The sequence below is a fragment of the Lysobacter sp. CA196 genome (genome assembly GCF_052078695.1).
Classification (GTDB): Bacteria; Pseudomonadota; Gammaproteobacteria; order Xanthomonadales; family Xanthomonadaceae; genus Lysobacter.
In genome coordinates this window covers 1-55,946 of sequence record NZ_JBQJIN010000016.1, presented here as the reverse complement: position 1 = coordinate 55,946, position 55,946 = coordinate 1, and the positions used below count along the sequence as shown (strand labels likewise).

51 protein-coding genes (1 of these 51 running past the window's edge) are annotated in these 55,946 nt (G+C 67.7%); 34 read left to right on the top strand and 17 right to left on the bottom strand.

Annotation, left to right across the window (positions count from 1 at the left end; all coding sequences use genetic code 11):
* Both ACTOWK_RS15080 and ACTOWK_RS15075 read left to right on the top strand, forming a co-directional pair.
* On the top strand, positions 1-177 hold the 3' end of the coding sequence (locus ACTOWK_RS15080; RefSeq protein WP_441330939.1) for an RHS repeat-associated core domain-containing protein. It extends 5,220 nt beyond the left edge of the window; only the last 177 of its 5,397 coding nucleotides appear in the window; the start codon falls outside the window, past its left edge; the stop codon is at positions 175-177.
* Positions 174-491 (top strand): hypothetical protein, encoded by a 318-nt coding sequence (locus tag ACTOWK_RS15075; protein WP_441330938.1) that lies wholly within the window; start codon positions 174-176, stop codon positions 489-491. The genes ACTOWK_RS15080 and ACTOWK_RS15075 overlap by 4 nt, the downstream gene beginning before the upstream one ends.
* 156 nt (positions 492-647) lie before the next feature.
* Here the strand turns inward: ACTOWK_RS15075 and ACTOWK_RS15070 are convergent, their stop codons facing one another.
* From ACTOWK_RS15070 to gshB, 3 genes are read right to left on the bottom strand one after another with little or no spacing between them, the layout of a single operon-like run.
* Positions 648-1,697: a cytochrome-c peroxidase gene (locus tag ACTOWK_RS15070; RefSeq protein ID WP_441330937.1), complete on the bottom strand. Its 1,050-nt coding sequence runs from the start codon at positions 1,695-1,697 to the stop codon at positions 648-650.
* Positions 1,698-1,735: 38 nt separating this feature from the next.
* Positions 1,736-2,617 (bottom strand): energy transducer TonB, encoded by an 882-nt coding sequence (locus ACTOWK_RS15065; protein ID WP_441330936.1) that lies wholly within the window; start codon positions 2,615-2,617, stop codon positions 1,736-1,738.
* On the bottom strand, positions 2,614-3,573 hold the full coding sequence (gene gshB, locus ACTOWK_RS15060) for a glutathione synthase (RefSeq protein WP_441330935.1): 960 nt from the start codon (positions 3,571-3,573) through the stop codon (positions 2,614-2,616). The genes ACTOWK_RS15065 and gshB overlap by 4 nt, the downstream gene beginning before the upstream one ends.
* A gap of 332 nt (positions 3,574-3,905) precedes the next feature.
* Between gshB and pilG the strand changes: the two genes are divergently transcribed.
* From pilG to ACTOWK_RS15020, 8 genes are all read left to right on the top strand, one after another.
* Positions 3,906-4,304: a twitching motility response regulator PilG gene (gene pilG, locus ACTOWK_RS15055; RefSeq protein ID WP_441330934.1), complete on the top strand. Its 399-nt coding sequence runs from the start codon at positions 3,906-3,908 to the stop codon at positions 4,302-4,304.
* A 19-nt stretch (positions 4,305-4,323) separates the two neighbouring features.
* Complete coding sequence (locus ACTOWK_RS15050; RefSeq protein ID WP_435395704.1) at positions 4,324-4,689, top strand: response regulator transcription factor; 366 nt, start codon at positions 4,324-4,326, stop codon at positions 4,687-4,689.
* Positions 4,690-4,693: 4 nt separating this feature from the next.
* Complete coding sequence (locus ACTOWK_RS15045) at positions 4,694-5,245, top strand: chemotaxis protein CheW (RefSeq protein ID WP_441330933.1); 552 nt, start codon at positions 4,694-4,696, stop codon at positions 5,243-5,245.
* Positions 5,246-5,295: 50 nt separating this feature from the next.
* On the top strand, positions 5,296-7,314 hold the full coding sequence (locus ACTOWK_RS15040) for a methyl-accepting chemotaxis protein (protein ID WP_057918989.1): 2,019 nt from the start codon (positions 5,296-5,298) through the stop codon (positions 7,312-7,314).
* A gap of 154 nt (positions 7,315-7,468) precedes the next feature.
* The gene (locus tag ACTOWK_RS15035; protein WP_441330932.1) at positions 7,469-14,083 is read left to right on the top strand and encodes an Hpt domain-containing protein; all 6,615 of its coding nucleotides are present in this window, start codon (positions 7,469-7,471) and stop codon (positions 14,081-14,083) included.
* On the top strand, positions 14,076-15,833 hold the full coding sequence (locus tag ACTOWK_RS15030) for a chemotaxis protein CheB (protein ID WP_441330931.1): 1,758 nt from the start codon (positions 14,076-14,078) through the stop codon (positions 15,831-15,833). Before ACTOWK_RS15035 ends, ACTOWK_RS15030 begins: the two co-directional genes overlap by 8 nt.
* Before the next feature lie 133 nt (positions 15,834-15,966).
* The gene (locus ACTOWK_RS15025) at positions 15,967-16,476 is read left to right on the top strand and encodes a chemotaxis protein CheW (RefSeq protein ID WP_441330930.1); all 510 of its coding nucleotides are present in this window, start codon (positions 15,967-15,969) and stop codon (positions 16,474-16,476) included.
* 41 nt (positions 16,477-16,517) lie between these two features.
* The gene (locus ACTOWK_RS15020) at positions 16,518-17,612 is read left to right on the top strand and encodes an acyltransferase family protein (protein WP_441330929.1); all 1,095 of its coding nucleotides are present in this window, start codon (positions 16,518-16,520) and stop codon (positions 17,610-17,612) included.
* 240 nt (positions 17,613-17,852) lie between these two features.
* Here ACTOWK_RS15020 and ACTOWK_RS15015 read toward each other — a convergent pair whose 3' ends face one another.
* Complete coding sequence (locus ACTOWK_RS15015) at positions 17,853-18,590, bottom strand: 16S rRNA (uracil(1498)-N(3))-methyltransferase (RefSeq protein WP_441330928.1); 738 nt, start codon at positions 18,588-18,590, stop codon at positions 17,853-17,855.
* Entirely contained in the window at positions 18,581-19,981 is a 1,401-nt protein-coding gene (gene bioA / locus ACTOWK_RS15010) for an adenosylmethionine--8-amino-7-oxononanoate transaminase (protein ID WP_441330971.1), read from the bottom strand. Before bioA ends, ACTOWK_RS15015 begins: the two co-directional genes overlap by 10 nt.
* 77 nt (positions 19,982-20,058) lie before the next feature.
* Between bioA and nudE the strand changes: the two genes are divergently transcribed.
* The 5 genes from nudE to ACTOWK_RS14985 all read left to right on the top strand — a co-directional run bounded on the left by nudE (position 20,059) and on the right by ACTOWK_RS14985 (position 23,342).
* A complete protein-coding gene (nudE, locus tag ACTOWK_RS15005) occupies positions 20,059-20,628 on the top strand; it encodes an ADP compounds hydrolase NudE (RefSeq protein ID WP_441330927.1) in 570 nt (189 codons plus the stop codon).
* Positions 20,625-21,464 carry a 3'(2'),5'-bisphosphate nucleotidase CysQ gene (cysQ, locus tag ACTOWK_RS15000; RefSeq protein WP_441330926.1) on the top strand — a complete coding sequence of 280 codons (840 nt, stop codon included), beginning with the start codon at positions 20,625-20,627 and terminating at the stop codon, positions 21,462-21,464. The genes nudE and cysQ overlap by 4 nt, the downstream gene beginning before the upstream one ends.
* Positions 21,457-22,296, top strand: a complete 840-nt coding sequence (gene mazG, locus ACTOWK_RS14995) for a nucleoside triphosphate pyrophosphohydrolase (RefSeq protein WP_441330925.1) — start codon at positions 21,457-21,459, stop codon at positions 22,294-22,296. The genes cysQ and mazG overlap by 8 nt, the downstream gene beginning before the upstream one ends.
* A gap of 59 nt (positions 22,297-22,355) precedes the next feature.
* The gene (locus ACTOWK_RS14990) at positions 22,356-22,661 is read left to right on the top strand and encodes an Mpo1-like protein (protein WP_441330924.1); all 306 of its coding nucleotides are present in this window, start codon (positions 22,356-22,358) and stop codon (positions 22,659-22,661) included.
* A 213-nt stretch (positions 22,662-22,874) separates the two neighbouring features.
* Positions 22,875-23,342, top strand: a complete 468-nt coding sequence (locus tag ACTOWK_RS14985) for a hypothetical protein (RefSeq protein WP_441330923.1) — start codon at positions 22,875-22,877, stop codon at positions 23,340-23,342.
* A gap of 43 nt (positions 23,343-23,385) precedes the next feature.
* Here the strand turns inward: ACTOWK_RS14985 and ACTOWK_RS14980 are convergent, their stop codons facing one another.
* Positions 23,386-23,727, bottom strand: a complete 342-nt coding sequence (locus tag ACTOWK_RS14980; RefSeq protein ID WP_441330922.1) for a DMT family protein — start codon at positions 23,725-23,727, stop codon at positions 23,386-23,388.
* Between the two features lie 106 nt (positions 23,728-23,833).
* Between ACTOWK_RS14980 and ACTOWK_RS14975 the strand changes: the two genes are divergently transcribed.
* The 15 genes from ACTOWK_RS14975 (at position 23,834) to ACTOWK_RS14905 (ending at position 39,031) form a co-directional block, all read left to right on the top strand.
* The gene (locus tag ACTOWK_RS14975; protein WP_031373577.1) at positions 23,834-24,544 is read left to right on the top strand and encodes a response regulator transcription factor; all 711 of its coding nucleotides are present in this window, start codon (positions 23,834-23,836) and stop codon (positions 24,542-24,544) included.
* A 12-nt stretch (positions 24,545-24,556) separates the two neighbouring features.
* Positions 24,557-25,885 (top strand): sensor histidine kinase, encoded by a 1,329-nt coding sequence (locus tag ACTOWK_RS14970; protein ID WP_441330921.1) that lies wholly within the window; start codon positions 24,557-24,559, stop codon positions 25,883-25,885.
* 198 nt (positions 25,886-26,083) lie between these two features.
* Complete coding sequence (locus ACTOWK_RS14965) at positions 26,084-27,667, top strand: efflux RND transporter periplasmic adaptor subunit (protein ID WP_441330920.1); 1,584 nt, start codon at positions 26,084-26,086, stop codon at positions 27,665-27,667.
* Positions 27,664-28,395 (top strand): ABC transporter ATP-binding protein, encoded by a 732-nt coding sequence (locus tag ACTOWK_RS14960; RefSeq protein WP_441330919.1) that lies wholly within the window; start codon positions 27,664-27,666, stop codon positions 28,393-28,395. The genes ACTOWK_RS14965 and ACTOWK_RS14960 overlap by 4 nt, the downstream gene beginning before the upstream one ends.
* Positions 28,392-29,630: an ABC transporter permease gene (locus ACTOWK_RS14955; protein ID WP_441330918.1), complete on the top strand. Its 1,239-nt coding sequence runs from the start codon at positions 28,392-28,394 to the stop codon at positions 29,628-29,630. The genes ACTOWK_RS14960 and ACTOWK_RS14955 overlap by 4 nt, the downstream gene beginning before the upstream one ends.
* Before the next feature lie 111 nt (positions 29,631-29,741).
* A complete protein-coding gene (locus tag ACTOWK_RS14950) occupies positions 29,742-30,953 on the top strand; it encodes a hypothetical protein (protein ID WP_441330917.1) in 1,212 nt (403 codons plus the stop codon).
* 1,324 nt (positions 30,954-32,277) lie between these two features.
* Positions 32,278-32,673: a diacylglycerol kinase gene (locus ACTOWK_RS14945; RefSeq protein ID WP_441330916.1), complete on the top strand. Its 396-nt coding sequence runs from the start codon at positions 32,278-32,280 to the stop codon at positions 32,671-32,673.
* 144 nt (positions 32,674-32,817) lie between these two features.
* Positions 32,818-33,561, top strand: a complete 744-nt coding sequence (locus tag ACTOWK_RS14940; protein ID WP_441330915.1) for a TerC family protein — start codon at positions 32,818-32,820, stop codon at positions 33,559-33,561.
* Positions 33,562-33,791: 230 nt separating this feature from the next.
* Positions 33,792-34,424: a LemA family protein gene (locus tag ACTOWK_RS14935; protein WP_441330914.1), complete on the top strand. Its 633-nt coding sequence runs from the start codon at positions 33,792-33,794 to the stop codon at positions 34,422-34,424.
* Between the two features lie 10 nt (positions 34,425-34,434).
* Positions 34,435-35,373 (top strand): TPM domain-containing protein, encoded by a 939-nt coding sequence (locus ACTOWK_RS14930; RefSeq protein ID WP_441330913.1) that lies wholly within the window; start codon positions 34,435-34,437, stop codon positions 35,371-35,373.
* The gene (locus ACTOWK_RS14925; RefSeq protein ID WP_441330912.1) at positions 35,373-35,864 is read left to right on the top strand and encodes a TPM domain-containing protein; all 492 of its coding nucleotides are present in this window, start codon (positions 35,373-35,375) and stop codon (positions 35,862-35,864) included. Before ACTOWK_RS14930 ends, ACTOWK_RS14925 begins: the two co-directional genes overlap by 1 nt.
* Before the next feature lie 197 nt (positions 35,865-36,061).
* The gene (gene lgt / locus ACTOWK_RS14920) at positions 36,062-36,955 is read left to right on the top strand and encodes a prolipoprotein diacylglyceryl transferase (protein ID WP_441330911.1); all 894 of its coding nucleotides are present in this window, start codon (positions 36,062-36,064) and stop codon (positions 36,953-36,955) included.
* A 4-nt stretch (positions 36,956-36,959) separates the two neighbouring features.
* The gene (locus ACTOWK_RS14915; RefSeq protein ID WP_441330910.1) at positions 36,960-37,754 is read left to right on the top strand and encodes a thymidylate synthase; all 795 of its coding nucleotides are present in this window, start codon (positions 36,960-36,962) and stop codon (positions 37,752-37,754) included.
* 54 nt (positions 37,755-37,808) lie between these two features.
* On the top strand, positions 37,809-38,513 hold the full coding sequence (locus tag ACTOWK_RS14910) for a hypothetical protein (protein ID WP_441330909.1): 705 nt from the start codon (positions 37,809-37,811) through the stop codon (positions 38,511-38,513).
* Positions 38,510-39,031 carry a dihydrofolate reductase gene (locus ACTOWK_RS14905; protein WP_441330908.1) on the top strand — a complete coding sequence of 174 codons (522 nt, stop codon included), beginning with the start codon at positions 38,510-38,512 and terminating at the stop codon, positions 39,029-39,031. Before ACTOWK_RS14910 ends, ACTOWK_RS14905 begins: the two co-directional genes overlap by 4 nt.
* A gap of 286 nt (positions 39,032-39,317) precedes the next feature.
* On the opposite strand, the gene ACTOWK_RS14900 is transcribed toward ACTOWK_RS14905, so the two are convergent.
* The 7 genes from ACTOWK_RS14900 to lptD form a co-directional block, all read right to left on the bottom strand.
* Complete coding sequence (locus ACTOWK_RS14900) at positions 39,318-39,956, bottom strand: DUF1287 domain-containing protein (RefSeq protein WP_441330970.1); 639 nt, start codon at positions 39,954-39,956, stop codon at positions 39,318-39,320.
* A gap of 58 nt (positions 39,957-40,014) precedes the next feature.
* Positions 40,015-40,887 carry a symmetrical bis(5'-nucleosyl)-tetraphosphatase gene (locus ACTOWK_RS14895; RefSeq protein WP_441330907.1) on the bottom strand — a complete coding sequence of 291 codons (873 nt, stop codon included), beginning with the start codon at positions 40,885-40,887 and terminating at the stop codon, positions 40,015-40,017.
* Positions 40,888-40,900: 13 nt separating this feature from the next.
* On the bottom strand, positions 40,901-41,284 hold the full coding sequence (apaG, locus tag ACTOWK_RS14890) for a Co2+/Mg2+ efflux protein ApaG (RefSeq protein ID WP_031373882.1): 384 nt from the start codon (positions 41,282-41,284) through the stop codon (positions 40,901-40,903).
* A 326-nt stretch (positions 41,285-41,610) separates the two neighbouring features.
* Positions 41,611-42,453, bottom strand: a complete 843-nt coding sequence (gene rsmA / locus ACTOWK_RS14885; RefSeq protein WP_441330906.1) for a 16S rRNA (adenine(1518)-N(6)/adenine(1519)-N(6))-dimethyltransferase RsmA — start codon at positions 42,451-42,453, stop codon at positions 41,611-41,613.
* Positions 42,450-43,442, bottom strand: a complete 993-nt coding sequence (gene pdxA, locus ACTOWK_RS14880; RefSeq protein WP_441330905.1) for a 4-hydroxythreonine-4-phosphate dehydrogenase PdxA — start codon at positions 43,440-43,442, stop codon at positions 42,450-42,452. Before pdxA ends, rsmA begins: the two co-directional genes overlap by 4 nt.
* Position 43,443: 1 nt before the next feature.
* Positions 43,444-44,823: a peptidylprolyl isomerase gene (locus tag ACTOWK_RS14875; RefSeq protein WP_441330904.1), complete on the bottom strand. Its 1,380-nt coding sequence runs from the start codon at positions 44,821-44,823 to the stop codon at positions 43,444-43,446.
* A complete protein-coding gene (gene lptD, locus ACTOWK_RS14870) occupies positions 44,820-47,366 on the bottom strand; it encodes an LPS assembly protein LptD (protein WP_441330903.1) in 2,547 nt (848 codons plus the stop codon). The genes ACTOWK_RS14875 and lptD overlap by 4 nt, the downstream gene beginning before the upstream one ends.
* 128 nt (positions 47,367-47,494) lie before the next feature.
* On the opposite strand from lptD, the gene msrB reads away from it, so the two are divergent.
* On the top strand, positions 47,495-47,920 hold the full coding sequence (gene msrB / locus ACTOWK_RS14865) for a peptide-methionine (R)-S-oxide reductase MsrB (protein WP_441330902.1): 426 nt from the start codon (positions 47,495-47,497) through the stop codon (positions 47,918-47,920).
* A 680-nt stretch (positions 47,921-48,600) separates the two neighbouring features.
* Here msrB and ACTOWK_RS14860 read toward each other — a convergent pair.
* Genes ACTOWK_RS14860 through ACTOWK_RS14850 form a run of 3 tightly spaced genes read right to left on the bottom strand, consistent with a single transcriptional unit; the run spans position 48,601 to position 50,678 of the window.
* Complete coding sequence (locus ACTOWK_RS14860) at positions 48,601-49,512, bottom strand: histone deacetylase family protein (protein WP_441330901.1); 912 nt, start codon at positions 49,510-49,512, stop codon at positions 48,601-48,603.
* A gap of 2 nt (positions 49,513-49,514) precedes the next feature.
* Positions 49,515-50,069 carry a cob(I)yrinic acid a,c-diamide adenosyltransferase gene (locus ACTOWK_RS14855; protein ID WP_441330900.1) on the bottom strand — a complete coding sequence of 185 codons (555 nt, stop codon included), beginning with the start codon at positions 50,067-50,069 and terminating at the stop codon, positions 49,515-49,517.
* 15 nt (positions 50,070-50,084) lie between these two features.
* Positions 50,085-50,678: a hypothetical protein gene (locus tag ACTOWK_RS14850; protein ID WP_441330899.1), complete on the bottom strand. Its 594-nt coding sequence runs from the start codon at positions 50,676-50,678 to the stop codon at positions 50,085-50,087.
* A gap of 255 nt (positions 50,679-50,933) precedes the next feature.
* On the opposite strand from ACTOWK_RS14850, the gene ubiH reads away from it, so the two are divergent.
* The 3 genes from ubiH to ACTOWK_RS14835 all read left to right on the top strand — a co-directional run bounded on the left by ubiH (position 50,934) and on the right by ACTOWK_RS14835 (position 53,939).
* On the top strand, positions 50,934-52,235 hold the full coding sequence (ubiH, locus tag ACTOWK_RS14845; protein ID WP_441330969.1) for a 2-octaprenyl-6-methoxyphenyl hydroxylase: 1,302 nt from the start codon (positions 50,934-50,936) through the stop codon (positions 52,233-52,235).
* Entirely contained in the window at positions 52,232-53,431 is a 1,200-nt protein-coding gene (locus ACTOWK_RS14840; RefSeq protein WP_441330898.1) for an FAD-dependent oxidoreductase, read from the top strand. Before ubiH ends, ACTOWK_RS14840 begins: the two co-directional genes overlap by 4 nt.
* Before the next feature lie 181 nt (positions 53,432-53,612).
* Complete coding sequence (locus ACTOWK_RS14835) at positions 53,613-53,939, top strand: hypothetical protein (protein WP_441330897.1); 327 nt, start codon at positions 53,613-53,615, stop codon at positions 53,937-53,939.
* A gap of 162 nt (positions 53,940-54,101) precedes the next feature.
* On the opposite strand, the gene ACTOWK_RS14830 is transcribed toward ACTOWK_RS14835, so the two are convergent.
* Entirely contained in the window at positions 54,102-55,415 is a 1,314-nt protein-coding gene (locus tag ACTOWK_RS14830; protein WP_441330896.1) for an MFS transporter, read from the bottom strand.
* Positions 55,416-55,946 lie beyond the last annotated feature (531 nt).

Below are 55,946 nucleotides of genomic sequence, written 5' to 3'. Positions count from 1 at the left end.
AGTGACTATAAAGAATGCAGAGGCGGGTACGATGATGAACGCTTGAAGCGTGCGGAATCTCGAGTGCAGCAGCGACCGCTCTGGTCAGGTGAGCAATACAATGCTGTCCAACATAATTGCCAGAGTTACGTCGATCGCGTCTTGCGCGAATACGCCTCGGAAATCAAGGCGCCATGACTTCTGCGGCGGGCATTTCGCCAGTTGTCCGCTACGCGTTGGTTGGTAGCGTCTCGTTAGCAATCTGGTTGATTGTGGTTTGGTTGTATGTGCGTATGGGGCAGCCGCCTCTAAAAATCATCTACGAAATTCTATTTATTGTCGGTGTGTACGCCGGGTTCTTGTGGTCCAGTTTGCCTTTGTTTGCTGAGCAAAGTGGGCCTGGGAAATGGGTGGTGCGCGTTGTTTCTTCAGGGCTTGTCATGGCGATTTGGTTGCTCATCAGTACTTGCGTGGCTATAGCATTTCAGCTTGCAATTGGCGGCACCCTTTAACCCAATTGTTTTGACGGACGGGATTGGTATCTGTGCCTGCTTTATCGGTGCTTGCCAGAAAGCGCGATGGTTCATCGCTTTTAATTGCGATCTGGACATGTAGGGGCATGTTGTCAGTCGAGTATCCCGCTAACTTTTCCTGGATAAGCCGTCCTATTACAGTGATCGCAATAGCGTTGTCAGTTGTCGGCGCTCCTCTACCGTAATTGATAGTGGCTTGCCTTTATTGAGCCCGCGGTAGTAGATCTCCTGCTCTACCGCTTGCTCTAAAGTCGCCACCGAACCGTCATGCATATACGGCGCAGTCAGCGCGACATTGCGTAGCGACGGCGTGCGAAATGCCGCCAGGTCAGCGGGCTGGCGGCTTGCGACAAAATGGCCTAGCCCCGCGACATCCGTTTCGGTCAGCACGATCTGCCCGAGTCGTGTTCGATCGGCGATGCGCGGGATAAGCGTCGCCACTTTGCCGGCGATGGCGTCGTCGTTGACGCCGAGGTGGTGGAAGCGATCGTCGGTGAGACGCGCACGTGGCGTTTGCAGGACATGGCATTCGTTGCAAGCCGCCTTGCCGGTGAACAGCGCCAGGCCAGCCTGTTCGTCGGGGCCGAGCGCATTGCGATCGCCTGCAATGAAGCGATCGTAGGCACTGTCGCCGCTGCGCAGCGTGCGCAGGTAGGCGGCCAAAGCTTTGGCCGCGGCCTCGGCGGATACGCCGCCGAGTGGTTTGAACGCCTCGGCATATTGCGGAGCGCGCTCAAGGCGACCGACGAGATCCTCAGTCGAAGCCAGTCCCATTTCCACCGGATTGGTCAGTGGCTGCAGGACCACGGTTTCCAGGTTCGACTCCCGCCCATCCCAGAAGAAATGCGGCAGCTCGGCCACATCCAGCAGCGACGGTGCGTTACGGGTGCCGGTTCGGCCATGGGCGCCGACCGAAGTCGCCAGCGCATCGGTAAACGCTTGGCCGGGACGATGGCAGCTTGCGCAGCTGATGCGGCCATCGCTGCTGAGGCTCTTATCGTTGAACAAGCGCTCGCCGAGCGAGGCCCAACGCGCGTCCGCGGCAGCCGGATCGGCTGCTGTCGTGGGCTGGTCGCATGCGGCAGTCAGCAAAGCCAGGCCGATTGCGAGGATGGGCAGCCAGCGGGAAGGCTTGAACGGGACATGCATTGCAATCAATCCATTGAGCCGGACAGGTTCGGCCATGGCCGCATGGGGAGCGGAAGCCGGCCCTGCGGCCGGCCTTACTCGTCCACCAGCGACCCGCCCGGCAGGAAGTTCCAGGTGCGGGTGACGTGCAGGACGTCGGGGTTTTCTTCGGTGTGCGGCAGCGGCGGGTAGGGCTCGGCCAGTTTGGCGATGCGCAGGGCGGAGGCGTCTAGCAGGGCGATGCCGCTGCTGCGGATGATGTCGGCGCGCTCGACGTTGCCGTTGCGGCGTACCGCGACGCTGATCACCACCTGCCCGGCGAGCCGGCGGCGGCGCGCTTCGTCGGGGTAGTTGAGGTTGCCGACGCGTTCGACGCGGTCGACCCATTCGCGCAGATAGCCGGCCCAGGCGTATTCGGTGGTGCTGGCCGAGACGAACTTGCGGGTCGGGCGCTTGGCGTAGCGCTCCGAGCGCATGTGGATCTCGGCGGCCAGGCGCGCCATCTCGATGTCGTGTTCGATCTTGCGCGGGCCGGGCGGCAGCGGCCGCTCGGTCGGGGTCTGGGTGCTGCGGTCGCGCGCGGTCACGGTTTCGCCGCGGGTGCTGCTGACCACGCGCGCGACCGGCTCGGGCTGCGCGGTCGGCGACTGGGCGCGCAGCGCCATCTGGGCGACGCCGGCCTCGGCCTGCGGGGCGGGGCCGGACTGGTTGTCGCGCGGACGCGTGCTCTTGTCGTGCTCGCCGCCGCCTTGGTTGTTGGCCTGGGCGAGGAAGTCGGCCTGCTTGGGCGTCAGCGCGGTCTGGGTCTGGGTCAGGATCACGTCCAGCGTCGGCACCACCGGCGCGGCCTGCTCCAGGGTGTAGCCGACGCCGAGCACGACGATGCCGTGCATCAGCAGCGACAGCACCATGGTGGCGCTGAAGCGCTGCGGCTCGGCGATGCCGCCGGCCGGGGCGGCGGGGGCGACGGCGCTCATGCGGCCAGGGCGGCGACGCGGGCCTCGATCGCGTCGAACAGCAGCCCGGCGATGTTGAGGCCGAATTGTTCGTCGAGCTCGCGGATGCAGGTCGGGCTGGTGACGTTGAGCTCGGTCATGTAGTCGCCGATCACGTCCAGGCCGACGAACAGCATGCCGCGGCGTTTCATCTCCGGGCCGACTTCGGCGGCGATCCAGCGGTCGCGCTCGCTGAGCGGGCGGCCTTCGCCGCGGCCGCCGGCGGCGAGGTTGCCGCGGAACTCGTCGCCCTGCGGGATGCGGGCCAGGGTGTAGTCCACCGGCACGCCGTCGACCAGCAGGATGCGTTTATCGCCGTCGCTGATCTCCGGCAGGTACTTCTGCGCCATGACCAGGTGACGGCCGCCGTCGGACAGGGTCTCCAGGATCACATTGACGTTCGGCTCGCCGGCGCGGACGCGGAAGATCGAGCGCCCGCCCATGCCGTCCAGCGGCTTGAGCACCGCTTCCTGGTGGAAGGCGAGGAATTCCTTGACCGCCGCGGGGTTGCGGCTGACCAGGGTCGCCGCGCAACACTGCGGGAACAGCAGGGCGGCGAGCTTCTCGTTGTAGTCGCGCAGGCCCTGCGGGTCGTTGACCACGAAGGCGCCGGCGCGCTGGGCCATGCTCAGGATCTGAGTGTCGTGCAGGTACTCGGCGTCGACCGGCGGGTCCTTGCGCATCATTACAACGTGACCAGTCGCTAATTTAATTTGTGACCAAGTTCCCAGTTTGTACCAACCGCTTGGATCGTCGCGCACTTCCAGCGCCGTCACCTTCGCCACTGCATGGCCACCGTGTAGGCTCAGTCCGCCCGGCTGCACGTACCAGAGCCGATGTCCGCGGCGCTGCGCTTCCAGTAGCATGGCGAAGGTCGAGTCCTTGGCGATCTTGATCGACCCGATGGGGTCCATCACGACGACGATGTCCAACGGCATGGGAACGGAATCCTGAAAGATTGACGGCGATGGTAGCAGGCGGGTCGCCGGTATCTGTCATGATGACGGGGTCGGAAACGGTCGCGCTGCGTCCATTTGCGACACGCAGCGATCTGGCTACTGCGCGATGCGACGGGGCGACGATGCGCGGGCCGGTAAACCGGCCGGCACAACGTTCGGTAGCGCATGGCGAGCCTGTTCCGGATGACGGAATCGCTGCGTATTCAGTTTCCAGGCACGGAATGCGCGCTTGACAGCCTGCGTGCGGCTTGGAATAAAGACGGCTTCGCGACGCCCGGGGAAATCGGCGTTCGCAATGGGGGATACAAAGAATGCTCGACGAGGTTCGTAGCGGCAGCCTCGATGGTCTAAGGGTCATGGTGATCGACGATTCCAAGACCATCCGTCGAACCGCCGAGACACTGTTGAAACGCGAAGGGTGCGCGGTGGTCACGGCCATCGACGGATTCGAAGCGCTGGCCAAGATCGCCGACCAGCAGCCACAGATCATTTTCGTGGATATCATGATGCCGCGTCTGGATGGCTATCAGACGTGCGCGCTCATCAAGAACAATCAATTGTTCAAGGGCACGCCGGTGATCATGCTGTCTTCGAAGGACGGCCTGTTCGACAAGGCGCGGGGCCGCATCGTCGGGTCCGAGCAATACCTGACCAAGCCATTTACGCGCGAGGAACTCCTCGACGCGATTCGCAAGCACGTACACGCCTGACCGGGGGGTAAGGCACACCATGGCACGCATCCTGCTTATCGAGGACTCGCCGACGGATACCGCGGTCCTGACCCAATTGCTTCAGCGCAATGGGCACGAAGTCTTCGCTTCGGGCAGCGCCGAGGACGGCATCGAAGCCTGCAAGCGCGAGCTGCCGGACCTGGTGATGATGGACGTGGTGTTGCCGGGCATGAACGGGTTCCAGGCCACGCGCGCGCTCAGCCGCGACGCGCAGACCAGTGCGATCCCGGTCTTGATCGTGAGCACCAAGGGCATGGACACCGATCGCGCCTGGGGCATGCGCCAGGGCGCGCGCGACTACATCGTCAAACCGCCGCGCGAAGACGAACTGATCGCGCGGATCAACGCATTGCTGGGTAACTGAAACGATGACGCTCAAGCCGCCGTTCGATGTGCTGACCGATTACGAGCGCCGCAGTCTGGCGCACGTGCCCGGCCTGCCCGAACAGCTCGACGCGCCCGGCCTGTGGCGCGGCGTCGGCTACCGCATCGGCGAGCGGCGCCTGGCGTCGACCTTCGCCGAGGTGGTGGAAATCCTGTCGCTGCCGCAGGTCACCCACGTCCCCGGCTCGCAGCCGTGGATGCTCGGCCTGGCCAACGTGCGCGGCAACCTGCTGCCGATCGTCGATCTCAAGCAGTTCCTGGAAGGCGAGCGCACGGTGCTGCACGAGGGCCAGCGCATCCTGCTGGTGCGCCAGCCCGGCGGCGACGTCGCGGTGCTGATCGACGAGCTGTACGGCCAGCGCAGTTTCCACGACCAGCAGCAGATCGGCCTCGAAGAAGGCGCCGAGCAGGGCCTCACCGAAGGCCGCTACGCCTATTTCATCGACCGGGCTTACCGCCTGGACGACCGGTACTGGGGCATCTTCAGCCTCGACCGCCTGGCCCGTACTCCCGAATTCCGACAAGCAGCGGCCTGAGCTGCTCCCTTCATCAGCCCGACTAGTAAGTTCACCGAGGTTTGCGAACCATGAGCACTGTGATGGACAACGCCGGCAAGAGCCGCCTTCTGGGCGCCAACACCTGGCTGATCGTACTGGCCGTATCGGTGCTGGTGTTCGGTCTCAACACAGGCTACGCGACCTGGAAAGGCGCGAGGCTCGGCGGTGCCGGCTCGGCGGCGTCGAACCTGCAGGTGAATTCGCAGAAGCTCGCCATTCAAGGCCGTGAAGCGGTCGGCGGCGCGAAAGACGCCTTCGCCGAGTTCAAGAAGACCAAGGCTGCGATCGACGAAGACGTGCAGACGCTCAACGACAACTTCGGCGATACCGCCGGCGTGTCGGGCCCGATCGGCGTGGTCAGCAAGAGCTGGCAGCCGCTGGGACAGAGCGCCGAACAGGTGATCGCGAGCGAGAAGGCGGTGCTGGCCCTGGCCGGCAACGCCGACAGCTTCTCCAGCCGCGTCCCGCAGCTGCAGGCCCGCCTGGACGAACTGGTCCGCGCGATGTCGGCCTCCGGCTCGCCGTCCTCGCAGGTCTACATCGCCCTGCGCCAGGTCGTGTTGTCGGCGACCATGGCCCGACGCATCACCGAAATCCGCGCAGGCGGCAGCGGCGCCGGCATGGCCGGCGAAGCGCTGGTCCGCGACGCCACCGTGTTCGGCAACGTCCTGACCGGCCTGCGCAAGGGCGACACCTCGTTCGGCGTGACCGCGCTGTCCAACTCCAGCGCGCTCGCCGCGCTCGGCCAGGCCGAAGCGCTGTGGCTGGAAATGAAGAAGGACCTCGACGCGATCTCGGCCAGCTCCAAGGACCTGTTCCAGGCCCAGGCCGCGGCCGAGTCGATCACCGGCGGCTCGGAACGCCTGCTGAGCGAAAGCGAAACGCTGTTCAGCGCCTTCACCGCCTTCGGCTCGCTGCGCGACAAGAGCGTGTTCGGCAACCTGTGGCTGTCGATCATCTCCGGCCTGGCCGCGCTGGTCGCAATCGCCGGCTTGCTGTTCTCGCTGAACTACGCCCAGCAGCGCCGCTACCAGACCACCAAGGAACTCAACGACCGTAACCAGGAGGCCATCATGCGCCTGCTGGACGAAATGGGTTCGCTCGCAGAAGGCGACCTGACGGTCAAGGCGACGGTGACCGAGGACATGACCGGCGCCATCGCCGACTCGATCAACTTCGCCGTCGAGCAGCTGCGCAGCCTGGTGCAGACCATTACCGACACCTCGGTGCAGGTCGCATCCTCGGCCCAGGAAACCCAGGCCACCGCGATGCACCTGGCCGAAGCGGCCGAGCACCAGGCCCAGGAGATCAACTCCGCCTCCGACCGCATCAGCGAAATCGCGGCCTCGATCGACCAGGTCTCGAAGAACTCGGCCGAGTCGGCCGACGTGGCGCAGCGCTCGGTGCAGATCGCGACCAAGGGCGCGGGCGTAGTGCGGCAGACGATTCAAGGCATGGACTCGATCCGCGACCAGATCCAGGAAACCTCGAAGCGAATCAAGCGTCTGGGCGAAAGCTCGCAGGAAATCGGCTCGATCGTCGAACTGATCAACGACATCTCGGAACAGACCAACATCCTGGCGTTGAACGCGGCCATCCAGGCGGCCTCCGCCGGCGAAGCCGGCCGAGGCTTCGCGGTCGTGGCCGACGAAGTGCAGCGACTCGCAGAACGCGCCTCCAACGCAACCAAGCGAATCGAGACGCTGGTCCAGACAATTCAGTCCGACACCAACGAAGCTGTCAGCTCGATGGAACAAACGACCTCGGAAGTGGTCGCGGGTGCGCGACTGGCCGAGGACGCCGGTACCGCGCTGGGCGAGATCGAAAAGGTGTCGTCCGACTTGTCCAACCTCATTCAGGGCATTTCCAGTGCGGCCCAGCAGCAGTCCAGCGCCGCCTCGAACATCACCCAGACCATGAACACGATTCAGCAGATCACCTCGCAGACCTCGCAAGGCGCCAACCAGACCGCAGCGTCGATTGGAAACCTGGCGCAGCTGGCGGCCGACCTGCGCCGTTCGGTCGCCGACTTCAAGCTGCCGGCCTGACCCGGCGGCAGCCGAGACACGACGCGGCGCTTTGAACGGCGGCTTTGGACGGGATTAAAAGAAGGGTTGTATCGAGGATGAAGCTTCCGACACATCGCTGGCAGAGCCACGGTCCGCGTCTGCGACGCGGTCCCGCCGACGGGCGGGTCGCGTCATGACCGCGTTGCGCGAAGCGATCGACACCACCACGCTGGGCTGGATCAAGCCCGAGCTGGACGAAACCCTGCGTCAGGCGCGCCAGGAGATCGAGGCATTCGCCGAAGATCCCGCCGACGCCTCGCGCATGCGGGTCTGCGCGAACCATCTGCACCAGGTGCACGGCACCCTGCGCATGGTCGAGCTGTATGCGCCGGCGATGGTCGCCGAGGAGATGGAGCGTCTGGCCATCGCCCTGCAGCAGGGCCAGGTCGCCGACCGCGACGAGGCCTGCGCGGCGCTGATGCGCGGCGTGGTGCTGCTGCCCGACTACCTGGAGCGCCTGCAGGGCGGGCATCGCGATATTCCGATCGTGCTGCTGCCGTTGCTCAACGAACTGCGCGCCACGCGCGGCGAGTCCGGGCTCAACGAAAGCGTCCTGTTCGCACCGAATCTCGACCGTCCGCTGCCGGCGCACCTGCCGCCGCCGCTGCCGGTCGGCAGCGCCGCCGGCCGCAACGCCAGCGCGCCGCATCTCGCCTCGCTGCGCGACGCCCTGGCCGGTTGGCCGGAAGACGGCGCGCCCTCGAACCCGGCCCAGCTCGCCTCCGCGATCGACGGTCTGCTTGCCGACGTCGTGTTGGAACCGGTGCGGCGCATGCTGTGGGTGGCCTCGTCGGTCGCCCACGCCCTGCGCGACGGCGCCCTGCCGGCGACCCGCGCCCTGCGCCAGGCCTTCGGCGGTGTCGACCGCGAAGCGCGGCAGATGCTGTCCGACGACGGCTTCAGCGCGCCGCGCGGCGAACCCGCGGCCGAGCCGACCCGTCAGTTGCTGTATCACGTCGCCCACAGCGACGGCCGCCATCCGGCGCTCGACGACCTGCGCCAGACCTTCGAGCTCGCCGCGCACCTGCCCAGCGAGTCCGAACTCGAACACGCGCGCGGCAGCCTCAGCGGCCGCAACCGCGCCCTGCTCGATACCGTCGCGGCGGCGATCAAGGAAGACCTGCTGCGGGTCAAGGACGCCCTTGACCTGCACCTGCGCACCAACCAGACCGACCCCGGCGAACTGCGTCCGCAGGTCGACGCCCTGGCCCGGGTCAGCGACACGCTGGGCATGATGGGGCTGGGCATGGCCCGCACCGTCGTGCTGCAGCAGCGCGAAGCCATGCACGAAATCGTCGAAGGCCGCCGCGCCGCCGACGAAGGCACCTTGCTCGACGTAGCCGGCGCCTTGCTCTATGTCGACGCCTCGCTGGACGACCAGGTCTCGCGCCTGGGCCTGCCCGAAGACAAGGCCGAAGAGAACCTGCTCGCCGGTGAGGCGCGCAAGGTGCTCGACGTGGTCGCCCGCGAAGCCATCGCCAATTTCGGCGACGCGCGCCAGTCCTTCGTCGCCTTCGTCGAGACCAAGTGGGACCACGACGAGCTGACCGAAGTGCCGCGCGTGCTCGACGAAGTCGCCGGCGCCCTGCGCATGATCGAGCTGCCGCTGGCGGCCGACTACCTGACCGGGGTCAAGCGCTACACCGAAGTCGAATTGATCGGCCGTCGTCGCGTGCCCAGCGGCCAGCAGCTCGATACGCTGGCCGACGCGCTGGCGAGCCTGGAGTACTACCTGGAAGCGCTGCGCGAGCAGCGCCCGAACCGCGACGACATTCTCGACATCGCCCGCCAGAGCCTGGAAACCCTGCGCTACTGGCCGTTGCCGGACGTGATCCGGGTCGAGCCGGTGGCCGAAGCCGCGGTCGTGGCGACTCCGGCCGCAGCCGTGCCGGTCGAGACCGCCCCGGTCGACGCTGCGCAGGCGCCGACGGCCGAGACCTCGGCGGCCGAGTTCGTCGCCGCGGACCAGCTCGAACAGAGCCTCGAAGCGCAACCCACGGTCGAAGCCACGACGGCCGAAACCGTCGCGCCGACCGAAGCGGCGGCCTCGGAGGCCACGCGCGAATCCGTTGCCGGCGAAGCCGGTGCGATTGAAACCGTCGCCAGCGGCGCCGCGGGTGGCGCGTTGGTCGACGCCTCCTTGCTCAACGCGGTGCCCGATGCGCCGCCGTCGATGCTCGGCCAGTCGGTCGCGACCGGCGGTTTCGAACAAGTCGACGACATCGACGACGAAGTGCGGGAAATCTTCCTCGAAGAGTTCGAAGAGGAAATCGCCAACCTCGACAACCTGCTGCCGGCCTGGCGCGAAGCGCCGGACGATCTGGCCCGCGTGCAGCCGGTGCGGCGCGTGTTCCACACCCTCAAGGGCAGCGGCCGCCTGGTCGGCGCGCGCACCCTGGGCGAGTTCAGCTGGAACATCGAAAACCTGCTCAACCGCGTGCGCGAACACGGCCGCGCGGCGAGCCCGGAAGTGATCGATCTGGTCGAGCACGCGCATCGCGCGCTGCCGGGTTTCTACGCCGCCCTGCGCAACCAGGGACCGCTGACCATCGACGTCGCCGGCATCGAGGCGCACGCCGATCTGCTTGCGACCGGCGAAGAAGCCTTCTATCAGCCGCCGCAAGCGGCGGTGGAAGTCGAAACCCCGGCTGCGGTCGCGATCGACGGACCTTACGTACCGGCCTCGGTCGACCCGGTCCTGCTCGAAATCCTCGACGGCGAAGTGGCCGGCCACCTGGTCACCATCGAAGCCTGGCTGGCGGCCTCGCATGCGCAGCCGCAGTTGGTCAGCGACGCGCTGCAGCGCTCGATCCACACCTTGAACGGCGCCTTCGCGATGACCGAAGTGCCGGTCATCACCGACGTCACCGCGCCGACCGAAGCCTACGTTAAGCGTCTGCTCGCCAGTGCCGCGCCGGCCAGCGACGAAGGCGTGGCCGCGTTGACCGCGGTCGCCGATGCGATCCGTCGCACGGTCGAAGCCCTGAAGTCGCCGACCCCGCACGTGCCGATGTTCGTCGGCCTGCCCGAACGCATCGCCGCGCTGCGCGACAGCCTGCCCGACGCGCGTTCGCCGATGATCACCGAAGAGCTCTACCACGACGATGCCTTGCCGGAAGGCCAGGATCTGTCCGAGCTCACCGTCAACGATCTCAGTGCGTTCGGCGATTACGACCCCGCGCGCGAATTCGCCCAGGTCGCCGACAACGACAATGCGTCGGCCAAGCCGGTTTCCAGGACCGATTTCGATGGCGACGAGCTGAGTCTCGGCCTCGACCTGCTGCCGAGCGGTTTCGCCGACAGCACGATCGAAGCCGCGCGTCTCGAAGCCGAGCGTGCCGAAGCCGAACGCCTGGCCGCCGAGCAAGCCGAAGCCGAACGCCTCGAAGCCGAGCGCCTCGCCGCTGAGCAAGCCGAAGCCGAACGCCTCGAAGCCGAACGCCTGGCTGCCGAGCAAGCCGAAGCCGCACGTCTTGAAACCGAGCGCCTGGCCGCCGAGCAAGCCGAAGCAGAACGCCTCGAAGCCGAACGCCTGGCCGCCGAGCAGGCCGAAGCCGAACGTCTCGAAGCCGAGCGCCTGGCCGCCGAGCAGGCCGAAGCCGAACGTCTCGAAGCCGAGCGCCTGGCTGCCGAGCAAGCCGAAGCCGAACGTCTGGCCGAAGAAGAGCGTCTCGAATACGAGCGCCTCGAAGCCGAGTACGCCGCCGAAGCCCAGCGCGCCGAACTGGCGCGTCTGGAAGCCGAACGAATCGAAGCCGAACGCCTCGCTGCCGAACAAGCCGAAGCCGCACGCCTCGAAGCCGAGCGCATCGCGGCCGAACAGACCGAAGCCGAGCGCCTGGCCGCCGAGCAGGCTGAAGCCGAGCGTCTCGAAGCCGAGCGCCTTGCTGCCGAGCGGGCCGAGGCCGAGCGTCTCGAAGCCGAGCGTCTTGCCGCCGAACAGGCCGAAGCCGCACGTCTCGAAGCCGAACGCCTCGCGGCCGAACAGGCCGAAGCCGAGCGTATCGCCGCAGAGCGCGCCGAAGCCGAGCGTCTCGAATACGAACGCCTCGAAGCCGAGTACGCCGAAGCCGAACCCCTCGCACGCGAACAGGCCGAAGCCGACGCTCAGGCCGATGCCGATGCCGATGCCGATGCCGAACAGCCGGCGACCGATCTGGCCCAGGTCCGCCTCGACGACCGCGGCACCGACAGCGAAGCCGCGGCCAACGACAACGACGAAACGCAAAGCGCCGAGGTCGAGCGTCCGGCCGCAGCGACGGCAGCAGGCGCTAGCACGGCCGTGCAGACCGGCATCGCCGCCGGCGTGCCGGCCGCGCTGGCCGCGATCTTCGCGCATGCCTCCAACGCCAATCCCGATCCGGAAGAAGCGCTCGATGTGAGCGAGCTCGATCCCGAACTCGTCGACATCTTCGTCGAAGAGGGCGGCGACCTGCTCGACCACTCCGACGGTCTGCTCGCGCAGCTGCGCGAAACGCCGAGCGAGCGCGAGCCGCTGGTCGGGCTGCAGCGCGATCTGCACACGCTGAAGGGCGGTGCGCGCATGGCCGGCATCATGGCCGTGGGCGAACTCGGCCACGTCATGGAGTCGCTGCTCGAAGCGGTCGTCGACCATCGCACCGAACTCGGCCGCGACGGTCTGGTGCTGCTCGAACGCGGTTTCGACCGCTTGCACGCCATGGTCACCCGCGTCGGCACCGGTCGCGCGATCGCGATGCCGGAGGCGCTGATCTCGGTGTTCGAAGCGCGCTGGCGCGGCGAAGCCATGCCGACCTTCGCCGGTCTGCAGCCAGCTCAGAGCGAGGCTGCGCAGCCGCAAGCGCAGGCGCAACCGGTGGTGGCCGATCACGACGGTCTCAAGCCGCTGTCGGCACCGATCATCGACGCGCCGCTCGGCGACGAAGACGAGATCGGTGTGCGGGCGCCGCAGGAACAGGTGCGTATCCGCGCCGACCTGCTCGACCGCTTGGTCAACTACGCCGGCGAAGTCGCGATCTATCGCGCCCGCCTGGAACAGCAGTTGGGTGCGTTCCGCGGCGCGATCGCGGAAATGGCGCAGACCAATCTGCGTATGCGCGATCAGCTGCGCCGTCTGGAAATCGAGACCGAAGCGCAGATCATCGCGCGCTACCAGCGCGAGGGCGATTCGGGCGACCAGTCGTTCGATCCGCTGGAACTCGACCGCTTCTCGACCCTGCAACAGCTGTCGCGCGCGCTGACCGAATCGGCGGCCGACCAGAACAGCCTGCAGAACACCCTCGACGACCTGACCCGTCAGTACGAAACCCTGCTGCTGCAACAGTCGCGCGTCAGCTCGGAACTGCAGGAAGGCCTCATGCGCACGCGCATGGTGCCGTTCGACACCTTGCTGCCGCGTCTGCGTCGCGTCGTCCGCCAAGCTTCCAGTGAACTCGGCAAGCAAGTCACGCTCAAGCTCGAAGGCACCCAGGGCGAACTCGACCGCAACGTGCTCGAGCGCATGACCGCGCCGCTGGAGCACATGCTCCGCAACGCCGTCGCGCACGGGCTGGAACGTCCCGAACAGCGTCGCGCCGCCGGCAAGCCGGACGAAGGCACGGTGCGCATCGCGGTGCGCCGCGAAGGTTCGGAAGTCGTGCTGGAAGTGGCCGACGACGGCGCCGGTCTCGACCGAGCGGCGATCCGTCGCCGCGGCGAAGAACGCGGCCTGGTACGTGCCGACGCGGTCATCGCCGAAGCCGACCTGGACTCGCTGATCCTCGAACCGGGCTTCTCCACCGCCGACGAAGTCAGCCGCCTCGCCGGTCGCGGCGTCGGCATGGACGTAGTGGCCAGCGAAGTGCGCCAGCTCGGCGGCACCTTGGACATCCACTCGCGTCCCGGCCACGGCGTCCACTTCACCCTGCGTCTGCCGCAGACGCTCGCGGTCACCCAGGCGGTGTTCGTGCGCATCGGCGACATCACTTTCGCCGTGCCGATCGCTTCGGTGCGCGGCGTCGGCCGCTTGTCGCGCGAGCTGCTCGACGCGGGCGAGGCGAACTACCGTTACGGCGGCGAAGACTATGTCGTCCACGACCTCGGCACCCTGATCGGCCACGCGCCGGCCAAGGCCGAAGGTCAGCTGCAGATGCCGTTGCTGCTGATCCGCTCCGGCGATCTGCGCGCCGCCATCACCATCGACCAAGTCATCGGCAACCGCGAAATCGTGGTCAAGCCGGTCGGCCCGCAGGTGGCGTCGGTGCCGGGCATCTTCGGCGCGACGATCATGGGCGACGGCCGCGTGGTGGTGATTCTCGACGTCGCGCCGCTGGTGCGTCGCCGCACCGCGCAGTTGCTCGACTTCGCCCAGGTGGTGGTGCCGCCGGCGGCGCCGGCGGAAACCCGCCGCGTGCCGCTGGTGATGGTGGTCGACGACTCGGTGACGATGCGCAAGGTCACCGGTCGCGTGCTCGAACGCCACAACTTCGAGGTCATCACCGCGAAGGACGGCATCGACGCGCTCGAACGCATGGCCGAGCGCGTGCCCGACCTGATGCTGCTCGACATCGAAATGCCGCGCATGGACGGTTACGAGCTGGCCACGCAGATGAAGGCCGACGCGCGCATGCGCGAAGTGCCGATCGTGATGATCACCTCGCGTACCGGCGAGAAGCATCGCCAGCGTGCGTTCGAGATCGGTGTCGAGCGTTATCTCGGCAAGCCTTATCAGGAGCTTGAATTGATCCGCAACGTGTTCGAACTGCTTGGAATCGCGCGTCATCATGGCTGAAGCAGAACGTCGCGTAGCGTTGTTGGCGCGGGCCGGCGTGGCCTGCGACCGTTTGCGTAGCGCGCTCGGCGATGCCGGCGCGAACCTGGTGTTGGTGGGCGACCCGACCTCGCTGGAACCGGACGCGCTGGACGCAGCCGATCCGGACGTGGTCGTGGTCGTGCTCGACCCGGCCACCGAGGACGCACTGGACCGTTTCGAGAACCTGCTGGTCGATCCCTCGATCGAGGTGATCTTCGAGGAAGCCGAACTGACGGTGTCGCGCGAGGGCTGGGACGAAGCGCGTTGGGCGCGCCATCTCAGCGCCAAGCTGCACCGACACGACGACGTGTTGCCGCCGGGCCGCGAGCCCGAGCCGGAACCCGATCCGATGCTGATCTCGACCGGGTTCGAGCGTCCGTTCGCGGCGGGGTCGCCGCTGGCGCAGGAGCCGGTCGGGTTCGACCCGGCCTCGGCCGAGGCCTCGCTCGATCCGCTGTCGTTCGTCGCCGCCGAACAGATCGGCGAACTGGCGCGGGTCGCGCCATCGCCGCCGCCGGCCGAAGACAGCATCGAATTCCTCACCGCCGAAGCGGTGGCCGAGGACGACGCGGAAGAGATCGTCGCCGAAGAGATCGTCGCCGAAGAGCTTGTCGCCACCGAAGCGGTCGTCGCCGAGGATTTCGACATCGGCCACCTGACCCTGGAAGCGGTCGACAGCCAGGACGAAGTTCCGGGCAACGCCGCGCCGTATTCGCCGACGCTCGACGAGTGGGTGGAACCGGCCGCGGCCCATGCCGAGGTGCCTGCGCTCGACCAAACCGGGCTGGGCGACCTCGAAGTCTGGCGCGCGCCGCCGCAGGACCAAGTCCGCGAGCTGATCGACTTCGACAGCGCCTTCTCGATCCAGGACGATCGGTCCGAGCTCGAATCCGCCTCGACGGTCGCGCCGCTCGATTTCGACGACGGCCGCAACGAACGCGCCGCGGCCGAAGCGCGCACGTTCGAGAGCGATTTCGAATTCGACTTGAACGAAGACCTGCAAGCGGCGCCGAAAGCGCCGTCGCCGCCGTCGCCGGCGGTACCGGACTGGTCGTTCAGCGACGAGGCCAGCCTGGTCAGCGCAGCCACCGGGCAAAGCGGTGCGCATGGCAACGCCGGCGTGGGCAAGCACGATCTCGACGAAATCGAGCGCCGTATTTCCGGCCTCGAACTGGTCGACGACCGCCTCCCGGCCTCGACCCGCAACGGCGCCGTGCTGGTGCTCGCCGGCATCGGCGGGCCCGATGCGGTGCGCCAACTGCTCGGCGCGCTGCCGGAGAATTTCGGCCGCCCGGTGCTGGTGCAGCAACGCCTCGACGGCGGCCGCTACGACAAGCTGGTCGCGCAGATGCAACGCGCGACTTCGGTGCTGGTCAAGCTGGCCGAACCCGGCACGCGCACCATCGACGGGGTGATCTACATCCTGCCGGCGGGGCTCGGCATCGAGGTCGGCGACAGCGGGATCCAGTTCGTCGAAGGCGCCGAGGTGCTCGACGCCTTGCCGGCTTCCGACAGCGCGGTGCTGTTGTTCAGCGGCGCCGACCCGGCCCAGGTCGATACTGCGATGAAGCTGTCCGCGCACGGCGCGATGGTCGCGGGCCAGTCGCCCGACGGTTGCTACGACGCGGCCGCGGCCAGTGCGGCGATCGCGCGCGGCGCCGGCAGCGGCCAGCCGGCCGATCTCGCCGCCAAGCTGGCCTCGCGCTGGTCGGTGCAAAGCGCGATCTGAGGTCGCAAGCCAACAACCCGAACGCCGTCGCCGCCCGGCGACGGCACCGAATCCCGGATTCCGCCGTCATCGAATCCACCGCAACAGATCCACCCGTTGAAGGCCGCGCAATCCGCGGCGAGGACGCGAAGCGATGTCGAACGAGAACCAGATCAGCGACGCAGCCCCTGAAGCCACCTCGCAGGCCGACATCCGCGGCGTGTTGATCCAGGTCGGCGGCGCACGCCTGCTGCTGCCCAACGCGACCATCGCCGAGGTGCTGTCCTATGCGCCGCCGGCGCCGATCGAAGACGCACCGCGCTGGCTGCTCGGCCAGATCCGCTGGCGCGGTTGGCATCTGCCGCTGGTCGCCTTCGGCGAACTGTCCGGGCTCGCCCGCGAGCAGGGCGGCCTGGGCAGCAAGGTCGTGGTGCTGAAGGCGCTCAGCGCCGCTTCGCGCCTGCCGTACTTCGCCTTGTTGACCCAGGGCTTCCCGCGTCTGGTCACGGTGTCGCGCGACAGTCTGTCGGTCGCCGGACGCGAAGGCGACGTGCTGCCGCATGCGGTGCAGGCGCGCGTGTTGCTCAACGACGATCTGGCGCTGTTGCCGGATCTGGAAGCGCTGGAAGCGATGATCGGCGAAGCGCTCGCGCAAGCGGCGTGAGTCCGGCGTTGCGGGCCGGCGGCGCAACGTCGCAGTCTGGCTTGCCGTCCGGCCCCCCGTCGTCCGCTTCAGCGCCGAAACGCTACGCCTCGGTCGACGCTCTGCGCGGGCTTACCGTCGCGGCGATGTTGCTGGTCAACAACCCCGGCGATTGGGGCCATGTCTACGCGCCCTTGCTGCATTCGCAGTGGCACGGTTTCACCCCGACCGACCTCGTGTTCCCGATGTTCCTGTTCATCGTCGGCGTGTCGATCGCGCTGGCGCTGATGCCGCGCCGCGAGCACGGTGTGGCCGCCGCGACGCTGTTGCGTCCGGCGTTGTGGCGCGCGCTGCGCATCGTCGGCCTCGGCCTGTTGCTGCATGTCTGCGCGATGTGGGTGACCGGGCACGACTATCTGCGCGTGCCCGGCGTATTGCAGCGCATCGGCCTGTGCTTCGCCGCCGCGGCGCTGATCGCGATGTACGTGCCGGCGCGGATGCAGTGGATCGTCTGGGCTGCACTGCTGTTCGGCTATGCCGCCTTGCTCGCCTGCGGCGCTAGCTACGCGCCGTTCGAGAACATCGCCAGCCGCTTCGACAGCGCCTTGTTCGGCGTGCACGTCTACCAGATCGATGCCGCCAGTGGCCGCGGTCACGACCCCGAAGGTCTGGTGGCGACGCTCGGCGCACTGGCGACCACCTTGCTCGGCCTGCGCGCCGGCGACTGGTTGCGTCGCGGTAAGTTGCGCGCGTTGTGGATCGCAGGCGCGGTCTGTTTGCTCGCTGGCTGGGGCGGTGCGTACTGGCAGCCGCTCAACAAGAACCTATGGACCCCGGCCTACGTGCTGTGGAGCGGCGGTCTGTCGTGTTGGGTGCTGGCCGTATTCCACGAGCTGATCGACCGTCGCGGCTGGCCCGCGCTCGGACGCGCCTTCGGCGTCAACGCGATCGCCGCTTATGGCGGCTCGGCCTTGCTGCTGTATCTGCTGATGGGCCTGGGGTGGCTGGAACCGATCTATCGGCGCGGCTTCGCCGACTGGATGACGCCGCGGTTCGGGCCGTACCTGCCCTCGTTGGCGTTCGCGCTGGTCTTCGTCGCGCTGTGGTGGGGCGTGGTGCGCTGGCTGGATGCGCGGCGGATCTATTTCAAGATCTAAGCGTCAGCGTTGCGGTCGGGTTCGAATGACTGCAACTGCAACTGCAACTGCAACAGCAAATCCCCCGCACCTGCTGCGCAGGCGCCGCCCCCTTTGCCAAAGGGGGCAACTGCTCCGGCCGTATGCCCGGTTGCGTTCGTAACGGGTGGCAACGGCAGATCACCGCGTCGCGCCGTCCCCCCTTTGAAAAAGGGGGCAGGGGGGATTTGCTTTTGCCTTAAGGCGACAACGAGTCGTCGCTCAAGCCAGATCGCCGAACCGCGCCTGCAAGGCCGCGATCGCCGCCAGGCCGGCGGTTTCGGTGCGCAGGATGCGCGGGCCCAGGCGCAAACCCTGGAAACCGGCGTCGCGCAGTTGCTGGCGATCCAGCGGCGACCAGCCGCCTTCCGGGCCGATCGCGAGCAGCACCGGCGCCTGCGTTTCCACGGACAAGGTGGCGAAGGCGAGCTCGCCCTCGGGGTCGAGGATCAGGCGCAGGCCGCCCGACGGCAGCGCCGCCAAGGTCGCCGCCAACGAACGCGGCGCCGACACCTCCGGCACGCGGGCGCGGCCGCTCTGTTCGCAGGCCGACGCGACCACGCTGCGCCAATGCGCATGGCGTTTTTCCGCACGGGCCTCGTCGAGCTTGACCTCGCTGCGCTGCGACCACAGCGGATGCACGGCGTGCACGCCGAGCTCGGTGGCCTTCTGCAGGATCAGGTCCATCTTCTCGCCGCGGGCGATGCCTTGCAGCAACACCAGGGGCAGCGGCGATTCGCGTTCGACCTCCAGCGCCGATTCGATCGCCACCCGCACCTCGCGCTTGCCGAGCGCGACGATGCGGCCGTGGTAGTCGTGGCCGTCGCCGTTGAACAGCACGCAGGCATCGCCGACTTCGTGACGCAGCACGCGGGCGAGATGAGTGGCGGGGCCTTCGGGCAGCACGACCTCGCGACCTGTGCCGAGATCGGCATCGACGTGGACTCGGGTCAGGCGCATGCGTCGGCCTCCCGCACGGCATGGTCGATCGCCGCGCGCGTGGTGTCGGCGAGCAGGCCCAGGGCGTCCTCGTCGATCGAATAGGGCGGCATCCAGTACAGCACGTCGCCGAGCGGGCGCAGCAACACGCCGCGGTCGAGTGCGGCGCGATACGCGTGCAGACCGATGCGCGCCGCGGAGTCGAATGGGGTGCGTTTGTCGCCGTTACGAGTGAGTTCGAAGGCGACGATCATGCCGGCCTGGCGCACGTCGGCGACGTGCGGGTGGTCGGCGAACTCGGCGGCGAGCCGGGCCATGCGCGCGCTGGTCGCGCGGTTGCGGACCAGGATGTCGTCGTCGCGGAAAATATCCAGGCTGGCCAGCGCCGCGGCGCAGGCCAGCGGGTTGCCGGTGTAGCTGTGCGAATGCAGGAAGGCGCGTTCGCGCGAGTCGTCGAGGAAACCGTCGTAGATCGACTGCGTGGTCAGCACTGCGGCCAGGGGCAGGGCGCCGCCGGTCAGGCCCTTCGACAGGCACAGCAGGTCGGGCATGACCCCGGCCTGCTCGCTGGCGAACAGGGTGCCGGTGCGGCCGAAACCGACCGCGATTTCGTCGGCGATCAGGAACACGCCGTGCTCGTCGCACAGTTCGCGCGCCAACTTGAGATACGACGGGTCGTGCATGCGCATGCCGCCGGCGCACTGCACCCGCGGCTCCAGGATCAGCGCGCAGACTTCATCGGCATGGCGTTCGAGCAGACCGCGCAAAGCCGCCGCGGCGACCTCGGCGCGTTCGGCCGGGGTCTGGCCGGGTTCGCACAGGTAGGCGTCGGGCGAGGGCGCGAACAGCGACTCGGCCAACAGCGGTGCGTAGATGCGCCGATACAGCGGGATGTCGCCGACCGCGAGCGCGCCGAGGGTCTCGCCGTGGTAGCCGTTCTCCAGGGCGATGAACTTGGTCCGGCCTTCGATGCCGCGGTTGCGGAACCAATGGAAGGCCATCTTGAGGGCGACCTCGACCCCGGCCGAGCCGTTGTCGGCATAGAACACCTTGCTCAGCGGCGCGCGCCCGTCCTGGCGCGGCGCCAGCGCCAGCAGGCGCTCGGCGAGTTCGACCGCCGGCGCGTGCGAGCAGCCGGCCAGGATCACGTGTTCGAGGGTGCGCGCCTGGGTCGCGATGGCCTCGGCGATGCGCGGCTCGGCGTGGCCGAACAGGTTGGTCCACCAGCTCGAGATGGCATCGAGATAGCGACGCCCGTCGCGTCCGATCAGCCAGGGGCCGCGCCCGCTCGCGATCGGCAGCAGCGGCAGCGTATGGGGGTGTTCGCGCATCTGGGTGCAGGGATGCCAGAGCACCGCCAGGTCGCGTTCGCGCCAGGAGTCCGCCGCGTCGGCGCCCGGCTCTGTTAGCATCGTCGTGTCGTGAGTGATCTCTCGCATCCCCCTATTATCGTGCCTTTCCGCTCCCTGCTCACGCCCGGAGCCGCGCCATGACCCGGCGGCTGCCGACCATCCATCACGTCACCGAGCACGAGGCCGGTCCGTACCGGCTGGAACGGCTCGATCTCGAGTTTTCCAACGGCGAACGCCGCCAGTACGAGCGCCTGCACGGGCGCGGCCACGGCGCGGTCGTGGTGGTGCCGATGATCGACGACGACACCGTGCTGCTGGTGCGCGAATACGCCGCCGGCGTGCATCGCTACGAGCTCGGCCTGGTCAAGGGCCGTATCGACGCCGGCGAAAGCCCGATCGAGGCCGCCGACCGCGAACTCAAGGAAGAAGCCGGCTACGGCGCGCGTTCGTTGACCGTACTGCGTTCCTTGACCCTGGCGCCGACCTACATGAGCCACCAGGCGCATCTGGTGCTGGCGCGCGATCTCTATCCCGAGCGCCTGCCCGGCGACGAACCCGAAGAGCTCGAAGTGGTGCCGTGGAAACTCGACGACTTGCACCAGTTGATCCTGCGCGAGGACTTTTCCGAAGGCCGCAGCATCGCCGCGCTGTTCATCGCCCGCGAATGGCTGCGCAACGGCGAGCCGCGGTCGGAGCCGCAAGCATGAGCGTAGCTCCCGTGAGACCAGCCCTGCTCAGCCCGGAACAGATCGAAGGCGCGATCGCGATCGCGCGCGCGGCCGCGGACGCCATCCTGACCGTCTACCACGGCGAGTTCGCGGTCGAACGCAAGGCCGACGCCTCGCCGGTCACCGCCGCCGACATGGCCGCCCACCACATCATTCTCGACGGGCTCGCCCGTTTGACTCCGGACATCCCGGTGCTGTCGGAGGAGTCCGCGCACGAGGTCAGCTTCGAACAGCGCCGTCACTGGCCGCGCCTGTGGCTGGTCGACCCGCTCGACGGCACCCGCGAATTCGTCAAACGCAACGGCGAGTTCTCGGTCAACCTGGCTCTGATCGATAACGGCGAACCGGTGTTCGGCCTGATCCAGGCGCCGGTCGGCGGGGCGCTGTGGTACGCCCAGCGCGGCGGCCGCGCCTACCGCCGCGACGGCGACGACGAACGCGAAGTGCAGGTGCGCGCACCGGCGGCGCAGCCGCTGCGGGTCGCCGCGAGCCGCTCCTTCCACAGCGACCGCGCCGAGCGCGCGATGGCGCGGTTGCAGCGCGAAGCGCCCGGCGGCATCGCCATGCTCAGCCTGGGTTCTTCTTTGAAATTCTGCCGGATCGCCGAGGGCGGTCTCGATCTGTACCCGCGTTTCGGCCCGACCAGCGAATGGGACACCGCCGCCGGCCAATGCGTGCTCGAAGCCGCGGGCGGCGCCGTGTTCGATCCGCAAGGCCGGCCGTTCCGCTACAACCAGCGCGCCGGCATTCTCAACGGCGATTTCGTCGCCGTGGGCGACCTCGCCTTGCCGTGGAAGGAGTGGCTCGATGGCTGAAGTGCTGAACCTGCCGCCGGGCATTGCCGGGCTGTTGACGATCATGGCGCGCCTGCGCGATCGCGACAGCGGCTGCCCCTGGGACATCGAGCAGGATTTCGCTTCGATCGCGCCGTACACGATCGAGGAAGCCTACGAAGTCGCCGACGCCATCGACCGCAAGGACCTGGTTTCGCTGAAGGACGAACTCGGCGACCTGCTGCTGCAAGTGGTGTTCCATGCGCGCATGGCCGAGGAGCAGGGCGCGTTCGCCTTCGACGATGTGGTCGCGGCGATCAGCGACAAGATGGTGCGCCGCCATCCGCACGTGTTCGGCGACGCCAGCGTCGAGGACGTCGAGGCCCAGACCGTGGCCTGGGAAGAACAGAAGCGCCGCGAGCGCGAGGCGGCGGGCGAGGTCGACACCTCGGCCTTGGCCGGCATCGCCCGCGGCCTGCCCGAATGGCAGCGCGCGGTGAAGCTGCAAAAGCGCGCGGCCGCGGTCGGGTTCGACTGGCCCGACGTCGCCCCGGTGATCGCCAAGCTGCACGAGGAAATCGAGGAAGTCCGCGCCGAATTCGCCGCGGTAGCGGCGACGCCCGACGATGCGGCCGCGCACGACCGCCTCGAGGACGAGATCGGCGATGTGCTGTTCGTCTGCGCCAACCTCGCCCGCCACGGCCAGGTCGACGTCGGTGCGGCGCTGCGCCGCGCCAACCTCAAGTTCGAGCGCCGTTTCCGCGCGATGGAGACCCTGGCCGCACAGGACGGCCTGGCCTTGGCGGAGTTGCCGCTGGAAGGCCAGGACGCGTACTGGGACAAGGCCAAGCGGGCCGAACGCGGCGAGTCCTGAGCGGCGTTCGCGCCGCGCAATCGTTGAGCGAGGCCGATCGATCCGGCGAGGACAGGAACATGGCGAACCGTTTTGCGAGTTTCCGCGAGTTCTATCCGTTCTATCTGAGCGAGCACAGCAACCGCACCAGCCGGCGCCTGCATTTCATCGGCAGCTGCGGGGTGTTGGTCCTGCTGGCCGTGGCGATTTTCGGCGCGCGGCCTTGGCTGCTGCTGGCGGCGCTGGTCTGCGGTTACGGCTTCGCCTGGGTGGGGCATTTCTTCTTCGAGAAGAATCGCCCGGCCACCTTCAAGCACCCGCTGTATTCTTTCGTCGGCGACTGGGTCATGTTCAAGGACATCCTGACCGGCAAGATCAAGTTCTGAGCGACCCGCGGGAACGCGCCGCAAGACGCAACCCAAAACAGACCTGGAGCCGACGAGTCGCGTCGGCTCCCATCCATCAAGGAAGATGTCGTGAATCTCAAGATCGCTGTGTGTGGCCTCGTGTTGACTTGCCTGTGGCCGGGCGTGGTGTCGGCGGCGACCGCCGCGCAGCCCGACGTGCCGATGCGCGTCTCCCCGTGGCTCAGCGAAAGCATGGACAGCAAGACCTGTCCCATCGTCCACGTTTATCTGGCCGGGGCCGGATCGGCCGAGGGCGGTTCCGCACTGGCGACGCTGTGGCGCAACCGCGACGATCAAAACTCGGCGCTGGAGGCTTGGCCGGCGCTGCATCTGTCGGTGAGCGGTCAACCTTTTGCCTTGCGCCGCGAGGGCGCGCATTCGGATATCGAAACCCTGGGCTTGCAGCGGCAGCGCGGTCAGACCCTGCGTTGGTCCGACGCGGGCGAGAAGATTTCGGCGGAGCTGCGCCTCGGCGCGCCGAATTTATCGGTCGAGGGCGACGGAGGTTGGATCCGGTTGCCGGCGGCTCAGGCAGTGCAGGCGCGCGCGGCGACGGACGGCTCCAGCACCATGACTCGCTGGAAGGGCCGTCTGACGATCGACATCCGCGGCGAACGTTGGCAGCGCGAGGTCGAGGTCGAATCCTTGTGCGGCCCCTGACCGCGCTGGCTGCGATCAACCCAGCAAGGTCGGCCCGGCAAGCTCAATCCAGGAAAATCAACCAGGCCGCGACCACGATCAGGCCGAACCCGGCCCAGTGGTTCCATTTCAGCGGTTCGCCGAGGTACCAGGCCGAGAAGCCTGCGAATACCAGCAGGGTGATGACCTCTTGCATGCCCTTGAGCTGCGGTGCCGAATACACCGCGCTGCCAAGGCGGTTGGCCGGCACTTGCAGGCAGTACTCGAACAGGGCGATGCCCCAGCTGACCGCGATCGCGATCATCAGCGGCGACGACTTGTATTTGAGATGGCCGTACCAAGCGAACGTCATGAAGATGTTCGAGCCGAGCAGCAGCAGGATCGGATAGAGGCGTTCGCCGAGCATCGGGGCGTTTCGTGACGGAATAGGCGGTCAGCGTAGCGGGGGTCTTCACGGGCCGTCCACCTTGGCGAGGGCAACCTTCACAAAACTGAAGGAATGGAGAGGCTGCATGCAGGGTACGAGAGACGGGGGGCTGGTCCTGATCGTCGAAGACAACCGCAATATCTCCGAAATGGTCGGCGAGTACCTCGAAAGCCGCGGCTTCGAGGTCGATTACGCGGCCGATGGTCTCGACGGTTACCGCCTTGCCACCGAGAACAGCTACGACGTGATCGTCCTGGACCTGATGCTGCCGCGCATGGACGGCATCGAGGTCTGCAAGAAGCTGCGCGAAGAGGCCCGCAAATCCACGCCGGTGCTGATGCTGACCGCACGCGACACGCTCGACGAAAAACTCACCGGCCTCAGCGCCGGCGCCGACGATTACCTGACCAAGCCGTTCGCGATCCAGGAACTGGAAGCGCGCCTGCGCGCCCTGATCCGGCGCGAGCGCCGCCAGGTCGGCGGCGAAGTGCTCAAGGTCGCCGACCTGGTGCTCGACCCGGCCAGCCTGCGGGTCACCCGCGGCGGCAGCGAGCTGCAGTTGTCGCCGATCGGCTTGCGCCTGTTGACCATCCTGATGCGCGAATCGCCGCGCGTGGTCAGCCGCCAGGAAATCGAACGCGAGATCTGGGGCAACGGTTTGCCGGATTCCGATACCTTGCGCAGCCATCTGTACAACCTGCGCAAGACCATCGACAAGCCGTTCGACAAGCAGCTTTTGCATACCGTGCAGAGCGCCGGCTACCGGGTGGCAGACATTTCCCAGCCGCCGGACTGACCGGCCGCGACCATGCCGCAGGGGCTACCGCGCAAGATCAAGCTTGCGTTCATTCTGCAAGCCTTGATCGGCAGCATCGCGATCACGCTGGGCATCCTCCTGGCGGGACTCGCGGTGCGCCACGTGGTGCTCGAACAGCGCATGCAGCGCGAGGCCGACGACTACTGGGCCGGACGCATCTGCGACCCCAACTATCCGCTGCCGCGCACCTCGACCACGCGCGGCCATTTCGTCCCCACCGGCGCCAGCGACTCGTTGTTGCCGATGGTGATCCGCGGGGTCGATTCGGGCCTGCACAACCTGCCCGGCGGCGGCCGGGTGGTGCTGGTCGACCGGCGCGAGTCGGGCACCTTCTACATGATTTACGCCACCGAGCTGATCGACGAGGCGATCCTCTACACCGGCCTGTTCTCGCTGCTGCTGTCGTTGCTGACGACGTATCTGATTTCCTGGCATACCTACCGCACCTCCAAGCGCCTGGTGTCGCCGGTGAGCTGGCTGGCCAACGTGGTCTCGCAATGGGACCCGCGCGATCCCGACACCAGCCTGATCGAGCCGATCAAATTCCCCTACGACCCGGGCAGCGAAGTGCGCCGGTTGTCGAGTTCGCTCAGCGGCCTGGCCGAACGAGTCAGCGACTTCGTCGAACGCGAGCGCGACTTCACCCGCGACGCCAGCCATGAGCTGCGCACGCCGTTGACGGTGATCCGGGTCGCCACCGACCTGATGCTGGCCGACCCCGACACGCCGCTGCGCGCGCAACGCTCGCTGCTGCGGGTGCAGCGCGCCGGACGCGACATGGAAGCGGTGATCGACGCCTTCCTGATTCTGGCGCGCGAGTCCGACGTGGAGCCGCAGTCGGAAGAATTCCTGGTCCGCGACATCGTCGACAACGAGATGGAGCGAATCTTGCCGTTGCTCAACGGCAAGCCGGTCGAGCTGCATCTGTACGACGAGGGCGGGCCGCGCCTGACCGCGCCGCCGCATGCGCTCGGGGTCATGGTCGGCAATCTGCTCAGCAATGCGGTGCGTTTCACCGACCAGGGCCGCATCGACGTGCGCCTGAGCCGCGACAGCATCGAGATCCGCGACACCGGCATCGGCATGTCGGTGGAAACCCTGACCAAGGCCTTCACCCCGTTCTACCGCGCCGACTTCTCGGTCGGCGATGGCAAGGGCATGGGCCTGTCGATCGTGCGCCGGCTCGGCGAACGCTTCGGCTGGCCGGTCACCCTGACCAGCGCGCCCGAGCAGGGCACCACTGCGGTGATCCGTTTCCGTCCCGGCAGCGCCACCCTCAGCACCCACATGCCGCCGCTGCCGCGCCGCCCCGGCGCCTGAGGCCGGTCGCGGCCTGCGACGCTTTCGCACCCTGGCGAATCCCTGTGCAGAATCGCCTGTTGCCAGGCATTCGCGGCGCTTGCGCGCGGCGGTAGCCGAAACTGAACCGTTCGCGCCCGCCACGGTCCATGCAGCGAGCGCTGTCAACCGCATTCAGCCACACGCGTTCGCGCCTCCATAGCCCACGATTCGAGTCCCATGAGCGCAGCCAAGCCGACCTCACCCGCGACGAACAAGAACGGGCGCCGCAAATCGCCGTGGCCCAAGCGCATCGTCGTCGCGGCGGTGGTGCTGGCCGTGGCCGCTGGCGCCTGGACGTTCTACCGTCAGCGCAATGCCGAGCAGGCTGCGGGCGCCTACCGCACCGCCAAGGTCGAGCGCGGCGACATCCGCGTCGCCATCTCCGCCACCGGCGCGCTCTCGGCGATCTCGACCGTCGACGTCGGCAGCCAGATCTCCGGCCAGGTCACCGAGGTGCTGGCCGACTACAACGACCGGGTGACCAAGGGCCAGGTGATCGCGCGCATCGATCCGGCCACCTACGAGGCGCAGATCGCGCAGGGCTCGGCTCAAGTCGCCAATGCCCGCGCCAGCCTCGCCACCGCGCAGGCGACCCTGCGCAACGCCGAGCTCGACTATCAGCGCAAATCGGAACTGGCCAAGAACCAGCTCGTTGCGCGCAGCGACGCCGACCTGGCCCGCGCCGCGCGCGACCAGGCCCGCGCCCAACTGGCCGGCGCCGAGGCGCAGATCAACCAGCAGATCGCCTCGACCCAGACCTCGCGTCTCAACCTGCAGCGCACGGTGATCCGCGCGCCCGTCGACGGCGTGGTGCTGACCCGCAGCATCGAGCCCGGCCAGACCGTGGCTGCGAGCCTGCAGTCGCCGGTGCTGTTCCAGATCGCCGAAGACCTGTCGAAGATGGAGATCGTGCTGGCCATCGACGAGGCCGACATCGGCCAGGTCAAGTCGGGCCAGAGCGTCAACTTCACCGTCGATTCCTTCCCCGATCGCCAGTTCCGCGGCGCCGTGCAGCAGGTGCGGTTGTCGGCGACCAATACCAGCAACGTCATCACCTATCCGGTCGTGGTTTCGGTCGACAACGTCGACGGCGTGCTGCTGCCGGGCATGACCGCCAACGCCGAGATCGAAGTCAGCCGCCGCGACGACGTACTGCGGGTCAGCAATGCCGCGCTGCGCTACAAGCCGGCCGAGGAAGCGGCCGGTGCCGGCGCTGCGAACGGCCCGGGCGGCGGTGGCGCGCGCGGCGGCCTCAGCGGCGATCTGCCGCGGGTGGCCCAGGCGCTCAAGCTCGATGCGAACCAGCAGGCCGCGTTCGACGCCGCGCTGGAGCAGATGAAGCAGCGCATGGCCGCGCGCACTGCGGCGCCGGTTGCGGCGGCGCCGGGCGGTGGCGGCGGCGCGCCGATCATCATCGGCGGCGGGCGCGGCCCGGGCGGCGGTGGCGGTGGCAACAACAACCGCGGCAACCGCAGTGGCGGAGCCGTCTCCGGCGTCGCGCGCCAGCGCATGCAGGAACGTTTCAACCAGCAGTTCGGCACGTTCCGTTCGATGCTCAACGACGCCCAGCGCAAACAATGGGATGCCGAGATCGCCAACCTCGTCACCGCGCGGCGCGTGCCGTTGTACAAGCTGGTCAAGGGCGAGCCGGAACAGATCGTGGTCCGGGTCGGCGCCAGCGACGGCAGCTGGACCGAAGTCTCGGGCAACATCCAGGAAGGCGACGAGGTCGTGGTCGGCAGCGGGCGCGGCAGCAAATGAGCGACGCCGCTGACGCCATCGCGGTCATCGAGACCCGCGCGCTCGGCAAGGTCTATTCGCCGGGCAGCGAGGCCGAAGTGATCGCCCTGCACGGCGTCGAGATGTCGATCGCGCGCGGCGAGTTCGTCGCGATCATGGGGCCGTCGGGTTCGGGCAAGTCGACCCTGATGAACCTGATCGGTTGCCTCGACACGCCGACCAGCGGCATCTATCTGTGCGACGGCATCGACGTGGCCAGCCTCGACGCCGAGGAGCGCGCGATCCTGCGCCGCGACAAGATCGGTTTCGTGTTCCAGGGCTTCAACCTGTTGCCGCGCATGAGCGCGCTGGAAAACGTGGCGATGCCGATGGGCTATGCCAACGTGCCGCGCGAACAGCGCCTGCGTCGCGCCCAGGAGGCGCTCGACGCGGTCGGCCTGAGCGGCCGCGCCGGCCATCGCCCGAGCGAATTGTCCGGCGGCCAGCAGCAGCGCGTGGCGATCGCGCGCGCGCTGATCAACCGGCCGCCGATCCTGCTCGCCGACGAACCGACCGGCGCGCTCGACACCCGTACCGGCGAGGAGATCCTCGCCCTGTTCAAGCGTCTGCAGGCCGAGGACCACACCGTGGTGTTGATCACCCACGACCCCGACGTGGCCGCGCACGCGGACCGCACCTTCGTCATGCGCGACGGCGAGCTGCACGTGCAGGATCAAGATCAAGATCAAGAGCGAGGGCCGGAGCGATGAACTTCCTCGAAGTGCTTCGTACAGCGGTATTCGCTCTGCGAGGTAACTGGCTGCGCAGCGCGCTGACCTCGCTTGGCGTGATCATCGGCATCGCCGCGGTGATCGTGATGGTCTCGGTCGGCCAGGGCACCCAGTCGGAAATCGACAAACTGGTCTCGGGCCTGGGCTCCAACCGCCTGGACATCAGCTCGGGTGGCGGCGGCCGCGGCACCGGCGGCGTACGCCTGAGCGCATCGAGTTTCTTTACCCTGACCGAGGCCGATGCCGAGGCGATCCGCAACGAAGTCTCGGAAGTGCAGTACGTTGCAGCCTCGTTGCGTGGCGGCACCCAGGCGGTCTATGCGGAAAACAACTGGTCGACCCAGTGGCAGGGCGTGCAGGCGGATTTCTTCGACATCAACGGCTGGACCATCGCCTCCGGCGCGAGCTTCGAGGCGCGCGACTACGGCAGCGGCGCCAAGTCGGTGATTCTCGGCGAAACCGTACGGCGCGAATTGTTCGGCGACGAAGACGCGATCGGCCAGACCGTGCGTCTCGGGCGGGTGCCGTTCACGGTGGTCGGCACGCTCAACCCGAAGGGGCAGGGCGGCTTCGGCCAGGACCAGGACGACGTGGTGCTGGTGCCGCTGGAAACCGGGCGCCGCCGCCTGCTCGGTGCGATGGGCCTGCCGACCGGCGCGGTCATGCAGATCGCGGTCGGCGTCGGTCGCGCCGAAGACGTGGCTTATGCGCAGGAAGAAATCGAAGGCCTGTTGCGCCAGCGCCACAAGATCCAGCCCGGCGGCGACGACGACTTCAGCGTGCGCAACATCGCCGAAGTGGTCGCCACCCGCACCCAGACCACGCGCCTGATGTCCCTGCTGCTCGGCGCGGTGGCGACGATCTCCCTGATCGTCGGCGGCATCGGCATCATGAACATCATGCTGGTCTCGGTGACCGAGCGTATCCGCGAGATCGGCCTGCGCATGGCGGTCGGCGCCGGCCCGAGCGACATCCAGCGCCAGTTCCTGGCCGAGGCGATGCTGATCTCGCTGATCGGCGGTGCGTTGGGCATCGCGATCGGCGTGGTCGGCACGATCCTGGTCGGCAAGTTCGGCGCCCTGCCGATCGCCTTGAACGGGCAGATCATCGCCCTGGCGGCGGGGTTCTCGATCGCGACCGGTCTGTTCTTCGGCTATTACCCGGCGCGCAAGGCCTCGCAGTTGGACCCGATCGAGGCCTTGCGGCAGCAATGAGCTGAGCGACTGCGACCAACGGCACGGGTAGGTGCCGCTGCGTCGTGACATCGTGCCGGCGACGATCCGGGGCGGATCGGACAGATCACATCGGGTTGCATCGGAGGGGACATGAGCAAGTGGTGGCTGACGGTGCTGGTGCTGTTGCTGTTGCCGACGCCGGCGCTCGCGGTATCTGCAGCGCAAGCCGATGCGACGCCGGCGACGGTGATCGTCCTGGGCGTCGACCACGCGGCGCAATTGGTGTCCGAGCGCGACCAGCCGGCGCTGCTGGACGCGTTCCTCGACCGTGCCCAGCCCGACGCGATCTGCATCGAGCGTGCGCCGGAAGCGTTCGCGCGCGGCGATTTCTACGAGTTCACCTACGAGGTCCAGGACGTGGCGGTGCCGTTCGCGCGCCGGCACGGGATCGAGTTGTGCCCGATCGACTGGGAGCCGCCGGCGGAGGATCAGCGGCTCGGCTTCGGCCTGAGCCTGGACGCGCCGCCGGAACTGCGTCCGTCCGAGGGCTTCATGGGCTTTCTCGCCTTCGGTCAGGAGGCATCGACGCGCGACTTCTTCCATGCCGACAACCCGGCCAAGCTGCACAAGGTGGCGAACTGGGCCGCGACCCCGGCCGCCCGCGCCAAGAATGATTTGCCGCGCCGGCTCTATCTCTACCGCACCTATCTGCAGGCGCAGCGCATCGCCGCCGCGGCGCGCGCGCATCCGGGCGGCACCGTGGTGGTGGTCGTGGGCGAGTTCCACAAGCACGACATCGAAGCGATCCTCAAGGACGAACCCGGCGTGCGCCTGGTGCAGCCGTCGTCGCTGGGCCGCCCCGATGCGAAGGCGATCGCGGCGCACGACCGCACCGAGTACCGCACCGCGATCGCGAGCTTCAACCTGCTCGGCCTGCAAGCGGCGGCCGGACCGGTGGATTACGGTTACGTCGGCCGCGCGGTGGCGGCGCTGGAAGCCGCCGGCACGACGCCGCAGGCGCGGCTATTCCGGGTTCGCCTGGATCTGCTGCAAGGCCGGATCGAGCGCGGCGAAGCCATCGCCCGCTACCGCGCCATCGCCGCCGAGGCCGGCGATGCCCGCTTCGCTTGGACCGGCGTCAAGGACGCCACACGCGTGGATTCCTGGTTCGACCCGTTCGGCAACCTCGACGTACGCCGCCGCGCCTTGCTTGAGGCCGCGCGGGAATCCTGGGCGGCCGGCGATGCTGCCGCTGCGAACGCGCTGCTGGACGCCTGCACCGAGGGCCTGAGCCCGCGGCAACGCGAGCAGTTGCGCGGCTATTGGCAGCGCGACGTGGCGGTGGCGAAATCCTCGCGATAAGAGTCGCGTAATCCCCGATGATTTCGTTTCGATGCTGACGCAGCTCCTTTGTAAGAGCGGCGTAAGCCGCGACGCGTAGCCACAAACCGGCACCGTATTCTTAATGAAGGCTGCAGCCTTAGGCGTCGCCGTCGCCGTCGCCGTCGCCGTCGCGTAAAGATTTTTTCTGTTGCTGTTGCTGTTGCTGTTGCTGTTGCTGTGCGCCGCATAGCACTAGCGAAAGCTAAAGAAGACCCGGAGGGCGGCCCGCAGGGATGCGGGCCGTTTTTCATCGGGACAAGGATGTCCCGTATGAAAAATCCCTGCGGAGGCATTGCTCGTGCGGGCCTGTGATTCAAAACAAAGCAACTTCTTTGGTTAGCTTTCTTTTGTTGCTTCAGACAAAAGAAAGTAACCCGCCGCTTTAGTGGCGGAAGCTTTTAGCGTTTGATCTAGATCCTGATCTTGCTTGTCTGATCCGACGCGAGATCATCGCAGCGCGGTCGCGGCTTGCGCCGCTCCTACCCTGGCTCCAGCCGGATGCGACGCGGAATCAAGACATCATGGTCCGGCTTCTAGGGTAGGAGCGACGCAAGTCGCGACCACGTCCCGTCGGCCTCCGGCGCAGCCTTCAATCAAGAGCAAAGCTTCCGTCCGCTAACGCGGCCGGGTTACTTTCTTTTGCTGGCCCAAAAGTCCCACAGGGAGTTCCTTCGGTCAAAGCTAACCAAAGAAAAGGCCTTCCTTGCAAGGGCACAAGCCCGCGCGATCGATGCCGACGCAGGGATGCTCCAGACAGGCCATCCATGGCCTGCTTGCGCACGGTCCGCATCCTTGCGGGCCGCCCTACGGGTCTTCTCTTGACCGGCAGAGCGGCAAAGCCACAAAGCAAAGCTGATCAAAATCTCGGCAACGGCAACGGCAACGGCAACGGCAACGGCAACGGCAGGCAACGGCAGGCAACGGCAGGCAACGGCACAGCAACTGCCAAAGCGGAAACCGAAACCGAGCCGAGACCTCGAAGGACGCCGATTGGCCGATGCGTCCGAATCTCGTCTCACCCGAATCTCACCAACCCCCACGACTCCCACCCCCCAGCCACGCCCAAGCAACGCCCAAGCCCCCACCCGCCCGGGCCCCAGAACCGCGATCCGGCCGCCTGCGGTCAGGGCGCCCCTGCCGGGCTTGTGGCAAAATCCCCGCCCTGTAGCGGCCGTCGGCCGCGCCCGGCCTGTCCCGGCCCCCGCACGATCGAGACCCGCGTCCATGCCGACCTTCGAGCCGTCTCCGCCCGAGTGCCTTCGTCGCAGTACCGTGGTGCCTTCGGCGCAGGGGATCCGCCTCCATGGCTGACGAATACGGGCATCTGCCGCGCGGTCCCGGACGCATCCTGAAAGCCGCCACCTGGTCGTTCCAGGGGCTGCGCGCGGCCTGGCTGCACGAGTCCTCGTTCAGGCTCGAGGTCTACCTGTTCCTGGTCCTGGCGCCGGTGGGCTGGTGGTTCGGCGAAAGCGGGGTCGAGCGGGTGCTGCTGATCGGCTCGGTCCTGCTGGTGCTGAGCGTGGAATTGCTCAATTCCGCGGTCGAGGCGGTCATCGAGCGCTACGGCCCGGAGTTCCACGAGCTGGCCGGGCGCGCCAAGGACATGGGTTCGGCGGCGGTGTTCGTGCTGCTGATGAACGTGCTGCTGACCTGGGTCGCGATTCTCGGCCCGCGGCTGTGGGCGTATCTGATGGCTTGAGCGCGCCTTCGGGCTCGCGCATGCATTGCGGCCGGCCTCATCGCCGGCCTTTCCCGGGCCGCTTCGGCGGCCTACCGGCACGCTCCGCGGCGTGCCGTCTGCGGGCCCAGTCCGCAGGTTTCTTCGTTATCGACATCTTGAGGTATGCCGCACGTGATTGAACTGCTGACCGATCCGCAAGTCTGGATCACCCTGATCACCCTGAGCGCGATCGAAATCGTGCTGGGCATCGACAACCTCGTCTTCATCTCGATCGCGGTCAGCAAGCTGCCTTACGAGAGCCGCGAGAAAGCGCGCAAGTTCGGCATCGCGGTGGCCTGCATCACGCGTATCGCGCTGTTGCTGACCCTGGCCTGGTTGGCCGGCCTGACCAGCGATCTGTTCACCGTGCTGGGCCAGGGCATTTCGGTGCGCGATCTGGTGCTGATCCTCGGCGGCGCCTTCTTGTTGGTGAAGGGCTCGATGGAGGTCAAGGACCTGATCGTCGGCGAAGACGAATCCGAAGACGTGCACACCAAGCCGGCGGCCTCGTTCATGGCGGTGATCGCCCAGATCGCGGTCATCGATATCGTGTTCTCGCTGGACTCGGTGATCGCCGCGGTCGGCATGGCCAACCACACTCCGGTCATGGTCGCCGCGATCTTGCTCGCGGTGGGGGTAATGCTGCTGGCGTCCAAGCCGCTGGGCTATTTCATCGACCACAACCCGACCATCAAGATGCTGGCGCTGGCCTTCATCGTCCTGGTCGGCGTGTATCTGATCGCCGACGGTCTGGAAGTGCATATCCCGAAGGGCTACATCTACGGCGCGATGGGCTTCTCGGCCCTGGTCGAATGCTTGAACCTGTGGGCGAAGAAGCGCGCGACGCGACGTCTCAGCGCCGAATAAGCGGCCAAGCCGCATCGATCGGAGAGCAGGGCCGGCAAGCGATTGCCGGCCCTGTTCGTTTGCGGCTGCCGATTGCTGACTCGATTAGTTTGCGGCCGCCGCAGGCCGGCCTTGTCCGTTTGCGGCTGCGCTTATAGCGGCCCGCGCGCGGTGGCGTCGTCACACGGCGTCCATTGCGCCGGCCGGCGGCCGGTGCTGGAATGCGGCCGTCACCCAGTAGGAGTCGCGCCATGTTCCGAGCCTTGATCGTGCTTGCGCTGACCGCGCTGCTCAGCGGCTGCGGCTACAACAGCATCCAGCAGAAGGACGAGGCGGTCACCGCGGCCTGGTCGCAGGTGCTCAACGTCTACAAGCGCCGCGCCGACCTGGTGCCGAACCTGGTGGCGACGGTGAAAGGCTACGCCAGCCACGAGCAGCAGGTGCTGACCCAGGTCACCGAAGCGCGCGCCAAGGTCGGCAGCATCAACGTCGACGCCAACAGTCCCGAGTCGCTGAAGCAGTTCGAACAGGCCCAGGGCGAGTTGCGCGGGGCGATCGGGCGTTTGTTGGTGGTCAGCGAGAACTACCCGCAGCTCAAGGCCGACCAGAGCTTCCTGAGCCTGCAGACCCAGCTCGAAGGCACCGAGAACCGGATCACGGTCGAGCGCCAGCGCTACATCGGCGCGGTCCAGGACTACAACACCTACATCCGCCAGTTCCCGACCAACCTCACCGCGAAGCTGTTCGGTTATTCGACCAAGCCCAACTTCACCGTCGAGAACCCGGCCGAGATCCAGGAGGCGCCGAAGGTCGATTTCGGCCAGCCTGCGGCGCCGGCCAGCCCGCCGCCTGCGGCGGCGCAGCCCGCTCCGGCCCAGGGCTGATCGCTTCGCGATGTCGGCGCTTCCCGCACGCGCAGGCGGGTCCGCACGCGGCACGCTCATCGCCTGGGCCGCGGCCTGCCTGAGCGTGCTGTTGTTCGCGTCGGCCGCAGGGCCGGTGCGGGCGCAGACGCTGGCACCGATCCCGGCGATGACCTCGCCGGTGGTCGACACCACCGGCACGCTCGATGCCGCCACCCGTTCGCAACTGGAAGCGCAGGCGCGAGCGCTGCAACAGCGCAAGGGCAGCCAGCTGCAGGTGCTGGTGGTGGCGAGCACCGCGCCGGAGGACATCGACTCGTATGCGGTGCGCGCCTACGAGCAATTCAAGCTCGGCCGCAAGGACGTCGACGACGGCGTGCTGCTGGTCGTGGCCAAGGACGACCGCCGCGTGCGCATCGAAGTCGGCTACGGCCTGGAGGGCGCGATCACCGACGCCCAGTCCGGCCGCATCATCCAGGAATACCTGGCGCCGAAATTCCGCAGCGGCGACTACGCCGGCGGCCTGGTCGACGCGACCGCCATGCTGGTCAAGTTGATCGACGGCGAACCGCTGCCCCCGCCGATGGCGCGTCCGGCGCAGGACGACGGCAACGGCGGCGAGGAGGGCTGGGTGCTCGCCTTCTTCATCGCGATCTTCGGCGGGCAGGTCGTGCGCGCCGTGCTTGGCCGGCTGCCGGCGCTGGTGCGCGGGCTGGCCTCCGGGCTGGTCGTCGGCGGCATCGCCTGGTTACTGGCGCTGGCCTGGTGGTTGGTCGGCCTGACCGCCTTGATCGGTTTGTTCGTCGGCTTGCTCGGCGGCAGCGGCGGCCAATTCGTGCGCAGCGGCGGCTGGGGCGGCTACGGCGGCGGTGGTTGGGGCGGCGGCAGCGGTGGTGGAGGCGGTGGCGGTGGCGGCTGGTCGGGCGGCGGCGGTTCCAGCGGAGGCGGCGGCGCCTCGGGGAGTTGGTGATGCGTTGGCTCCGTCATCTGTGCGCGCCCTCGGCACGGCGCCTGTTGCCCGAAGCCAGCCTGCAGCGCATCGCCGCGGCCATCGCGGCCAGCGAGTCGCGCCACCACGGCCAGGTCTGCTTCGCGGTCGAAGAGCGCTTGCCGCTGCGACAACTGTTCGCCGGGCAGGACGCACGCGCGGCGGCGCAGGACGCCTTCGCCCAACTGCGGGTCTGGGACACCGCCGGCAACAGCGGGGTGCTGCTGTATCTGCTGTTGGCCGACCATCGCATCGAGATCGTCGCCGACCGCGGCTATGCCTCGCGGGTCGGCCCCGAACGCTGGCAGGCGGTCTGCGACGGCATCCAGGCGGCTTTGAGCGCGGGCGATGCCGAGACCGCGGTGCTCGACGGGATCGTCGCCTTGTCCGACATCGTCGCCGAACAATTCCCGCGCGACCGAGGCGCGCCCGACGACGGCAACGAATTGCCGGATCGCCCGGTCCTGCTGTAAGCGGGCCAATCGGCAGCGGGCTCCAGGGCTGGCCGGGCCGTGCCCACCGGGGCAACGCACGCGAGTTTGCCGCAATGGGCCGGAGCGCCTGCGAAACACTGTGTCCGTGGCGGTTCGGGGGCCTCGGCGGCGCCCCTGGTACAGGCCGTGTGGGGCACAATACGGCGGTCATCGTCCTTCAAGAATCGTCCTGCCGCATGACCATCCTGCACCAGATCGACCCGATCGCGATCTCTCTCGGCCCGCTGCAAGTCCATTGGTACGGGATCATGTATCTGCTTGGTTTCGTCACCGCCTGGTGGCTGGGACGACGCCGGGTGCGTGCCGGGCGCCTGCCCGGCGTCAGCGAACAGGCCTACGGCGATCTGCTGTTCTACGCCATGCTCGGCGTCGTCCTCGGCGGCCGCATCGGCTACGTGGTCTTCTACAACTTTGCCGAGCTGCTCAAGGACCCCTTGATGCTGTTCCGCATCTGGGAAGGCGGCATGAGCTTCCACGGCGGCCTGCTCGGGGTGATGGCCGCGGCCCTGTGGTGGTCGCACCGCCAACGCACGCATTTCTTCGACGTGATGGATTTCGTCGCGCCGCTGGTGCCGCCCGGGCTCGGTTTCGGCCGCCTCGGCAACTACATCGGCGGCGAGTTGTGGGGCAAGACCACCGACGCCGGCTGGGGGGTGATCTTCCCGCGCGCGCCGGAATTCGCCGGCTGGACCGCCGAACAATTGCAGACCCAGTTCGCCGGCGGCGGCCTGGACCGTTTTGCGCGCCATCCTTCGCAGCTGTATCAGGCGGTGCTCGAAGGCCTGGTCATGTTCGTCGCGCTGTGGTGGTTCTCGAGCAAGCCGCGTCCGCGCTATGCAGTGTCGGGGCTGTTCGCGCTGCTGTACGGCTGCTTCCGTTTCCTGGTCGAGTTCGTGCGCGTGCCCGATGCGCAGATCGGCGATCACGGCTACCTCGCGTTCGGTTGGCTGACCATGGGCCAGGTGCTGAGCGTGCCGCTGATCCTGCTCGGCCTGTTCTGGCTGTGGCTGTCGACGCGCTCGCCGACCCTGCAACCGCAGCCGCTCGCGGCCGAACCGGCGAAGGGCTGAGGCCATGCAGCAATACCTCGACCTGCTGCGTCACGTGCTGGAACACGGCACCGAGAAATCCGACCGCACCGGCACCGGCACCCGCAGCGTGTTCGGCTGGCAGTTGCGTTTCGACTTGAACGCCGGCTTCCCGCTGGTCACCACCAAAAAGCTGCACTTGCGCTCGATCGTCCATGAGCTGTTGTGGTTCCTCAAGGGCGAGACCAACACCGCTTATCTGAAGGACCACAAGGTCAGCATCTGGGACGAGTGGGCCGATGCCGAGGGCGAGCTCGGCCCGGTCTACGGCAAGCAGTGGCGGCGTTGGGCCGGCGCCGAAGGCGTCGAGATCGACCAGATCCGTTGGGTGATCGACGAGATCAAGCGCAATCCCGATTCGCGCCGCCTGATCGTCAGCGCCTGGAACGTCGCCGACCTGCCGCAGATGGCGCTGATGCCCTGCCATGCGTTGTTCCAGTTCTACGTCGCCGACGGCAAGCTCAGTTGCCAGCTGTACCAGCGCAGCGGCGACATCTTCCTCGGCGTGCCGTTCAACATCGCCAGCTATGCGCTGCTGACCCACATGGTCGCGCAGGTCTGCGGCCTGGGCGTCGGCGATTTCGTCCACACCCTGGGCGACGCGCATCTGTATTCGAATCACTACGAACAGGCGCGCGAGCAACTTTCGCGCACGCCGCGCGCGTTGCCGAGCTTGAAGCTCAATCCCGAGGTCAAGGACATCTTCGGCTTCAGTTACGACGACATCGCCATCGAAGGCTACGACCCGCTGCCGGCGATCAAGGCGCCGGTCGCGGTCTGAGCTGGCGGTTTGCGCGACTGTGCTAGACGCGGTTTGAACATGCGCCGGACTAGCGTGATCGGTTCCGGCGTCGCCGACGGCGCCGTAGGAGAGATCATGCTGCAACCTTCCATCGCCGGCTGGTGCTTGGCCATCTCGATCGCGCTCGCTGCGACTGCATGCGGCACGACGGACGAGCGCGTCGTTCCGCCGCCTGCTGCCACGACGGCAGCGCCAGCGGAGGCCGACGATACGGTTCGCGGCGACGCCGCGGCGGCCGCCGCGGCGTTCTATCGCGCTCATTTGCACCGCTATGGCGACGAGGACGCCCCGACGACGTACGGCTTCGCTTCGGGCTTGCCGCGCGGCGCGCGTCTGGCGGCTTACCGGCCGCTGTTGACCCGCGCCTTGTGGCAACGTCTGGAGCGTGCGCAACGTGCGCAACGTGCGCAGACCGCGTTCATCGCCAAGTATCAAGGCGACATGAAGCCGCCCTTGATCGAAGGCGACGTATTCAGCAGCGCGGCGCAAGATGAAATGATTCTGTCGTTCGCGTTGGGTCGCCGCAGCGCAATGGGTGCGGACGCCGAGCGTGTGCAGGTCGTGTTGACCGGCAGCGATCTGCCCGAGGGGCAGGGCCCCGGGCGGCAGTGGCGCGACGAGGCGCTGATGCGGCGCGAAGACGGCATGTGGAAGCTCGACGATATCGAGTTCGACAATGACGGCGGATCCACGCCGCGCGAGCGGCTGTCGCACCTTCTTGAAAAGGCATTGGAATGATCGCATCCGCAACCCCGCAGCTGAGTCTGATCGCCGCCCTCGACCGCAAGCACGCCATCGGCCGCGACAACGCCTTGCCGTGGCGCTTGTCCGACGACCTCAAGCGCTTCAAGGCGTTGACCCTCGGCAAACCATTGCTGATGGGACGCAAGACCGCGCAGTCGCTGGGACGCGCGCTGCCGGGCCGGCGCAATCTGGTGTTGACCCGTTCCGGCGAGGTGCCGTTCGCCGGCATGGAAGCGGTCGGCTCGGTCGAGCAGGCCTTGGAACTGGCGCAGGGCGACGGTGCGGCCGAGTTGTGCGTGATCGGCGGCGGCGAGGTTTATGCGCTGTGTCTGGCCGCGGCCACGCGGCTGCACTTGACTCGGGTCGATACCGAAGTCGAAGGCGCCGATGCTTTTTTCCCGCGCTTCGATCCGGCCGAGTGGCGCGTGCTCTCGCGCGAATCGCATGCGGCCGATGAGCGCAACGAGTTCGCGTTCGAGTTCATCGATTACTTGCGGCTGGGGATGGATTGAGTCGCTGAGTCCTGCATGAGGGCTCTGTCGGAGTCCGGCGGCTCTGGATCCCCGCTTTCGCGAGGATGACGGCCATGAAGAGACCTGCGAGAACAAGCTTTTGGCTGGGCGCTCAGGCTTGGGGCGTCGTCGTGCGGATTCTGTAGGGATGAGTCCGGTGGATCCCCGCCTTCGCGGGGATGACGGTCATGGTGGGATTCGCGAGAACAAGGCATCTGCCGGATGGCGCTCAAGCTTGCAGTTTTCGTCGTGCGGGTTCTGCCTGGATGAGTCCAGTGTTCTGCGCTCAGCGCGCCACGCTCGCGGTGTCCCGCTCCAGCTTCGGCCGGTAGTGGCCGGTGATCGCGTAGTCGAACAGCAGATCGTCTTCCTGGGTGCCGCGGGCGATGTTGTGCAGGATCAGCGGCCGGCCCGGATAGGATTTGCGGTCGGACACGATGCCGATGTGCGGCACGCCGCGACCGAGGTCCCAAGTGACCAGGTCGCCGGGACGGTAGTCGGCGGCGCGGTCGCTGACCGGCAGCGACCAGGCCTGGCGCTCGAACCAGCGGCGCAGGTTGGGTACGCGGCGGTGGTCGATGCTGCGATCGGTCGCGGTCGCGCGCCACATCGACGGATACGCGGCGAAGTTAGCGTGCATGTCTTCGTGCACGGCCTGCTGCAGGTCGAGCCCTTGCGTGCGCAGGGCGCGGATCACCACGTCGGTGCAGACCCCGCGATCGAGGGCGACGTCGCCGCCGGGATAGGCCAAACGCACATAGGCCGGATCGTAGCGCCGGGTAACGCCGATCTGCGCGCGCGCGGCGGCCACCCAGGGCGGCGACGGCAGGCGGTTCGCGGCGGCGTCCGACGACGGCCCGGCCTTCGCCTCGCTGCGCTGTGGCGCCGGCTGCTGTGGGGCGCGTGAGCAGGCCGCGGTGAACATCAGCACGGCGATCGCCGTGACACTGCATGCAGTGGACCGCCATCCGTGGCGCATCGGCTCAGCTCTGCGCTTGCGGCTGGCGCGGCGGACGCGGACGCGGCGGATTGGCCGGCACGTCGCGTCCGGGCACCTGCACCAACCGCAGTTCGTCGGTGTCGAGCTGCAGCGCGGTGAGCTTGCCGCCCCAGACCGCGCCGGTGTCGATCGCGTGCACGCCATGGCCGATGAAAAGGCCGAGGGTCGACCAATGCCCGCAGACGATCTTGAGGTCGCGCTCGGCCCGGCCCGGCACTTCGTACCAGGGGTAGAGGCCGACCGGCTGAGTGCCCGGACTGCCCTTGTCCTCGAAGGCGATGCGGCCGCGCGGCGTGCAGTAACGCAGGCGGGTGAAGATGTTGATGATGGCGCGATGACGGTCGATGCCGGCCAGCTTGGGATTCCAGGCCGGGCGGTCGCCGTACATGTTCTTGAGCAGCCGCCGGTACTGATCGCCGTGCAGGCGCTCCTCGACCTCGCGCGCATGGCGCTCGGCCATGGTCGTGGTCCATTTCGGCGCCAGGCCGGCATGCACCATCATCCAGCCGAGCTTGCGATCGACCTGGACCAGCTTCTGCATGCGCAGCCAGCCGAGCAGTTCGTTGCGGTCCTCGGCCAGGACGATGCGTTGCAGGTCGGGGTTGACCTTGCGCTGTTCTTCTTCGGTGCGCTCGCCGATGGCGAGCAACGACAGGTCGTGGTTGCCGAGTACGACGATGCTGTTCTGGCGCAGCGAATGCACCAGCCGCAGGGTCTCCAGCGACTGCCCGCCGCGGTTGACCAGATCGCCGCAGAACCACAGCGTGTCGCGCGCCGGATCGAATGCGATCCGTTCCAGCAAGCGCTGGGTCGCGTCGTAACAGCCCTGGAGGTCGCCTATTGCCCAAACGCTCATACGTGGTCCGCGCTCAATGCAGGGTGCGCGGGATGGTGAGCGTGAACGGCGGAATCTGCGCGTCGAAGCGGGTGCCGTCGTCGGCGACCATCGCGTAACTGCCTTCCATCGTTCCCAGGCTGGTTTCCAGCACGGCGCCCGAGGTGTACTCGTAGTCGTCGCCCGGACGCAACCACGGTTGTTCGCCCACCACGCCTTCGCCGCGCACTTCCTGCACCTTGCCGTTCGCGTCGGTGATGACCCAGTGGCGCGACATCAGGCGCGCGGGAATCTTGCCGGCGTTGCGGATATGGATGGTGTAGGCAAAGACGTAGCGGTCCTGCTCCGGTTCGGACTGATCGTCCAGGTAGCGGGTCGCCACATCGATGTCGAAAGCATAGTCGTGGTGGTGTTCCATTGCGGCAGTTTAAGCAAAGCGGGCATGAAGCGGGAATGAGTCGTGAAAATAACCGCATCGCGCCGGAATCCTCGGCCGAAAACAGCGGTCGAGATTGTGGGCCGGCCCGCGGGTGGTGATAATCGGTGAGCGGCCTCGGCGGAAACCGCAAGAGCCGAGATAATCGCCGGACCGCGGTCCGCGCAGGCTCCGCGCCCGGCACAAAACCTGCATGAGCATGCGGCGCATCGGACCGCCGTTTGCGTACGCGACGCCGTCGCGGACCAGACCTGCTGCGCACGCGCCATGGGCACAGGCCCGCGGCGCAGACGCAGCGAACGCCGGCCTCAGTTCCTGCCGGGCTCGGCGAGGACCGCGCCGCTGGCGGCGAGCGCATTGGCCAGGCGCACGAAATCGGCGACTTCGATCTGCTCGGCGCGCGCATCCGGGCGCAGGCCGGCGGCCTCGATCGCGGCGCCGTCGCAGACCAGCGAGAGCGCATTGCGCAAGGTTTTGCGGCGCTGGCCGAAGGCGTCGCGGACCACGCGCGCGAACAGGGCGTGATCGGCGATGCCGATCTTGTCGGGCGCATGCGGAATCATCCGCACCACGGCCGAATCGACCTTCGGCGGCGGACGAAATGCGCCCGGCGGCACATCGAACAGGGCGATCACTTGGCAATACGCTTGCAGCATCACGCTGAGGCGGCCGAAGACCTTGCTGCCGGGGCCGGCGGCCATGCGGTCGACCACTTCCTTCTGCAGCATGAAGTGCATGTCGCGGATCACCGCGGCGTGGTCGAGGGCATGGAACAGGATCGGCGAGGACAGGTTGTAGGGCAGGTTGCCGACCAGGCGGATCTTGTCCTCGTTGGCCAGCGCGGTGAAATCCACGGTCAGCACGTCGCGGTGGATCACTTCCAGAGTGCCGTGGGCGCGTGCGCCGTCGGTCAGCGGGAAGATCAGGTCGCGGTCGAACTCGATCACGGTCAATTCGCCGTGGCGGTCGAGCAAGGGAAAGGTGATCGCGCCCTGGCCGGGGCCGATCTCGACCAGATGGTCGCCGGGCTTCGGGTCCACCGCCTGCACGATCATGGCGATGATGCCGCCGTCGTGCAGGAAGTGCTGGCCCAGGTGTTTCTTGGCCTCGGGCTTGAAGCCCTTGGCATGCGATCTGGCCGTGCCGGTCATGGCGTGCCTCCGGACGTGCTGCGGCGGGTGCGCGCGATGCGCGCGCAGGTTTCGGCGGCGGCGATCAGGCTCGACGGATCGGCCAGGCCGCGGCCGGCGAGGTCGAGCGCGGTGCCATGATCGACCGCGACGCGCGGATAGGGTAGTCCCAGGGTCATGTTCACCGCACGCTCGAAGCCGCTGTACTTGAGTACCGGCAGGCCCTGGTCGTGGTACATCGCCAGCACCGCGTCGAAACCGCGCAGCTTGGCCGGCAGGAAGGCGGTGTCGGCCGGCAGCGGGCCGATCAGGTTCAGGCCCTGGGCGCGCAGCGCGGCCAGCACCGGTTCGATGACCTCGATCTCCTCGCGGCCCATGTGGCCGGCCTCGCCCGCATGCGGGTTGAGGCCGAGCACGGCGATCACCGGTTCGGCGATGCCGAAGTCCCGGCGCAGCGCCGCCTCCATGATGCGCAAGGTACGGGCCAGCGCGACCGGCTCGATCGCGTCGGCGACCGCGCGCAGCGGCAGGTGGGTGGTGGCCAGGCCGACCCGGACGATGTCGTTGGCCAGCAGCATCACCACCTCGCAGCCGGCCTGTTCTGCGAGCAGCTCGGTGGTGCCGCTGTAGGCGATGCCGCCCTCGTTGATGACGGCCTTGTGCACCGGGCCGGTGACCAGGCCGTCGAACTCGCCGCGCAGGCAGCCCTCGGCGCCGGCGCGCAGCGCGCCGATGACCGCTGCGGCATTGCGCGGCTCGGGTTGGCCGAAGGCGGGGACGACGGTATTGGGGAGGTCGACCAGGGCCAGTTCGCCGGGAGCCCGCGAGGGGCGGTCCGGCGGCAGCAGGGTCAGGGGCAGGCCGAGTGCGTCGGCGGCGGCGCGCAGGCTGCGCGCATCGGCGAAGGCGACCAGATCGTAGTCGCGCGGCTGCTGGATCAGCCGCAAGCAGAGCTCCGGCCCGACGCCGGCCGGCTCGCCCGGCACCAGCGCGAGCCGGGGCAGGGTCACCTCAGCCGCCGGACGCGGCCGGCTTGGCCGGTTCCGCCGGCGCGGTGGTCTCTTCAGCACCCTTGCCGACGCGGAAGTCGACGAAGGCTTCGCCGCGCTTCTCGCGCAGGTAGCGGTTCCATTCTTCCTCGAGCTTGCGACGGCCGATGGTCTCCTGGACCTGGGCGCGCTTGCTCTGGTCGGCGACGTCGCTTTGACGGCTGCCGATGCGCTGGACGATGTGGTAACCGGCCTGGCTGTGGATCGGCTGCGAGATTTCGTTGTCGGCCAGCGCCGCGACGGCGCCGCCGAATTCGGGGCCGAACTCGTCCTGGGTGAACCAGCCCAGGTCGCCGCCCTTGGCTTGCGAGGTCAGGTCTTCCGAGCTTTCCTTGACCACGTCGTCGAACTTGGCGCCGCCGGCGATGCGGGCGCGCAGGGTGTCGGCCTTGGCCTTGGCCTGCGCTTCGCTGACGGTGTCGCTGATGCGGACCAGGATGTGGCGGGCGTTGAACTGGGTGACCAGCTTCGGGCCGGACTGCGAGGCGTCGCGGACTTCGACCAGCTTGAGCAACTGGAAGCCGCTCGGGCCGCGGATCGGGTCGGTGACCTGGCCGGCGCTCATCTTGCGCATCAGCTCGCCGAACGCGGCCGGGATTTCGTCGAGGCTGCGCCAGCCCAGGTCGCCGCCTTCCAGCGCGTTGGGGCTGTCGGAATAGCGCACGGCGGCAGCGTTGAAGTCCATCTCGCCCTTGTCGATCAGGGTCTTCACGCCCTCGACCTTCTTCTGCGCGGTCGCGATCTGCTCGGGCGTGGCGCCCTCGGGCAGGGCGATCAGGATGTGGGCGAGGCGGTACTGGGTGCCGGTGTTGGCCTGAGCGGCCAGGGCCGCGTCGATCTCGGCGTCGCTGACCGAAATGCGGGTCTGGGCGAAGCGCTGGCGCAGACGCTGGACCAGCAGTTCGTCGCGGATCGAGGCGCGGAAATCGTTGTAGGAGCTGCCGTCGCGGGCCAGCTGCTGGCGCAGCTGGTCGACGCTGATCTTGTTCGAGTTGGCGATGCCGCCGATGGCCTGATCGATTTCCTGATCGGTCACGCGCACGCCGGTGCCCTGGGCCTGGGCGACCTGGATCTTGAGCAGGATCAGGCGCTCGAGCACCTGGCGTTCGAGCACGTCGCGCGGCGGCAGCTGGTCGCTGCGGCCGGCGTACTGACCCATGATGTTGGCGATCGCGCGGTCGAGTTCGGTCTTGAGGATCACGTCCTCGTCGACCACGGCCGCGATGCGGTCGATCGGCTGCAGATCCTGGGCCCGGACGTTCCCGCCGAACAGCAGGCCGGCGGCCAGCAGACTTGCCAAAACCGGGCTCGCCAGGAGCGGGCTCGCGAAGAATTTGTTCATAGGGTCGGGTCGAGAGTCGATTCGGCGTCGTTGCCGCGGTTTTGGCGGCTGACCGTGGGAGACGGCGGCGCCAGATACAGGTCGTCGCGGTTATAACCGAGAATAGCACGGCGCAAAACGCGCTCCGTGTTCTGGCCGGCGGAGCCTAGGCCCTTGAGCTCGAACTCCACCTGAAGCGAGCTGTTGAGGTCTTCGGAACGGTTGCGCTGGTAGCGGCGGGCGATCAGGCGGACCGCCAGGCAGCAGCTTTCCCACTGCACGCCGGCGATCTGTTCGAGCGCGCGCTTGTCCTTGATCGAGTAGTAGTAGCGCCCGACCACGCTCCAGTTGTCGTTGATCGGATACAGGAACGAGAAATCGGCCTGCTCGAACAGGTCGCGCCTGTCCTTCGGCGCGGTCGGCGACACCGACAGGTCGCGGCGGTAGCGGTAGCCGAAATTGACCACGCCGTTGTTGCCGAACAGGTAGCGCGCACGCAGGCTCGCGAGATCCTCACTGCGCAGCTTGGGATCCCACTGGTAGGTGGCATTGATCGTCCAGCGGTCGCTCGGCGACACGCTGACGTCGGCGACCCAGGCCGACTTGCCCTGCTTGATCGGGGTTTCGGCACCGGCGACGACGCGGATGTCGTCGAAATACTGGATCTGGCCGATGCTCGCCGCCAGCCGCTCGCGGCCGTCGTCCTGGCTGATCAGGCGCGTGGTCAGGGCGGTGGTGAGCTGGTTGGCGTCGGTCTGGCGGTCGGCGCCGGTGTAGCGGTTGTCGCGGAACAGCGCGCCCCAGCTGAACGACATCGGGTTGGTGTCGAACAGCGGCATGCCGGCCTGGTCGCGGTACGGCGCACGCAGATAGAAGATGCGCGGTTCCAGGGTATGCAGGTAGTGGTCGCCGCGGATTTCGGTCTCGCGGTCGAAGTACATGCCGGCGTCGATCGAGGTGATCGGCACGCTGCGGTTCGGCGACTTGTCGTAGAAGCTGCGCACCAGCTCAGGTGTGTTGGGCACCGTCGGGTTGGCGGCGACGAAGGCTGCGGCCTGCTGTTCGGCCATCTGCTGGGCCATGCCGCGTTCCAGCTCATAGGCGGTGTAGCGCCAGGCCAGTTTCGGCCGGATGAACCAGCTCGCGCCTTCGAGCGGGAAGCTGACGTAGGGCTTGACGTCGAAACGGCTGCCGCCGGGCATGTCCCGGCGCAGGCCGATCGGGGCGTTGGGATCGCCCGGGGTGAACTTGACGTCCTCGTGCTGGAAACGCACGGCCTCGGTGTCGACGCCGGCTTCGACCCACTTGCCGAACGGCTGCGCCCAATGGAAGGTCGCGCGCGGCAGGCGGTCGTAGGCCAGCGAGTTCTCCTGCAGGGTGAAGTCGGCCAGCTGGTTGTGGTCGGCGATCAGGCTTGCGTCCCAATACCGGCCGCGGCCGTACAGGCCGACTTCGCTGCGCAGCGAGATCGCCGACTGGCCGTACAGGCTGTTGCTGAAGTCCTGCAGGTAGTACTTGTCGCTGACCCAGGCCAGGTTGGCGGCGGCGTACCAGGTGCCGTCGAGGCGGTGAGTGGTCTTCAGCGCGAACTCGCCGCGGTTCTTGTCCGGCATGCGGTCGCGCGGGATCTGCACCGGCGGGTCGCGACGGTAGTCGGTGTAGCGGCCCGGGTCGTTGCCGGCCAGGTCGTCGTTCGGCATCCAGTTGCCCGAGACCTCGCCCGAACCGCTGCCGTACAGCCAGCGGAACTCGCCGCCCATGGCCAGCCCGCGCTTGCTCATGTAGCGCGGATACAGGGTGGCGTCGTAGTTCGGCGCCAGGTTGAGGTAGATCGGCTGGCGCCAGTCGAAACCGTTCTTGCCCGACAGGCCGATGTTCGGATACAGCAGGCCGGTGCGGCGGCGGTCGTCGACCGGGAACACGAACCACGGCACGTACAGCACCGGCACTTTGCCGATGCGCAGGGTGGCGTTGCGCGCCACGCCCATGCCTTCGGCGGTGTCGATGTCGATGCGGTGGGCGCGCAGCTCCCAGGAGCGCTGGTTCGGCGCACAGGTCGAATAAGTCGAGCCGTGCAGAGCGCCCTTGGGGCCGTTGAGCTCGATGCGCTCGGCGCCGCCGTTGCCGCGGCGCGCGGTCAGCTGGTATTCGACGTCGTCGATGCGGTGCTGGTCGGCGTTCTGGTCGCCCTCGGCGCGCTCGGCGACCAGGCGCATGCTCGAGTCCTGGTAGCGGACATGGCCTTCGGCCGTGTACTTGCCCGATTCCTGGTTGTAGCTGAGCTTGTCGGTGCCCAGGAACTGGTCGCCGCGGCTCAAGCGCACATTATCCTGGACGACGATGTTGTCGTCGGTGCCGGCCCGTTGCAGGGTGCCGCCGTCGATATCGGTCGGCTGCTCGGCGCGCTGTTCGGCGGTGCCGGTCGGGGTCGGGGCGTCGTCGAAGGACGGCACGGCGTCGATCAGCGGACACAGGCCCCAATTCTCGTTGTCGTCCGCCGCATAAGCGGGCAGGGCGATGGCGATGCACAGCGACAACGGGAGCAGGCGAAGGGGTTTGCGCACGCGAGCATCCGATGGACGGAAAAACGGTCGTTAGCTTGCCGTATCCCTTGCAAGCGGGCAACGCGGGCGCCATCTAAGCGGCATCGGCGTTCATTTTCCCCGAACGCGACCGCCCCCACGGAGGAGTCATGAGCCAGCTTCCCAGTCCCCCCCAGGCATCGATCGAGAAGAGCGAAGCTGAATGGCGCGAGCAGCTGTCCCCTGAGCAATACGCCGTCTGCCGTTGCTCGGCGACCGAGCGGGCCTTCACCGGGCGCTTCTGGAACCACAAGGAGGCCGGCACCTACACCTGCGCCGCCTGCGCCGAGGCCCTGTTCTCGTCGCAAGCCAAGTACGACTCCGGCAGCGGCTGGCCGAGCTACTGGCAGCCCCTGCGGCCCGAAGCGGTGGCCGAGGTGGCCGACGAGGGTCACGGTATGCGCCGGGTCGAGGTCAAATGCGCGCGCTGCCAGTCGCACCTGGGCCACGTGTTCCCGGACGGCCCGCGGCCGACCGGTCTGCGCTATTGCATCAACTCGGCGGCCCTGGGGTTCGAGGCGGAGCCGGCGGGCTGAGGCTTGGCCGGTGGCGTGGTAACTCTCTGTAGGAGCGGCGTGAGCCGCGACCAATCTCTCGATTTCGCGCCGATACTGGCCGTCGCCCTTAGGGTAGGAGCGGCGCAAGCCGCGACCGTGATCTTCAAGCCTGTGTGTTCCCGTTCGTGGATGGCATTGTTTGGCCCTTGGCCTTAGCTCTAGCTGTGCGTCGAATCGCACTAGCGAAGGCAATCGAAGACCCGGAGGGCGGTCTGCATGGATGCAGGCCGTTTTTCATCGGGACAGGGATGTCCCGTATGAAAAATCCCGGCGTCGGCATCGAACGTGCGGGCCTGTGATTCAAAGAAAAGGGCTCTCCTTGCAAGGGCACAAGCCCGCACGATCGAAGCCGACGCAGGGATGCTCCAGACAGGCCATCCATGGCCTGCTTGCGCACGGCCCGCATCCATGCGGGCCGCCCTACGGGTCTTCAATTGACCGGCAAAGCGGCAAAGCAGATCAAAATCACGGCAACGGCAACGGCAACGGCAACGGCAACGGCAACGGCAACCGCGAAACTGCTTCTGGGTAGGAGCGGCGCAAGCCGCGACCGCGTTGCTGCGTTCTCGCGACGCAACTCGCCACGTAGCGCTGGGATAACGGCTACAGGACGAAACCGAGACAGGGGCGCCACGACCGCACCCCAGGCGCCTTGCGCCTCACTCCATCAATGCGCCCACATGCGCCACCGCACTCTCGCGTAGGGCCGCCAGGTCGTAGCCGCCTTCCAGCATCGAGACCACGCGGCCCAGCGCGTGGCGCTCGGCGATGGCCACCAGTTCGCGGGTGATCCAGGCGAAATCCTCGCCGTCCAGCTCGACCTGGGCCAGCGGGTCGCGGCGGTGGGCGTCGAAGCCCGCGGAAATCAACAGCAACTGCGGACGGAACGAATCGATGGTCGGCAGCAGGTGCTCGCGCCAGACCTTGCGGAAGCCTTCGCTGCCGGTACCGGCCGGCAACGGGGCGTTGATGATGTTGCCGACGCCGCGTTCGTGGGCGTAGCCGGTGTCCGGGTACAGCGGCATCTGGTGCGAGCTGACGTACATCACCCGCGGGTCGGTGTCGAAGATCGCCTGGGTGCCGTTGCCGTGGTGGACGTCGAAATCGATCACCGCCACCCGCGCCAGGTTGTGTTTGTCGCAGGCATGGGCGGCGGCGACGGCGATGTTGTTGAACAGGCAGAAGCCCATCGCGGCGTCGCAGGTAGCGTGGTGGCCGGGCGGGCGCACCGCGCAGAACACGCGTTTCTCCTCGCCCTTGAGCACGCTGTCGACCGCGGCGACGCCGGCGCCGGCGGCGCGCAGCGCGGCTTCGGCCGAGCCGGGCGCGAGTACGGTGTCGGGGTCGAGCGCCATCGGGCCGTCGACCTGGGTGTCGAGGATCAGCGCAAGCAACGCGTCGCCGTGCGCGCGCAGCAATTGGCCGCGGCTCGCGCCGGGCGCTTCGTGCCAGTCGAGCGAGGGGTAGGCTTCGCGCAGGGCTTCGGTGACGGCGACCAGACGCAACGGCCGCTCGGCATGACCCGGACCCGGGTCGTGGCGCGTGCAGGCCGGATGCGTGTAGATGCGCATCGCTAGCCCTTGCGGCGCTCGTGGTTCCAGAGCACCTCGCCGTGGCCGCTCGTGCGCGCCAGCACGCGGGCCAGCACGAACAGCAGATCGGAGAGGCGGTTGAGATAACGCACCGCTTCCGGGCGCACGCTTTCCAGGCGCGCCAGGGCAACGGTCTCGCGCTCGGCGCGGCGCACCACGGTGCGGGCGATGTGGCAACGCGCCGCCGCTTCGCCGCCGCCGGGCAGGATGAAATCCTTCAGCGGCGGCAGCTCGTCGTTATGGCCGTCGAGCCATTGTTCGAGGCGGTCGATGTCGGCATCGAAGATCGCCGCATGGCCGGGAATGCACAGCTCGCCGCCGAGGTCGAACATCTGGTGCTGGATCGCCACCAGTTGTTCGCGGATCGCGTCCGGCAATTCGCTGGCGAGCACCAGGCCGATGGTCGAATTGGCTTCGTCGACCGTGCCGTAGGCGTTGACCCGGGCCGAGTCCTTGGCGATGCGGCTGCCGTCGCCCAGACCGGTGCTGCCGTCATCGCCGGTACGCGTATAGATTTTAGAGAGACGGTTGCCCATCGATGACGCGCGCGGTCAGAGCTTGCGGGCGTCGTCGGAGTGCGTCGGCGACGCCTTCGACTTGACCGCCGATGCGGCGATGGCCTGGACCACGGCGGCGATGCCGACATAGGTGGCGGTGGTGCGCAGGTAGGGCAGCAGCCACTCGAAGTAGTTGGCGGCCCAGCCGGCGACGGTCTTCTCGGCGACCGAGGCCGACAGCCAGTAGAAGCTACCCTGGCTCAGCAGTTGGCAGGCCACGGTCGAGGCGAGCAGGGCGACCGCAGCCAGGCCGAGCGTGCCCCAGCTGCGCTTGTAGTTGCGCGACACCCACAGTCCGCCGGCCCACATCGAGAAGTAGGCCGGGACCAGGAACCAGTACGCCGCCGAGACGCAGTAGTGATCCCAGAAGCTCATGCCCTGGCGGGTGATCACGGCGTAGTCGACGACCACGGCCAGCGCCATCAGCGCCGGGAAGGCCCAGCGGGTCCACTGGCGCAGGTAGAAGCCGCCGATGAAGAACACGGCCCAGGAGGCGTCGGGGATCGGCGTCCAGTGATTGACGCGGGTGGCGACCATCAACAGGGCCAGCAAGGCCAGGACAAGGCTGCGTTGGGTGTTCGGCTTCATGACTCTGGCTCCTGACGCCGGACTGGCGCGCCAATCCGGCCATTCTAAGGAACCTGCGACGAAAGTGCCGGTTTGCCGTCCACCGTGAACGGATCGCCGCCCGATGCGATGCTAAGTACTTGATCCTTGGCGACGATGACCGCCCCATGCACAGGTTCCGGGCCGGCGCCGACAGACTCGCCGCGGGCGCGGTCGTATCATGAACGCATGAATCCAGACGTAGACGCCCCCGACGGGCAGACGCCGGCTGCAGCCATGCCGGCCCCCGCCACGCCCAGCGCGGACGAGTCCGCGGTGCACGCCAGCCACGACGTCCTGATCGTCGGCGGCGGCCTCGTCGGCGCCAGTCTCGCCATCGCGCTGGATCGGCTCGGCCTCGATGTCGGCCTGGTCGAGGCGGCGCCGCCGGGCGCCTTGCCGGCGGTGTTCGACGAACGCAACCTGAGTTTCGCCGAAGCCACCGTCAATGCCCTGACTGCGCTCGGCGTACTGGCCAAGCTGCGCGCGCCGACCGGCTCGATCCGGCGCATCCACATCAGCCGCCGCGGCGACTTCGGTCGTGCCGTGCTCGAAGCCGAGCGCTACGGCCGCAAGGAGTTCGGCCGCATCGTGGTCGCCCGCGATTTCGGCGAGGCACTGGAAGCGCGCCTGGCCGAGTTGCCGCGCCTGCAGCGCTACCGCCCGGTGCGCTTCGTCGGCCTCGCCGACGGCGACCCGGCCTGGCGCGCGATCCGCGTCGCCGACGGCGCCGGCGAACGGGTCCTGCGCGCGCGCCTGCTGGTCGCCGCCGACGGCACCCGCAGCGGCGTGCGCGAAGCGCTCGCCATCGGCGCCGACGAATACGATTACGGCCAGACCTTGTTCGTGACCCGGCTGCGCGGCGAACGCGTACCCGACGGCACCGCCTACGAGCGGCTCGGCGCCGAAGGCCCCACCGCGCTATTGCCGCGCGGCGATCGTCACTACGGCCTGATCCACAGCGTCGCCACCGCGCGTGTCGACGAAGTCGCCGCGTTGGACGAAGCCGGCTTCATCGCCCGCGCCCAGGAGGCGTTCGGCTGGCGTGCCGGGCGCTTCCTCGCCTGCGGCGCGCGCAGCCTGTACCCGGCGATCCGTGTGCTGGCGCGACGTACCACCGAACGGCGTGCAGTGCTGGTCGGCAACGCCGCTCAGACCATCCACCCGATCGGCGCGCAGGGCTTCAATCTCGGCCTGCGCGATGCCATGACCCTGGCCGAACTGATCGAACGCCAGCTGGCATCCAGCGGCACCGACGGCGCCGTCGATTGCGGCGACGCCGGATTGCTCGAACGCTATGCGCAGCGCCGCGCCTCCGACCGCGACCGCACGGTCGCGTTCTCCGACGGCGCGGCGCGACTGGCCGCCAACGCTAGCGGCCTGATGCGCCCGCTGCGCAGCCTGGGCCTGTTCGCGGTCGACCGCCTGCCGAGCGCGCAATCGTTCCTGGTCGGCGGCGCGATGGGCTATCGCGGCGACGTGCCGGCCTTGTGCCGCGGCGAACATGACGACGTGCGTTCGTTCGGAGGCCGCGCATGAGCCGGCGCGATCTGCTCGACGTGATCGTGGTCGGCGCCGGCGTGGTCGGGGCGGCGGCAGCGTTGGCGTTCGCCCGCGACGGACTCGACGTGGCCCTGGTCGAAACCCGCGAGCCGCCGCGCTGGAACAGCGAGCGGCCGGACCTGCGCGTATACGCCTTCGCTCCCGACAACGCCGCCTTGTTGCACGACCTGGGCGTCTGGTCGGGCGTGCGCGAGGCGCGCCTGCAGCCCTATCGCGCGATGCGCGTGTGGGACGCGGCCGGCGGCGGCGAACTGCATTTCGATGCCGACGCCTTCGGCCGTCGCGAACTGGGCTGGATCGTCGAGCATGCGCTGTTGGTCGACAAACTGTGGGCGGCCTTGCCCGCGGCCGGCGTGCGACTGCATTGCCCCGATCAAGTCGAATCGTTGGAACTCGATGCGCCGGACAGCGTCGGCGTGATCCTCGAAGGCGGGCGCCGCTTGCGCGCACGCCTGGTGGTCGCAGCCGATGGTGCGGAATCCAAATTGCGCCGCCTCAGCGGTATCGATGCGCCGACCTACGACTACGGTCAGCGCGGGCTGGTCGCCTACGTCGACAGCGAACTGAGCCATGAAGCGACCTGCTGGCAGCGGTTCCTGCCGGGCGGGCCGCTGGCGTTCCTGCCGACCCTCGGCGACGCAGGCACGCGCGACCGGCGCAGCTCGATCGTCTGGACCTTGCCCGAGGCAGAAGCCGAGCGCTTGCTGGCTACCGACGATGCGTCGTTCCTGATCGAACTCGAACGCGCCTTCGGCGGGCGTCTGGGCGCCTTGACCCGGGTGTCGCAACGCGCCGCGTTTCCGTTGCGTCGGCAACTCGCGCAGCGTTACGTCTCCGGGCGTGTCGTGATCGCCGGCGACGCCGCCCACGTGGTGCATCCGCTGGCCGGGCAGGGCGTCAACCTGGGCCTGCGCGACATCGCTGCATTGCGCGGCAGCCTCAAACAGGCGTACCAGCGCGGGCTCGACCTGGGATCGCCGACGCGGCTGGCCCGTTGGGCGCGCGAGCGACGCAGCGAGAATGCACTCGCCGCCTACGGCTTCGAGGGCTTGAACCGGGTGTTCTCGAACGACGATTTCGCCGCGACCCTGCTGCGCGGACCGATGCTCGGCCTGGCCGGCAAGCTGCCGCCGCTGACGCACTATTTCTGGAAGCGTGCGGCGGGGTTGTAGCGCCGGGGCCCCGCTGCCTCACCAAACGTCCGTGCTATCAGCAATGCGGCTGCCGAAATCATACTGTCGAAGCCGGCACTGTCGATGCCGGTACTGTCGAGATCGGTTCTGCTGAGAGCCGCATCGTCGAATACAACGCATGCCCCTGCGATACGATCCAGTGCAAGGCACGGAGGGCGCGATGACACGAACCGATGGATCGAAGCGGAGCCGCTGGTTGCGGTGGACGGCGCTGCTGACCGCATCGTTGCCGCAATGGGCGGGCGCGACCACCCAGTGCCCGCCCGGCAGCGGCGAGAAGGGCGCTCTGTTCTGGGCATTGGGCTTCGGCGTATTGGGCCTGTTCTTCGTCCTGGGACTCGCGGCGGTATTCGGCGCGGTGCGGGCGAGCCGCGGCCTGAAGTGGACGCGGCGCTTGCCGCTGTTGCTGGCCGCGCCCGTGGCCATGCTTTGCCTATGGACCCTGGGCTTGTGGCTGTTCGGCAGCTACTTCGTGATGGTGTGTTGATCCGGACCGATCGCAGCTGCGTTCAGAGCCGTGTCGCGGCTTCAGTGATTGTCACAACCGCATTGGCTCGCGGCCGCTGTAGTTGCCCCCTTTGACAAAGGGGGCGAACGGCCGCGCAGCGGCCGTGGGGGATTTGCTCTTCGCTCCGCGACCTGACAGTGCTCAATGCTCGTGAAAGCGCTGCTTGGTCCTGAGCAGATACACCGATACCAGCACCCCGATCACCGCCACGGCCATGACGTAATAAGCGGCGGTCATGCCGCCGAGCTTCGGCGCCAGGGTGCCGATCAACGGCGGCGTCAGCGCACCGAACACCGCATAGGCGATGTTGTACGAGAACGACAGCCCGGAAAAACGCACCGGCGCCGGGAAGGCCGCGATCATCACCGCCGGGATCACCCCGACCACGCCGACGAACACCCCGGCCAAAGCGTACAGCGGAAGGAAGTAGGCGCCGCCGTGATTGAGGTCGTAGTACAGCGCGAAACTGCTCGCGAACACGCCGAGCGAGCCGATCAGCAAGGCACGGCCGCGGCCGAGGCGGTCGACCAGCAGGCCGCCGGCTATGGCGCTGAAGGTCGGGCAGAACGCGGCGAGGCTGTTGCCGAGGAAGGCGCGCTGCGGGGCGATGCCGAACTGGCTCTGCATCAGGGTCGGGGTCATCAGGATGATCACCACGATCGCGGCGGTCAGCAGCCAGGTCACCAGCATCGACAAGACCACGCCGGCGCGATGGTCGCGCAGCACCTGCTTGAGCGGCAGTTCGCGCACCAACTGCCGGCTTTCGCGCATCGCCGTGAACACCGGAGTCTCGCTGAGCCAGCGCCGCAAGTACACGGCAAGAAAACCGAACACGCCGCCGATCAGGAACGGCACCCGCCAGACCCAGCCCAGCACCTCGGCCGGCGCGAACCAGGTGTTGATCGCGGTCGAGATCAGCGAGCCGATCAGGATGCCCGCGGTGAGGCCGGCGGTGAGGCTGGCGCAGGCGAAACCGACCCGGCCCGGCGGCGCGTGCTCGGCGACGAAGGTCCACGCACCTGGCACCTCACCGCCGATCGCGATGCCCTGCACGATGCGCAGGAACAACAGCAACAGCGGCGCGGCGATGCCGATCTGGGCGTAGGTCGGCAACAGCCCGATGCACAGGGTCGGCAGCGCCATCAGGAACACGCTCAGCGCGAACATGCGCTTGCGCCCGGAGCGGTCGCCGAAGTGGGCCATGACGATGCCGCCGATCGGGCGCACCAGATAACCCGCGGCGAAAATGCCGTAGACCTGCAACTCGGCGAGCCAGCCCGGCATGCCCGGCGGGAAGAACAACTGGCGCAGGGTCGCGGTCAGGAATACGAAGATGACGAAATCGTAGAACTCCAGCGCGCCGCCGAGCGCGGACAGCAGCAGCGTGCGCGCGTCCCTGCGGTCGAGCCGGCGCGCGGGGACGGGGACGGACGGCGATACGGAACTGGCGGTCATAGGTCTGACGGGACAGGCGACTGGGCGGAGTCCGGCACTATGCCGCAACGACGGCGCGGTGCAAGCAATGGGGTCCTGTGGGCGGTTGCCGTCATGAGGATTCTGCCGTTGCTGTTGCCATTGCCATTGCCATTGCCATTGCCATTGCCGAGATTTTGATCTGCTTCGTTTTGTGGCTTTGCTTTGTCGGTCAAAAGCAGACCCGTAGGGCGGCCCGCAAGGATGCGGGCCGTGCGCAAGCAGGCCATGGATGGCCTGTCTGGAGCATCCCTGCGTATGCATCGCTCGTGCGGGCTTGTGCCCTTGCAACTTGAGAGTGCAGTTACTTTTCTTTTGGGCTTAGCAAAAGAAAGTAACCCGGCCGCGTCAGCGGACGGAAGCTCTGCCCTTGCTTGAGGCTTCTATAAGAAACAAGATCAAACGCCAAAAGCTTCCGCCACTAAAGCGGCGGGTTACTTTCTTTTGTCTAAAGCAACAAAAGAAAGGTAAGGCGGTCTCTAAGCTCAAGTGCAACACCTGAGGTGAGACGTC

Excerpts from the sequence above, each read along its gene's own strand:
- ACTOWK_RS15075 (WP_441330938.1), top strand. The coding sequence starts at position 174 with ATGACTTCTGCGGCGGGCATTTCGCCAGTTGTCCGCTACGCGTTGGTT.
- ACTOWK_RS15070 (WP_441330937.1), bottom strand. The coding sequence starts at position 1,697 with ATGGCCGAACCTGTCCGGCTCAATGGATTGATTGCAATGCATGTCCCG.
- ACTOWK_RS15065 (WP_441330936.1), bottom strand. The coding sequence starts at position 2,617 with ATGAGCGCCGTCGCCCCCGCCGCCCCGGCCGGCGGCATCGCCGAGCCG.
- gshB (WP_441330935.1), bottom strand. The coding sequence starts at position 3,573 with ATGCCGTTGGACATCGTCGTCGTGATGGACCCCATCGGGTCGATCAAG.
- pilG (WP_441330934.1), top strand. The coding sequence starts at position 3,906 with ATGCTCGACGAGGTTCGTAGCGGCAGCCTCGATGGTCTAAGGGTCATG.
- ACTOWK_RS15050 (WP_435395704.1), top strand. The coding sequence starts at position 4,324 with ATGGCACGCATCCTGCTTATCGAGGACTCGCCGACGGATACCGCGGTC.
- ACTOWK_RS15045 (WP_441330933.1), top strand. The coding sequence starts at position 4,694 with ATGACGCTCAAGCCGCCGTTCGATGTGCTGACCGATTACGAGCGCCGC.
- ACTOWK_RS15040 (WP_057918989.1), top strand. The coding sequence starts at position 5,296 with ATGAGCACTGTGATGGACAACGCCGGCAAGAGCCGCCTTCTGGGCGCC.
- ACTOWK_RS15035 (WP_441330932.1), top strand. The coding sequence starts at position 7,469 with ATGACCGCGTTGCGCGAAGCGATCGACACCACCACGCTGGGCTGGATC.
- ACTOWK_RS15030 (WP_441330931.1), top strand. The coding sequence starts at position 14,076 with ATGGCTGAAGCAGAACGTCGCGTAGCGTTGTTGGCGCGGGCCGGCGTG.
- ACTOWK_RS15025 (WP_441330930.1), top strand. The coding sequence starts at position 15,967 with ATGTCGAACGAGAACCAGATCAGCGACGCAGCCCCTGAAGCCACCTCG.
- ACTOWK_RS15015 (WP_441330928.1), bottom strand. The coding sequence starts at position 18,590 with ATGCGCCTGACCCGAGTCCACGTCGATGCCGATCTCGGCACAGGTCGC.
- bioA (WP_441330971.1), bottom strand. The coding sequence starts at position 19,981 with ATGCTAACAGAGCCGGGCGCCGACGCGGCGGACTCCTGGCGCGAACGC.
- nudE (WP_441330927.1), top strand. The coding sequence starts at position 20,059 with ATGACCCGGCGGCTGCCGACCATCCATCACGTCACCGAGCACGAGGCC.
- cysQ (WP_441330926.1), top strand. The coding sequence starts at position 20,625 with ATGAGCGTAGCTCCCGTGAGACCAGCCCTGCTCAGCCCGGAACAGATC.
- mazG (WP_441330925.1), top strand. The coding sequence starts at position 21,457 with ATGGCTGAAGTGCTGAACCTGCCGCCGGGCATTGCCGGGCTGTTGACG.
- ACTOWK_RS14990 (WP_441330924.1), top strand. The coding sequence starts at position 22,356 with ATGGCGAACCGTTTTGCGAGTTTCCGCGAGTTCTATCCGTTCTATCTG.
- ACTOWK_RS14985 (WP_441330923.1), top strand. The coding sequence starts at position 22,875 with ATGGACAGCAAGACCTGTCCCATCGTCCACGTTTATCTGGCCGGGGCC.
- ACTOWK_RS14980 (WP_441330922.1), bottom strand. The coding sequence starts at position 23,727 with ATGCTCGGCGAACGCCTCTATCCGATCCTGCTGCTGCTCGGCTCGAAC.
- ACTOWK_RS14975 (WP_031373577.1), top strand. The coding sequence starts at position 23,834 with ATGCAGGGTACGAGAGACGGGGGGCTGGTCCTGATCGTCGAAGACAAC.
- ACTOWK_RS14970 (WP_441330921.1), top strand. The coding sequence starts at position 24,557 with ATGCCGCAGGGGCTACCGCGCAAGATCAAGCTTGCGTTCATTCTGCAA.
- ACTOWK_RS14965 (WP_441330920.1), top strand. The coding sequence starts at position 26,084 with ATGAGCGCAGCCAAGCCGACCTCACCCGCGACGAACAAGAACGGGCGC.
- ACTOWK_RS14960 (WP_441330919.1), top strand. The coding sequence starts at position 27,664 with ATGAGCGACGCCGCTGACGCCATCGCGGTCATCGAGACCCGCGCGCTC.
- ACTOWK_RS14955 (WP_441330918.1), top strand. The coding sequence starts at position 28,392 with ATGAACTTCCTCGAAGTGCTTCGTACAGCGGTATTCGCTCTGCGAGGT.
- ACTOWK_RS14950 (WP_441330917.1), top strand. The coding sequence starts at position 29,742 with ATGAGCAAGTGGTGGCTGACGGTGCTGGTGCTGTTGCTGTTGCCGACG.
- ACTOWK_RS14945 (WP_441330916.1), top strand. The coding sequence starts at position 32,278 with ATGGCTGACGAATACGGGCATCTGCCGCGCGGTCCCGGACGCATCCTG.
- ACTOWK_RS14940 (WP_441330915.1), top strand. The coding sequence starts at position 32,818 with ATGCCGCACGTGATTGAACTGCTGACCGATCCGCAAGTCTGGATCACC.
- ACTOWK_RS14935 (WP_441330914.1), top strand. The coding sequence starts at position 33,792 with ATGTTCCGAGCCTTGATCGTGCTTGCGCTGACCGCGCTGCTCAGCGGC.
- ACTOWK_RS14930 (WP_441330913.1), top strand. The coding sequence starts at position 34,435 with ATGTCGGCGCTTCCCGCACGCGCAGGCGGGTCCGCACGCGGCACGCTC.
- ACTOWK_RS14925 (WP_441330912.1), top strand. The coding sequence starts at position 35,373 with ATGCGTTGGCTCCGTCATCTGTGCGCGCCCTCGGCACGGCGCCTGTTG.
- lgt (WP_441330911.1), top strand. The coding sequence starts at position 36,062 with ATGACCATCCTGCACCAGATCGACCCGATCGCGATCTCTCTCGGCCCG.
- ACTOWK_RS14915 (WP_441330910.1), top strand. The coding sequence starts at position 36,960 with ATGCAGCAATACCTCGACCTGCTGCGTCACGTGCTGGAACACGGCACC.
- ACTOWK_RS14905 (WP_441330908.1), top strand. The coding sequence starts at position 38,510 with ATGATCGCATCCGCAACCCCGCAGCTGAGTCTGATCGCCGCCCTCGAC.
- ACTOWK_RS14900 (WP_441330970.1), bottom strand. The coding sequence starts at position 39,956 with ATGTTCACCGCGGCCTGCTCACGCGCCCCACAGCAGCCGGCGCCACAG.
- ACTOWK_RS14895 (WP_441330907.1), bottom strand. The coding sequence starts at position 40,887 with ATGAGCGTTTGGGCAATAGGCGACCTCCAGGGCTGTTACGACGCGACC.
- apaG (WP_031373882.1), bottom strand. The coding sequence starts at position 41,284 with ATGGAACACCACCACGACTATGCTTTCGACATCGATGTGGCGACCCGC.
- rsmA (WP_441330906.1), bottom strand. The coding sequence starts at position 42,453 with ATGACCGGCACGGCCAGATCGCATGCCAAGGGCTTCAAGCCCGAGGCC.
- ACTOWK_RS14875 (WP_441330904.1), bottom strand. The coding sequence starts at position 44,823 with ATGAACAAATTCTTCGCGAGCCCGCTCCTGGCGAGCCCGGTTTTGGCA.
- msrB (WP_441330902.1), top strand. The coding sequence starts at position 47,495 with ATGAGCCAGCTTCCCAGTCCCCCCCAGGCATCGATCGAGAAGAGCGAA.
- ACTOWK_RS14860 (WP_441330901.1), bottom strand. The coding sequence starts at position 49,512 with ATGCGCATCTACACGCATCCGGCCTGCACGCGCCACGACCCGGGTCCG.
- ACTOWK_RS14855 (WP_441330900.1), bottom strand. The coding sequence starts at position 50,069 with ATGGGCAACCGTCTCTCTAAAATCTATACGCGTACCGGCGATGACGGC.
- ACTOWK_RS14850 (WP_441330899.1), bottom strand. The coding sequence starts at position 50,678 with ATGAAGCCGAACACCCAACGCAGCCTTGTCCTGGCCTTGCTGGCCCTG.
- ubiH (WP_441330969.1), top strand. The coding sequence starts at position 50,934 with ATGCCGGCCCCCGCCACGCCCAGCGCGGACGAGTCCGCGGTGCACGCC.
- ACTOWK_RS14840 (WP_441330898.1), top strand. The coding sequence starts at position 52,232 with ATGAGCCGGCGCGATCTGCTCGACGTGATCGTGGTCGGCGCCGGCGTG.
- ACTOWK_RS14835 (WP_441330897.1), top strand. The coding sequence starts at position 53,613 with ATGACACGAACCGATGGATCGAAGCGGAGCCGCTGGTTGCGGTGGACG.
- ACTOWK_RS14830 (WP_441330896.1), bottom strand. The coding sequence starts at position 55,415 with ATGACCGCCAGTTCCGTATCGCCGTCCGTCCCCGTCCCCGCGCGCCGG.